The 57384-nt window shown below is 70.5% G+C and carries 44 protein-coding genes and 3 pseudogenes (1 of these 47 running past the window's edge); 21 read left to right on the top strand and 26 right to left on the bottom strand.

The features are described from left to right. Positions 1-241: 241 nt before the first annotated feature. Both ACFWXQ_RS10725 and ACFWXQ_RS10720 read right to left on the bottom strand, forming a co-directional pair. Complete coding sequence (locus tag ACFWXQ_RS10725; RefSeq protein ID WP_383944282.1) at positions 242-895, bottom strand: TetR/AcrR family transcriptional regulator; 654 nt, start codon at positions 893-895, stop codon at positions 242-244. 125 nt (positions 896-1020) lie between these two features. Next, the gene (locus ACFWXQ_RS10720) at positions 1021-1656 is read right to left on the bottom strand and encodes a TetR/AcrR family transcriptional regulator (protein ID WP_383944285.1); all 636 of its coding nucleotides are present in this window, start codon (positions 1654-1656) and stop codon (positions 1021-1023) included. 136 nt (positions 1657-1792) lie between these two features. On the opposite strand from ACFWXQ_RS10720, the gene ACFWXQ_RS10715 reads away from it, so the two are divergent. The 4 genes from ACFWXQ_RS10715 to ACFWXQ_RS10700 are packed head-to-tail and all read left to right on the top strand — an operon-like array spanning position 1793 to position 7612. Continuing rightward, the gene (locus ACFWXQ_RS10715; RefSeq protein ID WP_383944288.1) at positions 1793-2932 is read left to right on the top strand and encodes a VOC family protein; all 1140 of its coding nucleotides are present in this window, start codon (positions 1793-1795) and stop codon (positions 2930-2932) included. Positions 2933-2979: 47 nt separating this feature from the next. Continuing rightward, complete coding sequence (locus ACFWXQ_RS10710) at positions 2980-3927, top strand: fumarylacetoacetate hydrolase family protein (RefSeq protein WP_383944290.1); 948 nt, start codon at positions 2980-2982, stop codon at positions 3925-3927. A gap of 17 nt (positions 3928-3944) precedes the next feature. Beyond that, a complete protein-coding gene (locus tag ACFWXQ_RS10705; protein WP_383944293.1) occupies positions 3945-5600 on the top strand; it encodes a bifunctional 3-(3-hydroxy-phenyl)propionate/3-hydroxycinnamic acid hydroxylase in 1656 nt (551 codons plus the stop codon). After that, on the top strand, positions 5597-7612 hold the full coding sequence (locus ACFWXQ_RS10700) for an acetoacetate--CoA ligase (RefSeq protein WP_383944296.1): 2016 nt from the start codon (positions 5597-5599) through the stop codon (positions 7610-7612). Before ACFWXQ_RS10705 ends, ACFWXQ_RS10700 begins: the two co-directional genes overlap by 4 nt. A gap of 182 nt (positions 7613-7794) precedes the next feature. Here ACFWXQ_RS10700 and ACFWXQ_RS10695 read toward each other — a convergent pair whose 3' ends face one another. Further along, positions 7795-9399 (bottom strand): MFS transporter, encoded by a 1605-nt coding sequence (locus ACFWXQ_RS10695; protein WP_383944298.1) that lies wholly within the window; start codon positions 9397-9399, stop codon positions 7795-7797. 209 nt (positions 9400-9608) lie between these two features. On the opposite strand from ACFWXQ_RS10695, the gene ACFWXQ_RS10690 reads away from it, so the two are divergent. Next, a complete protein-coding gene (locus ACFWXQ_RS10690; protein WP_383944300.1) occupies positions 9609-10253 on the top strand; it encodes a TetR/AcrR family transcriptional regulator in 645 nt (214 codons plus the stop codon). Positions 10254-10310: 57 nt separating this feature from the next. Next, entirely contained in the window at positions 10311-11141 is an 831-nt protein-coding gene (locus tag ACFWXQ_RS10685) for a DUF2993 domain-containing protein (RefSeq protein ID WP_383944303.1), read from the top strand. Positions 11142-11157: 16 nt separating this feature from the next. Here the strand turns inward: ACFWXQ_RS10685 and ACFWXQ_RS10680 are convergent, their stop codons facing one another. From ACFWXQ_RS10680 to ACFWXQ_RS10640, 9 genes and pseudogenes are all read right to left on the bottom strand, one after another. Continuing rightward, positions 11158-11748, bottom strand: a complete 591-nt coding sequence (locus ACFWXQ_RS10680; RefSeq protein ID WP_383944306.1) for a rhodanese-like domain-containing protein — start codon at positions 11746-11748, stop codon at positions 11158-11160. A 151-nt stretch (positions 11749-11899) separates the two neighbouring features. Next, on the bottom strand, positions 11900-12646 hold the full coding sequence (locus ACFWXQ_RS10675) for a sulfite exporter TauE/SafE family protein (RefSeq protein WP_383944309.1): 747 nt from the start codon (positions 12644-12646) through the stop codon (positions 11900-11902). Positions 12647-12822: 176 nt separating this feature from the next. Next, the gene (locus tag ACFWXQ_RS10670) at positions 12823-14226 is read right to left on the bottom strand and encodes a rhodanese-like domain-containing protein (RefSeq protein ID WP_383944312.1); all 1404 of its coding nucleotides are present in this window, start codon (positions 14224-14226) and stop codon (positions 12823-12825) included. 109 nt (positions 14227-14335) lie between these two features. Further along, a pseudogene (locus ACFWXQ_RS10665) lies at positions 14336-14446 on the bottom strand (sigma factor-like helix-turn-helix DNA-binding protein); the annotation flags it as partial. 165 nt (positions 14447-14611) lie between these two features. Next, the gene (locus tag ACFWXQ_RS10660; RefSeq protein ID WP_383944315.1) at positions 14612-14782 is read right to left on the bottom strand and encodes a hypothetical protein; all 171 of its coding nucleotides are present in this window, start codon (positions 14780-14782) and stop codon (positions 14612-14614) included. Positions 14783-14795: 13 nt separating this feature from the next. Then, positions 14796-15395, bottom strand: coding sequence for a hypothetical protein (locus ACFWXQ_RS10655; RefSeq protein WP_383944318.1), 600 nt, complete (start codon positions 15393-15395; stop codon positions 14796-14798). Then, a complete protein-coding gene (locus ACFWXQ_RS10650) occupies positions 15392-16255 on the bottom strand; it encodes a carbohydrate ABC transporter permease (RefSeq protein WP_383944321.1) in 864 nt (287 codons plus the stop codon). Before ACFWXQ_RS10650 ends, ACFWXQ_RS10655 begins: the two co-directional genes overlap by 4 nt. Further along, a complete protein-coding gene (locus ACFWXQ_RS10645; protein WP_361895003.1) occupies positions 16252-17193 on the bottom strand; it encodes a sugar ABC transporter permease in 942 nt (313 codons plus the stop codon). Before ACFWXQ_RS10645 ends, ACFWXQ_RS10650 begins: the two co-directional genes overlap by 4 nt. Next, positions 17190-18536 carry an ABC transporter substrate-binding protein gene (locus ACFWXQ_RS10640; protein WP_383944323.1) on the bottom strand — a complete coding sequence of 449 codons (1347 nt, stop codon included), beginning with the start codon at positions 18534-18536 and terminating at the stop codon, positions 17190-17192. The genes ACFWXQ_RS10645 and ACFWXQ_RS10640 overlap by 4 nt, the downstream gene beginning before the upstream one ends. A 65-nt stretch (positions 18537-18601) precedes the next feature. Between ACFWXQ_RS10640 and ACFWXQ_RS10635 the strand changes: the two genes are divergently transcribed. Next, complete coding sequence (locus ACFWXQ_RS10635) at positions 18602-20011, top strand: Gfo/Idh/MocA family protein (RefSeq protein ID WP_383944326.1); 1410 nt, start codon at positions 18602-18604, stop codon at positions 20009-20011. Positions 20012-20740: 729 nt separating this feature from the next. Here the strand turns inward: ACFWXQ_RS10635 and ACFWXQ_RS10630 are convergent. Further along, positions 20741-22204, bottom strand: a complete 1464-nt coding sequence (locus ACFWXQ_RS10630; RefSeq protein WP_383949241.1) for a hypothetical protein — start codon at positions 22202-22204, stop codon at positions 20741-20743. Positions 22205-22326: 122 nt separating this feature from the next. Between ACFWXQ_RS10630 and ACFWXQ_RS10625 the strand changes: the two genes are divergently transcribed. Continuing rightward, positions 22327-24084 carry a hypothetical protein gene (locus ACFWXQ_RS10625; RefSeq protein ID WP_383949238.1) on the top strand — a complete coding sequence of 586 codons (1758 nt, stop codon included), beginning with the start codon at positions 22327-22329 and terminating at the stop codon, positions 24082-24084. 42 nt (positions 24085-24126) lie between these two features. On the opposite strand, the gene ACFWXQ_RS10620 is transcribed toward ACFWXQ_RS10625, so the two are convergent. Further along, positions 24127-24663, bottom strand: coding sequence for an NUDIX hydrolase (locus tag ACFWXQ_RS10620; protein ID WP_383949235.1), 537 nt, complete (start codon positions 24661-24663; stop codon positions 24127-24129). Between the two features lie 61 nt (positions 24664-24724). Here ACFWXQ_RS10620 and ACFWXQ_RS10615 point away from each other — a divergent pair, with 61 nt between their 5' ends. After that, positions 24725-25384: a TOPRIM nucleotidyl transferase/hydrolase domain-containing protein gene (locus ACFWXQ_RS10615; protein ID WP_383949232.1), complete on the top strand. Its 660-nt coding sequence runs from the start codon at positions 24725-24727 to the stop codon at positions 25382-25384. Positions 25385-25464: 80 nt separating this feature from the next. On the opposite strand, the gene ACFWXQ_RS10610 is transcribed toward ACFWXQ_RS10615, so the two are convergent. The 5 genes from ACFWXQ_RS10610 to ACFWXQ_RS10590 form a co-directional block, all read right to left on the bottom strand. Then, a complete protein-coding gene (locus ACFWXQ_RS10610) occupies positions 25465-26622 on the bottom strand; it encodes an XdhC family protein (protein WP_383949229.1) in 1158 nt (385 codons plus the stop codon). A 60-nt stretch (positions 26623-26682) separates the two neighbouring features. Continuing rightward, the gene (locus ACFWXQ_RS10605) at positions 26683-28140 is read right to left on the bottom strand and encodes an NCS2 family permease (RefSeq protein ID WP_383949226.1); all 1458 of its coding nucleotides are present in this window, start codon (positions 28138-28140) and stop codon (positions 26683-26685) included. Between the two features lie 237 nt (positions 28141-28377). Beyond that, on the bottom strand, positions 28378-30777 hold the full coding sequence (locus tag ACFWXQ_RS10600) for a xanthine dehydrogenase family protein molybdopterin-binding subunit (RefSeq protein ID WP_383949223.1): 2400 nt from the start codon (positions 30775-30777) through the stop codon (positions 28378-28380). A gap of 2 nt (positions 30778-30779) precedes the next feature. Beyond that, a complete protein-coding gene (locus ACFWXQ_RS10595; protein ID WP_383949220.1) occupies positions 30780-31373 on the bottom strand; it encodes a (2Fe-2S)-binding protein in 594 nt (197 codons plus the stop codon). Beyond that, positions 31373-32263 (bottom strand): FAD binding domain-containing protein, encoded by an 891-nt coding sequence (locus ACFWXQ_RS10590; RefSeq protein WP_383949218.1) that lies wholly within the window; start codon positions 32261-32263, stop codon positions 31373-31375. The genes ACFWXQ_RS10595 and ACFWXQ_RS10590 overlap by 1 nt, the downstream gene beginning before the upstream one ends. Positions 32264-32692: 429 nt before the next feature. Here ACFWXQ_RS10590 and ACFWXQ_RS10585 point away from each other — a divergent pair, with 429 nt between their 5' ends. From ACFWXQ_RS10585 to ACFWXQ_RS10565, 5 genes and pseudogenes are all read left to right on the top strand, one after another. After that, entirely contained in the window at positions 32693-34393 is a 1701-nt protein-coding gene (locus tag ACFWXQ_RS10585) for a PucR family transcriptional regulator (protein WP_383949216.1), read from the top strand. A gap of 138 nt (positions 34394-34531) precedes the next feature. Then, complete coding sequence (locus ACFWXQ_RS10580) at positions 34532-35575, top strand: trypsin-like peptidase domain-containing protein (RefSeq protein WP_383949213.1); 1044 nt, start codon at positions 34532-34534, stop codon at positions 35573-35575. A 21-nt stretch (positions 35576-35596) separates the two neighbouring features. Further along, positions 35597-35878 (top strand): annotated as a pseudogene (locus ACFWXQ_RS10575) (hypothetical protein); the annotation flags it as partial. 2754 nt (positions 35879-38632) lie between these two features. Further along, the gene (locus ACFWXQ_RS10570) at positions 38633-38938 is read left to right on the top strand and encodes an acyl carrier protein (RefSeq protein ID WP_383949244.1); all 306 of its coding nucleotides are present in this window, start codon (positions 38633-38635) and stop codon (positions 38936-38938) included. A gap of 150 nt (positions 38939-39088) precedes the next feature. Then, positions 39089-39862 (top strand): hypothetical protein, encoded by a 774-nt coding sequence (locus ACFWXQ_RS10565; RefSeq protein ID WP_383949210.1) that lies wholly within the window; start codon positions 39089-39091, stop codon positions 39860-39862. A 128-nt stretch (positions 39863-39990) separates the two neighbouring features. Here ACFWXQ_RS10565 and ACFWXQ_RS10560 read toward each other — a convergent pair. Then, positions 39991-40620, bottom strand: a pseudogene (locus ACFWXQ_RS10560) (GntR family transcriptional regulator); the annotation flags it as partial. 778 nt (positions 40621-41398) lie between these two features. Between ACFWXQ_RS10560 and ACFWXQ_RS10555 the strand changes: the two are divergent. Continuing rightward, positions 41399-42280 carry a (2Fe-2S)-binding protein gene (locus ACFWXQ_RS10555; protein WP_383949207.1) on the top strand — a complete coding sequence of 294 codons (882 nt, stop codon included), beginning with the start codon at positions 41399-41401 and terminating at the stop codon, positions 42278-42280. Between the two features lie 326 nt (positions 42281-42606). Next, positions 42607-43644: a DUF2637 domain-containing protein gene (locus ACFWXQ_RS10550; protein WP_384095288.1), complete on the top strand. Its 1038-nt coding sequence runs from the start codon at positions 42607-42609 to the stop codon at positions 43642-43644. 120 nt (positions 43645-43764) lie between these two features. On the opposite strand, the gene ACFWXQ_RS10545 is transcribed toward ACFWXQ_RS10550, so the two are convergent. Next, entirely contained in the window at positions 43765-44268 is a 504-nt protein-coding gene (locus tag ACFWXQ_RS10545; protein ID WP_383950878.1) for an ATP-binding protein, read from the bottom strand. Between the two features lie 547 nt (positions 44269-44815). Here ACFWXQ_RS10545 and ACFWXQ_RS10540 point away from each other — a divergent pair. Next, positions 44816-45184 carry a hypothetical protein gene (locus ACFWXQ_RS10540; RefSeq protein WP_383950875.1) on the top strand — a complete coding sequence of 123 codons (369 nt, stop codon included), beginning with the start codon at positions 44816-44818 and terminating at the stop codon, positions 45182-45184. A gap of 92 nt (positions 45185-45276) precedes the next feature. After that, entirely contained in the window at positions 45277-46479 is a 1203-nt protein-coding gene (locus ACFWXQ_RS10535; protein WP_383950872.1) for a hypothetical protein, read from the top strand. 75 nt (positions 46480-46554) lie between these two features. On the opposite strand, the gene ACFWXQ_RS10530 is transcribed toward ACFWXQ_RS10535, so the two are convergent. From ACFWXQ_RS10530 to ACFWXQ_RS10520, 3 genes are all read right to left on the bottom strand, one after another. Then, positions 46555-48093, bottom strand: coding sequence for a serine/threonine-protein kinase (locus tag ACFWXQ_RS10530; protein ID WP_383950869.1), 1539 nt, complete (start codon positions 48091-48093; stop codon positions 46555-46557). 59 nt (positions 48094-48152) lie between these two features. Continuing rightward, complete coding sequence (locus ACFWXQ_RS10525; protein ID WP_383950866.1) at positions 48153-48965, bottom strand: serine/threonine protein kinase; 813 nt, start codon at positions 48963-48965, stop codon at positions 48153-48155. A 242-nt stretch (positions 48966-49207) separates the two neighbouring features. After that, positions 49208-49921, bottom strand: a complete 714-nt coding sequence (locus ACFWXQ_RS10520) for a hypothetical protein (RefSeq protein WP_383950863.1) — start codon at positions 49919-49921, stop codon at positions 49208-49210. A gap of 320 nt (positions 49922-50241) precedes the next feature. Here ACFWXQ_RS10520 and ACFWXQ_RS10515 point away from each other — a divergent pair, with 320 nt between their 5' ends. Then, on the top strand, positions 50242-51843 hold the full coding sequence (locus tag ACFWXQ_RS10515; RefSeq protein WP_383950861.1) for a helix-turn-helix domain-containing protein: 1602 nt from the start codon (positions 50242-50244) through the stop codon (positions 51841-51843). Between the two features lie 24 nt (positions 51844-51867). On the opposite strand, the gene ACFWXQ_RS10510 is transcribed toward ACFWXQ_RS10515, so the two are convergent. Both ACFWXQ_RS10510 and ACFWXQ_RS10505 read right to left on the bottom strand, forming a co-directional pair. Continuing rightward, positions 51868-53610 carry a pyruvate dehydrogenase gene (locus ACFWXQ_RS10510; RefSeq protein WP_383950858.1) on the bottom strand — a complete coding sequence of 581 codons (1743 nt, stop codon included), beginning with the start codon at positions 53608-53610 and terminating at the stop codon, positions 51868-51870. A gap of 100 nt (positions 53611-53710) precedes the next feature. Then, the gene (locus ACFWXQ_RS10505; RefSeq protein ID WP_383950855.1) at positions 53711-55513 is read right to left on the bottom strand and encodes a protein phosphatase 2C domain-containing protein; all 1803 of its coding nucleotides are present in this window, start codon (positions 55511-55513) and stop codon (positions 53711-53713) included. Between the two features lie 477 nt (positions 55514-55990). Here ACFWXQ_RS10505 and ACFWXQ_RS10500 point away from each other — a divergent pair, with 477 nt between their 5' ends. Both ACFWXQ_RS10500 and ACFWXQ_RS10495 read left to right on the top strand, forming a co-directional pair. Beyond that, entirely contained in the window at positions 55991-56998 is a 1008-nt protein-coding gene (locus tag ACFWXQ_RS10500) for a helix-turn-helix domain-containing protein (RefSeq protein ID WP_383950853.1), read from the top strand. A gap of 36 nt (positions 56999-57034) precedes the next feature. Further along, positions 57035-57384: the 5' portion of a DUF456 domain-containing protein gene (locus ACFWXQ_RS10495; RefSeq protein ID WP_383950851.1), read on the top strand. 136 nt of this gene lie beyond the right edge of the window; the window shows 350 of its 486 coding nt (coding positions 1-350); the start codon lies at positions 57035-57037; its stop codon lies off the right edge, out of view.

The following is a 57384-nucleotide window of genomic DNA, read 5'->3' as shown; positions in this document are numbered from 1 at the left end:
GCGGCGGCTCGGGCGTGAGCTGAAGCGGGCGGCACGAGAGCCGGGACCGAAACTGGAGCTGGTGCTGGTGCTGGAACTGGAATTCGTGCTGGGACCGGAGCGGGATCCTGTGGTGTCCAAGGCCGTACTTCCTGTTCGTGCGGGCGTGACGTTCCTTTCGATGATCAAGACGCCACGACACGACGAACCGGTTGCCCAGCGCCCCATACGCCACATAGGACCCATACACCCCATACGCCCTCTACGCGTCGGCGGCGTCGGCAGCCTCGGCGCGTTCCTCCGACGCCACGCCCTCGACGACCGCGGACGCCTCCTTCTCCGGTACGCCCGCCGCGATCAGCGTGGCGACGGCGGTCCGCGTCCCGTCGTCCTCCCAGGTCCCCGCGTTGACGCTTTCGAGCAGGGAGATGGCCAGGGCCTCCAGGGCGGAGCTGAGGACCACGGCCGGCAGATGGTCGTGGAACACACCCGCGTGCTGGCCTCGCTCAAGGACTGCCGTCGCCTCGTCGCGGGCCGGGGCCAGCACCTCGGACACCCGCTCCACGCCCAGATCCTGGCGGGCGAGCGCCAGGAGCAGCCGGTAGCGGTCTCCCACCGACCAGATCGACAGGACGAACCGCGCGAACGCCCGCTCGGGCGCCTCCACGGCGTCCGGCTTGCGGGCCACAACGCCGCGCAGGGCCTCGGACGCCTCCTCGGCGAGAGCGTCCAGCAGGGCAGCCCGTCCCGGAAAGTGCCCGAAGAGCGTACGGCGGACCACGCCGGCCGCCCGCGCGATCTCCTCCAGGGTGACATCGGGGTTCCGCCCGAGCTCCTGTCGGGCGGTGGCGAGGATGCGGGCCCGGTTGGAACGCGAATTGCTTCGCAACGGCTCACGGACCACGGGCTTGGGCACGGCACGTCCTCGTGGATGCAGGGGGCGGGAAGGGCTTCTTCGATTCTCCCACGGTGGCGGGCCCCGCCCCTGGGACCGCCCGTACGGTGGCGGCCCCCGCTCCTGGGACCGCCCGGACCCGTTCGTCAGCCGAGGTCGGGGAGGGGCCGCCGGGCGACGTCGTGGGCGTCGTCGGCCGGGACGCCCAGCATGCGCAGGACCATCTCGGCCAGGTTCACGGCGGCCTCGTCGCCGTCCATGTCCGGGCGGGTGAACCTCAGCTCCACCAGGGACAGCAGGGTCCCGCCCAGCGCAGACAGCGCGACGGTCGGATCGACGGGGGAGAAACGGCCGGAGGCGACGCCGATCTCCAGGTCGCGCAGGGCGCGGGGCGCGAGGCCGCGGTCGGAGTGGAGGTGCTCCATGCCCCGGCGGCGCAGGACCTGCATCAGCTCCGGATGCGAGTCGGCCATTCTGGCGCTGAGCCTGAAGCCCGCCGCCACGAGCTCCGCCGGGTCGTCGATCCCGCTCAGGCGCTCGTCGAAGGTCTGGCCGAACTCCTCAAGCGCGTCCACGACGGCCGCGTCGAACAGCTCCGCCTTCGACGCGAAGTGGTTGTAGAAGGAGCCGAACCCCACGTCGGCGCGCTCCGCGATGGCCTGGATGCTCACGCCGGTGTCCCCGTTCTCGGCGAGGATCCGCCGGGCCGCGCGCACGAGCGCCTGACGCGTCTCGGCGCGACGCCGTTCGAACCGGTTGCCGGGCGGGGCTTTCGTAGGCATGCGCAGATTCTAGTCACGGCCCGGACGCCGATCACAGTTCTGATGAATCCATCAATTAACACTCCGGACCCCTTGACGGGGGACATTGTCAAACTTGATGATTTCATCATTACGGCGATGTTGCTTGGAGAAGACGATGACCAGGACAGCCCACCAGACGGCCCACCAGGACCTCCACAGTGAGCAGGGCGCCCTGCGGGGCGAGCACCCCGGACGCTCCCGAAACCCCGTGATCAAGGTGGCCGACCTGGCCTGGCTGGAGTTCGAGAAGCCCGATCTGGACCGCGCGGAGATCTTCGCCCGCGACTTCGGTTTCGGTGTCGCCGTCCGCACCGGGCACGAGCTGTGGCTGCGCGGCACCCTGGCCGGCTCGCCGTGCATGGTGATCCGCGAGGGGCGTACGTCCCGCTTCGTCGGACCGGCGTTCCGCGCGGCCGAGCGGGCCGATCTCGACCGGCTGGCACGCGCCACCGGCTCCGACGTACGGGACCTCGACGGAACGGGCGCCCCCGGCGGCGGCAGTGCCGTGCACATCCTCGACCCCTCGGGCTTCCCGGTGCGCGTGGTGCACTGCGGCGAGGACCTGCCGGCGCTGCCCGAACAGCGGCCGCTGCTGCTGAACTTCGGCACCGATCACCGTCGTACGAACGCCACGCAGCGCCCGCCCCGCGAGCCGTCCCGTATCCAGCGGCTGGGCCATGTGGTCCTGGAGACAAGGGTGTTCGGCCGCGCACTGGACTGGTACCTCGACACGCTCGGCATGATCGTCAGCGACTTCCTCTTCCTGGACGGGCAGCGCGAGCGTGGCCCCACGATGGCGTTCATCCGCTGCGACCGGGGCACTCTGGCCGTCGACCACCACACCCTGGCCATGCATCTGGGCCCCGGCAACGGCTATGTGCACTCCGCCTACCAGGTGACCGACCTGGACTCGATCGCCGCGGGCGGGGAGTACCTCAACGAGCGTGGATACAAGCGGAGTTGGGGCATCGGTCGGCACATCCAGGGCAGCCAGCTCTTCGACTACTGGCGCGACCCCGACCGCTTCATGCTGGAGCACTTCGCCGACGGCGACCTGTTCTCCTGCGACCTCGAACCCGGCTGGGCGCCCATGTCGACGAGCGGCCTCGCCCAGTGGGGCCCGCCGGCCACCCGCGACTTCCTCGGCGCGAGCCCCTCCCCCGCCCGGGTCCGAGACGTCGTCCAGGCCCTGCGCGGCGACAACGAGGTGGACCCGGCGCGCCTGCTGGGCCTGCTGAAAGCCGCGAACTCCTGAATCCCCAACTCCCCTGCCCCCTCTGAACCTCTGACGAAGGCAACGACATGAGCACCAACGTCCTGCGTACCGCCGACGGCTGGTGGGTGGTGCGCGACACGCGCGCCGTCCGCATCGAGACCAAGGCCGTCACCACCGCCGAACTGCTGGCCGACCTCGCCGCCGTACGGGAGACCGTCCGGGAAGCCGCCGCCTCCGGCGACACCGGCACGGCCGTCGCCGACCTGGTGGCCCTCTCCCCCGTCACCACGCCCTGCCGGGTGGTCGCCCAGATGGTCAACTACCGCAGCCACGCCCGCGATTCGGGCTTCACCGGCGACATCCCGCCCACCTTCTTCCGCAAGGCGTCCGGCTCGGTGAGTGGCCCCGGTGAGGCGATCGTCCGCCCCTCGCACGTGAAGTTCCTCGACTACGAGATCGAACTCGGCCTGGTGATGGGCGCACCCCTGCCGGTGGGCACCGTCGTCACCGAGCAGGACCTGCCCTCGTACGTCGCCGGGCTCGTCCTCACCAACGACGTCAGCGCCCGTGACGTACAGCTGACCAAGACGCAGTTCTACGAGAGCAAGTCGTACCCGACCTTCACGCCGACCGGCCCCTATCTCTCACTGTTGGAGCCGGAGGAGTTCGCCCATCTCCTGGATCTGCGGCTGAGGTTGTCGGTCAACGGCGGACTGCGCCAGGACCGCACCCTGGCCGACATGATCGTCCGCCCGGCGCAGGCGCTGACCCTGCTCGCGCGTTTCCAGACCCTGGCGCCCGGCGATCTGCTGCTCACCGGCACCCCGGGCGGCACCGCCCTCAAGGCACCGCCCAAGGCCGTCGAGAAGGTCGGGGCGCTGCTGCCGCCGGCCGTGAAGTGGAAGGCGTTCTTCAGGAGCCAGGCCCGCAATCCGCACTACCTGCGCGACGGCGACCTGATCACCGCGACGATCGCCACGCCGGACGGGCGGATCGACCTCGGCGAACAGCGCACCCCCGTGACCGACGCGTGAGCGAAGCGAGCCGCACCATGGCCTCCGAAGAGGAAGCAGCCGCACACGTACCCGTAGTGATCGTCGGAGCTGGGCCGGTGGGTGTGACCGCCGCCCTGCTGCTCGCCCGGCGTGGCGTACGGACCGTCGTCCTCGAACGCCACCACGAGGTCTACCCGCTGCCGCGTGCCGTCGCCGCCGACGACGAGGTGCGCCGGATCCTCCAAGCCGCTGGAGTCGGCGAGGAGTTCGCCGCGATCGCCCGCCCCGCGCGGGGGCTCCGGCTGCTGGACGCCCGGCACCGTGTGATGGCCGAGTTCCCGCGCGCCGCGCAGGGGGCGCACGGCTTCCCGCAGACCAGCATGTTCGACCAGCCGGAGCTGGAGCGACTGCTGCGCGCCGCCGTGGCCCGCCGCCCGGAGTGCGAACTGCGGACCGGGGTGGAGGTCGTCGGCATAGGCACAGGCGTCGGCGTGGGCGTTGGCCAGGACGGTAACGGTCCCGTCCGGGTGACCTGCCGCCGGGACGGCGTCGAGGAACACCTGTGGGCGGACGCCGTCCTCGGCTGCGACGGCGCGGGCAGCCTCACCCGCGACGCCGTCGGCGCCGGATGGCAGGACCTGCGCTTCGAGGAACGCTGGACGGTCGTCGACGTGCGCACGAGCGTCCCGGTCCGCTGCTGGGAAGGCGTCGACCAGGTCTGTGATCCGGACCGGCCGGCGACCTTCATGCGCATCGGCGAGGACCGCTACCGCTGGGAGTTCCGCCTGCCGGACGAGCGGGAACCGGATCACGAGCGGCTGCGCGAGCTGATCGCTCCCTGGGCGGATCTCCCGTACGGCGCCGACTTCGAGGTGGTGCGGCGGGCTGAGTACACCTTCCGGGCCCGTATCGCCGACCGCTGGCGCCGCGGGCGGGTCTTCCTGCTCGGCGACGCCGCGCACCTCACGCCGCCGTTCATCGGGCAGGGCCTTGGCGCGGGGATGCGTGACGCCCACAACCTGACGTGGAAGCTGGCCCGAGTACTCCAACAGGGCGCGGACGAGCGGCTGTTGGAGACCTACGAGAGCGAACGCAGGCCGCACGCCCGTCATACGATCCGGCTCGCGGTCGCGATGGGCTGGGCCATGACCGGCGGCCAGGACGGCGCCGCCGCCCTCCGCCGCGGCGTCCTGGGCGCGGCCGTCCGCGTCCCCGGCCTGACCGCAGCGGCCGCCCGTGACCTCAGTCCGGCCCTTGCCGCGGGGCCACTCGTGCGCCGACGCGCCCGCCGCCCGGCCCGCTGGGGCGGCCGCGGCCTCGTGGGCGGAATCTGCCCGCAGCCATGGGTGACCGTCGACGGGCGGCGCGTCCCCCTCGACGAACTGCTCGGCGGCTCCTTCGCCGTACTCACCGCCGCACCGCCCTCACCCTCACCCTCGCCCTCGGTGCGGGCGGTCGCCGACGGACTCGGCGCCCGGACCTTCCCCGTGGGCGGCCTGGGCGACGACGGCCGCCTCGCCGCCTGGCTGCGCGAGGGCCGGGCGGACGCCGTGCTGCTGCGCCCCGACCGCGTCGTCATGGATGTCGTCCCGTCCGGCGCCGACGACTTCACCGACACCGCGGGCTGGGCGTCCCTGCTGCACAGCACACGAAAGCCGCTACCAGCCCAACTCCCCATCGACACCAGCCTGTTGAGGAGCACCACACGATGACCAGGCCGCACCCGGACCCCTTCATGACCCCCGATCCGCAGGCCGCGGCGTCCAGCCGCATCGTGGACTTCGCGCGCCGGTCCGCCCGGCACCGGGGCGTCGGCGCGGGCGACGACCACACCGACTACGCCGCGCTGCACCGCTGGTCCGTCACGGACCTGGAGGGCTTCTGGGGTGCGGTGTGGGAGTACTTCGACATCGACGCGGACCGTCCGTACGAGCGGGTGCTGGCCGAGGAGACCATGCCGGGTGCCCGCTGGTTCCCCGGGGCGACCCTCAACTACACCGACCACGCCCTGCGCGGCCTGGGCGCCGACCGGCCCGCGATCATCGCGATGGACGAGACAGGTTCGGCGCGCCCGGTCGGTGCCGGCCAACTGCGGGCCGAGGTCGCCTCCGTCGCCGCGACCCTGCGCGACCTCGGCGTGGGCATGGGCGACCGGGTCGTCGGCTACCTCCCCAACACCCCGCACGCCATCGTGGCGTTCCTCGCCGCCGCAAGCCTCGGCGCGGTCTGGTCGGTGTGCGGCCAGGACTACGCTCCGAAGGCCGCCGTCGACCGCTTCGCCCAGCTGGAACCCACCGTCCTGATCTCCGCCGACGGCTACCTCTTCAACGGCACCGCCCACGACCGCCGCGAGGCCACCCTCGAACTGGCCCACGCGCTACCGACGTTGAAGGCCACCCTGCTCGTGAACCACGTGGGCCTGCCACGACTGTCTGGCAACTACCCGTCCCTGGCCGTCCCGTGGGAGGACGCGGCCACCCGCACAGAGCAACTCACCTGTACGCCGGTGCCGTTCGACCACCCGCTGTGGGTCGTCTTCTCCTCCGGGACCACCGGCCTGCCCAAGGGCATCGTGCACGGCCACGGCGGCGTCCTGCTCGAACACCTCAAGACCCTGGGCCTGCACTCCGACCTCGGCCCCGGCGACCGCCTCCTCTGGTACACCACCACCCACTGGATGATGTGGAACCTGGTCGCCTCCACGCTGCTGACGGGCGCCACGGCCTGTACGTACGACGGCAGTCCGGCACCGCTCGCCCGGCCCGACGTCCTGTGGGAGCTGGCGGCCCGTCACCGCGTCACCGTCTTCGGTACGAGTCCCCAATACCTGCTGGGGATGGCCAAGTTCGGCATCGACCCGTCCGTGCACGACCTGTCGTCCGTCCGCGTGGTCGGCTGCACCGGATCCGCGCTCCCGGCCTCCGCCTACCCCTGGGTCCGCGACCACGTCGGCGAAAGCGTCCTGCTCGCCTCCATCAGCGGCGGTACGGACATCGTCTCCGGCTTCGCGGGCAGCGCGCCCACGACGCCTGTACGGGCCGGGGAACTGTCGGCTCCCCACCTCGGTGTGGCGCTGGCCGCGTACGACTCCGAGGGGCACCCGGTCGTCGACCAGGTCGGTGAGCTGGTCGTCACCCGCCCCATGCCGTCGATGCCGCTGTACTTCTGGAACGACCCCGACGGCACCCGCTGCCACGACGCGTACTTCTCCACGTATCCCGGTGTGTGGCGGCACGGCGACTGGATCACGTTCACCTCCCACGGTTCGGTGATCGTTCACGGCCGCTCCGACTCCACCCTCAACCGCAACGGCGTACGGCTGGGGAGCGCGGACATCCACGACGTCGTCGAACGGCTTCCGGAGGTCACCGAGGCCCTGGTCATCGGGGCGGAGGAGCCGGACGGCGGCTACTGGATGCCGCTGTTCGTGGTCCCGGCGGCCGGGGCGACCCTCGACGACGCGCTCCGCGACCGCATTCGTGAGGCGATCCGGTCCGGTGTCTCGCCGCGTCACGTCCCCGACGAGATCCTCGAAGTCCCGGCCGTCCCGCACACCCGCACGGGCAAGAAGCTCGAAGTCCCCGTCAAGCGGCTGCTCCAGGGCGCGCCCGCCGAGCAGGTCGTCAACCCCGCCAGCGTGGACGCGCCCGAACTCATCGATTACTACGCCCGGCTGGGAGCCGAACGCCGCGCACGGACAGGCACCGAGCCCGCCCGTACATGAGAAGGGCCGTACATAGGAAGGCCCGCAGATGAGAAGGGCGGTGCCGGGCGTCCCTCCCGGCACCGCCCGGGCCGTGCGCCGCTCGGGCACGACCCGTCATGGGTGAAGGAAGGCCGGACCTGAGGTCCGGCCTCCTTCTGTGGTCGGCTCCGTTCTTCAGGAACCGACCCGCGTGTGGATCCTCAGGAGACGTCCACGTGCTCCTTCTGGCTCTCCTCCGGCTCCTCCTGGTCGTGCTTCGCGGCCTTGCGGCCGGGCAGGACCGCGAGGACGATCATGGTTCCGGCGGCCATGATGATCCCGCCGATCAGGCTGGTGTGCGCGACACCGTGGGCGAAGGCCTCGTGCACCGCGTCGATCAGGGCCTGCGCCTGCTCGGGCCCTGCGGAGGGGGTCTTCGCGATCTGCTCGGCGACCGCCAGACCGCCGCCGACCGAGTCCTTGGCCGTCTCCATCGCCGAGGCCGGCAGCTGCCCGCCGACCAGCTCGACAAGCCGGTCCTTGTACGCGGTGGCCAGCAGCGAGCCCAGTACGGCGATACCGAGGGAGCCGCCGAGTTCCAGCGCGGTGTCGTTGGCGCCACCGCCCACGCCCAGCTCGCTCTCCGGGAACGAACCCATGATGGTGTCGGTGGCCGGGGACACACTCAGCCCGATCGCGAACCCGAGCATCATCATCGGCGCCAGGAAATCGGCGTACGTAGAGCCCGTGTCGATCCGGGTGAGCAGGAGGACGCCCACAGTGCCGATCGCCATACCGGCCACCACCATGGTCTTCATGCCCAGCTTCGGCGTCAGGCGCCCGGTGGCCGCGGCGCCGACGAACACCGCGCCGGCCAGCGGCAGCAGACGGACGCCGGTCTCCAGCGCGCCGTAGCCGAGGACGAACTGCAGGAACTGGGTGGAGTAGTAGATCGCCCCGAAGGTGCCGAAGAAGAAGAACAGCACCGCCAGCATCGAGCCGCTGAAGGGCCGCTGGGCGAACCTGCGCACGTCCAGCATCGGGTGCGGGTGGCGCAGCTCCCAGAGTACGAAGGCCAGCAGGCCCACGCCCGCGACCACCGCGGCGGCGACCGGCCCGGTGCCCCAGCCGAAGTGCGGGCCCTCGATGATCGCGTAGACGAGCGAACCGACCGAGACGATCGACAGCAGTCCGCCCACGTAGTCGATCCGGCCGGCGTTCGCCGCCTTCGACGGCGGCACCAGGACCAGCGCGCCGATCACGGCGACGACGGCGATCGGGACGTTGATCAGGAAGGTCGAGCCCCAGGCGTGGTCCTCCAGGAGCCAGCCGGCCACCAGCGGGCCCACCGCGATGGCGAGGCCGGAGGTGGCGGTCCAGGCCGTGATGGCCTTGGCCCGCTCCCGCTTCGGGAAGATCGCGACCAGCAGGGACAGCGTGGCAGGCATGACCACCGCCGCGCCGACGCCCATGATCGCGCGGGCCGCGATGACCAGGCCCGTCCCGTCGACCAGGCTGCCCATCACCGAACCGCCCGCGAAGATCACCAGGCCCGCGACGAGCGCCCCGCGACGGCTGTACTTGTCGCCGATCGAGCCGAGGACGAGCATCAGCGCGGCGTACGGAACGGTGTAGCCGTCGACGACCCACTGCAGGTCACTGCTGCTCAGGCCCAGGTCCGTGGTCATGTCCGGCGCCGCCACGATCAGTGACGTGTTCGCCATGACCACGATCAGCAGACTCAGACACAGCACCAGCAGAGCGAGCCAGCGCCGTGAGTACGGCCCTGTCATCTTCTCGACGGGTGTGTTGGCGAAGAGCGGCATTGGAGGCTCCCGGGGGGTGAGTGGGACGAAAGAGGGACGAGAGGGACAAGCGAGGCGACTTAATTGCCCATCGATGTGCAGACTAGTTTATTGCCCGTCGATGTGCAAATATCTCGGTAGCCCTCCCTGGGCCCGCCCGCCCGCCGGCCTGCCTGACCCACTCGCCCGTCCGCCCGTCCGCTCGCCTGACCGCCCGCCGAGGTACCGATGTGACCAGCCCGCCAGCGACGCACGAACCCCTCAGCCGTACGGCCCGCGCCACCCGCACGCGCATCCTCGAAGCGGCCCGGCGGGAACTGGGGCGCAACGCCGACAGCAGCCTCGGTGACATCGCCGAGGCGGCCGGTGTGGCGCGTCGTACCGTGTACGCGCATTTCGCGGGACGGGCCGCACTCGTCGGGGGGCTCGCGGCGGACGCCGGGGAGGCGATTCGCGTCGCGATCGCCGTCATCGACGCGCCGGGGCCGGTTGCACGTCAGGTTCCGGATGCCGCGAGTGCCCTGGCGCGTGTGGTTCTCACCCTCTGGCCGGTCGGTGACCGCTATCGCACGCTCATCGGGCTGGCCCGCCAGGGACTGGGAGCCAACGAGTTCAGCGGACTACTGACTCCCGTCCGCGACAAGGTCACCGGGATCCTGGCCCGCGGCCAACGGCAGGGCGTCTTCCACACCGGCGTCCCGCCCGGACCGCTCAGCAGAGCCCTCGAAGCGCACATTCTGGCCGTCCTCGACAGCGTCAACTCCGGGAACTGGGCCGACGACGGCACGGGAGCCGCCACCTCCACTCTGATCGCCGCAGGCACCGACCGCGATGTCGCGGCCTCGACGGTCCGCCGCCTCCGCGACGCCAACTAGCCCGCGCTCCAAGCCACTTGGGCACGCAGTAACCCCGTACACGCGACAGGAGAACTCATGTACCGTCCCCATCCCGAATACCGCGACGACTCCGCCCACCAGGACGACTTCACGTACCAGAACGACTTCGCGTACCAGGACGACTTCGCATACCAGTCGGATGCCGCGCGGAGGCACCGGCTGCCGCTCGTCATCTCCCTCGCCGCCCTGTGCGCGCTGATCCTCGTCCCCGTGGTGGTCGACCGTGTCGCGGCGGCGCGGGTGGAGTCGGGTACGGCCGAGGCGTTCCAGGAGGGCATGGGTACTCCCACGCGGCCCGAGGTCCATGTGCGCGGCTTCCCCGTGCTGACCCAGGTGGCGTCCGGCACCCTGCGGCACGTGGACATCAGCGCCCGCGACATACCCGCCGACGAGGCCACCCGCCCGCTGCCGGTGACCGAACTCGACCTCGGGCTCGACGACTTGCGGAAGTCGGACGACGGCGGCGAGGCACGGGCGCGCAGCGCCGAGGCGACCGCCCGTCTGTCGTACACCGATGTGTCCGACGCGCTCGGTCTCGAGGTGTCCCAGGGTGACCGGCCCGGCCGGATCAGTGCGAGGATCGCGATGCCGTTCGGCGACGGGATCACCGTGACGGTGAAGGTGTCGGCGGTCTCCGGCAACCGCATCGCCTTCGAGGACTTCCGGGTGACGAGCGGTGTACTGCCCGACGCCGGTCAGGCGCTGCTCGACAAGGTCTTCGAGCAGCCGGTCCAGCTGCGGAACATCCCCGACGGCCTGCGTCTTCGCTCGGTCACCACCACGGCCGACGGCCTCACGGCCCGCTTCTCGGGTACGTCGGTCACGTTCCGCCCCGCCGACGCGGCGCAGGGCGCGGCACAGGGCTGACCGCCCTCGCCCCTGCTCAGCGGCCGCGCAGAGCGGTCAGCGTGGCCTCCAGGTCGGCCACGCGGGGGCGGTTGTGCGGCAGCTTGCCGAGCAGCACCGCCATGGTGCAGGTGTCGGTGAGCGCGGAGAGGACCAGGCCGCCCGCCACCCCGGCCGAGAGGAGCTGGAAGGCCGGGTGGACGAACAGGCCCAGGGACAGTCCGACGAGTACGAGCGTGCCGACGGTGAAGCGCACCTGGCGTTCCATGGCCCAGCCGCCCCGGGCAGCGGAGGCCTCGGGCCGGTCCAGGTCGTTGCCCTCGGCGGCCCACGCGGTCGTACCACCGGCAAGGGTCGCCGCGGCGATGCCCTCTCCGGCGAGGAGCTCGCAGGCGACCCGGGAGCGGTTGCCGGAGGCGCACACCATCAGGATGTCACCCCGCTCGGCGGCGTGGCGCAGGTCCGGCAACGCCCGCCGCACCTGGTCCAGCGGGATGTTCAGGGCGCCGGGCAGATGACCCGAGGCGTACTCACCTGCCGTCCGTACGTCGATGACGGTGAGGTCGTGCAGCCGACTGCGGGCCTGGCCGACGCCGAGGACGACGACGGGCGTGGGGGAACTGGTCATGGCTGAGGTGCTCCTGTGTTTTTGGAGGTATTGGCAGGCTGGAGGGCTACAGGTACGGGAGGGCCGCAGGTACCGGAGGGCTACAGGTACGGGAGGGCCGCAGGTATCGGAGGGCTGGGGGCGCGCTGCAGTAATCGAGCGGCTGGGCCCGTCACACCGCCGTGTCGACGAGCATCAGGGCGGCCACCGCGAGCAGCACCAGGGCGAAGACCCTCTGGAGCATCGGGCCGGACACCTTCGCGGCGAGGCGTTTGCCGTCCCACGCTCCGAGGATCGCGGCCCCGGCGAAGGGGGCGATGACGGCCCAGTCCAGGCCGTCGGCCGTACCGGCGCGCATCACGAGCGCGGCGAGCGAGTTGATGGTGATGACGAGCAGGCTGGTGCCCACCGCCTCCCGCATCCGCAGGCCGAGTACGCCCACGAGCGCCGGTACGGCGAGGAAGCCGCCGCCGACGCCGAGTACGCCGGTGACGGCGCCGAGCCCGCCACCGGCCGCCGCGGCCCGCGCGGACCTGACCGGCCGGGCGTCGTCCGAACTCTTCCGCGGGCGCAGCATGCGTACCGCCGCCACCGCCGCGACCACGGCGAAGGCCCCGGTCAGCGCGGCGTCCGGCAGTCTCCCCGCGACCGCGCCGCCCAGCAGCGCCGGACCGATGCCCGCCGCCGCGAAGAGCGCCCCCGTACGCCAGCGGACCTGGCCGTCGCGTGCGTGGCCGGACAGCGCCGTGGCCGAGGTGGCGGTCACGATGACGAGGCTCGCGGTGCTGGCCGCGACCGGAGTGAAACCGAGCAGATAGATCAGGGCGGGGACGGCCAGGACGCTGCCGCCGCCCCCGAGCGCACCGAGCGCCAGCCCGATGACGGCACCGGCCGTCAGGGCGAGTATGAGAGGGCTCACGCCACAGTGCCGTTCTGAAGGCTTCCGGCGCGGCCGGGAGCGCGGGGCAGGAGGAGGGGGTGCGACGGCACGGTCTCGCTTCTTTCTGGTGACGGAGGGCGGAGGCCGCGCAACGGCTCGGCCTCCCCGGGAGACCAGTCCCAGGTGAGGGCAGATCTCCCGTACCGATGCCTGGTTCAGGCGGTCCGGACGGTGAGGCCGGCCTTCTCCGCCGCGGTGAACGCGTCGTCCACGGCGACGACTTGACGGCCCGCCGCGTCCAGCAGAGAGGCGGCGATGGCGGCGCGCATGCCGCCCGCGCAGTGCACCCACACCTCGCCCGCGGGAATCTCGCCGAGCCGCCCGCGCAGGGCGTGGACCGGGATGTGGACCGAGCCCTCGATGAAGCCGCCGGCACGTTCGGACGACCGCCTGACGTCCAGTACGACGGGGCCGTCACCGGGGTGCCGACCGGAGGGACCAGCGAGGCCAACGCGGTCGGCAAGGTCTGCGAGGTCTGCGAACGTGGCCCGGCGGAAGGTGGCCAGGGGCTCGCCCTCGCGCACCCACGCCGACGGTTCACCGGTGGCCCCGGCGGCGGGGCGGTCGACGCCGACCCTGACCAACTCGCGCTGGGCGGCGGCCAGTTGACCGGCGGACTCGGCGAGCAGTGACACCGGCTTGCCCCAGGGGATCAACCAGGCCAGATAGGTGGCCAGTTGACCCTCGGCCTCGAAGTTGAACGAGCCAGCGACATGCCCTTCGGCGAACGCGACGCGGTTGCGCAGATCGACCACCCACTCCCCCGCGGCCAGCCTGGCGGCGATCTCGTCGGCGTCGGCCACGGCCGGTGGGGTGAGGTCGACGGGCGCGGGGCCCGCGGCGTTGGCCGGGCCCATGTGCGCGTAGTAGGCAGGGACTTCGTCCAGCCCCGCCAGCAGATCGGCGACGAAGGTGTCCACGTCCCGGGTGAGCGCCTCGTTGGCCGACTTCTCCTTGCCGATGGTGGTGGCATCGCCCTCGGCCCGGCCGACGGAACAGAAGCTGCCGAAGCCGTGGGTGGGCAACACCGCCGTCTCGTCTGGGAGTTCGGCCGCGAGCCGGTGGGCGGAGGCGTGCTGGGCGCGGGCGAGGTCCTCGGTCAGGCGCGGTTCGACCAGGTCGGGGCGCCCGACTGTGCCGATCAGCAGCGAACCACCGGTGAAGACCGCGACCGCCGCCCCGCCCTCCTCCAGAACGTACGAGGTGTGGTGCGGGGTGTGGCCGGGGGTCGCGAGCGCACGCAGGGCAAGACCTGCGTCGGCGTCGACGACCGTGCTGTCCCCGTCGCGCACGGGTGTCCGCTCGACGGAGACGCGGGCTCCGGCCGGAACGAGGTAGGCCGCGCCCGTGAGCCGGGCCAGCTCCGGACCGCCGGTGACGTAGTCGTTGTGCACGTGTGTCTCGACCACCTGCGCTATGCGCACGCCACGCCGGGCCGCCACCGCGATCACCCGGTCGACGTCACGCGGCGGATCGATCACGACGGCCTCCCGCTCGCCGCCCGCCAGGTAGCTGCGGTTGCCGAGCCCCGCCACCTCGATGGTGTCAACGAAGAACATGTCGGGCACTCCTTCCGAAGTGAAATTACCCCCGGGGGTATATGAGGGACACTAGCATGTACCCCCGGGGGTATTTGAAAGCTGTTCGAAAGACCGAGGAACGGGCAGGTCAGGCGGCCCGGTCGAGCAGGTCGACGAGGGTGGCGCGGGCGCGGGACACGCGGGAGCGGACGGTTCTGACGGGGCAGTCGCTGAGCTCGGCCGCCTCGGCGTGCGGCACATGACGGGCCTCGTCCTCACATCCGCCGGCCGGGCGTCACGGTGATGCACGCACATCGCCCGGGCTGACGACGACCGCCTCCACCGCGACCGGCCCGCTGCGCCGGAAGCGCAGCGTGCACGGGACCGGATCGCCGAGTTCCCACCGGGGACCCCGCCCGCAGGATCACGTAGAGCCCGTGCGGGGACATGATGAGGCTGTGCGGTGGGCGGGTACGGCGGCCGAGTCCACCGCGTCGCGGTCCGCGGCGGTGTCCCTGGAGTCGCCGTACGGGAGGAAGACGCGTCCGGCGGTGATCTCGATCCGCGCCGGATCGCCCGCCCGGGCGTACGTCACTCGGGTGGTGCTGTCACCCCTCCGGCCGGTGCGGCATCCGTACGTCGACCGCCGTGAGCGCCAGCGCCAGTGGGCCCGGTGCCAGGAACGCCAGGGGCAGCAGCATCCAGGCGCACAACGCGGCCGCCGCTACGGCGAGCAGGACGAGCCCGCTGCCGCCCACGTCCCGTACGGAGTCCCGGGCGGCCCCGGTCACGGCCGCCCGCCAGTCGGTGAGCGACTCGGGGCGCCCGCAGGCGCGAAGACCCACGACGGCCGCGTACGCGCCGATGGCGGCGGCGACGATCGCGAACAGCGGGGCACCGGGCAATCCGGCGCGGGCCAGGGCGAGGTCCGCCCAGAGCAGCAGGACGCCGGCCAGGGACAGCGCCCCGGCCGCGAGGTCCCCGGCGCGCAGGCGTCGCCGCAGGGTGGTCAAGTACCGTCCGGCGGTGGCCGGTTGGTCCTCGCGGGCGCCGCGCAGGACCGCGCACGCGGTGGACAGCGCCGCCGGCAGGGTGACGACCGGCAGCGACACCAGGGCCGTACAGACGCCGACGCTCAGCACGTCCGCGAACAGCGTCATACGCGGACCGAAGATCTCGCCCGTCTCGCGGGCCTGTCCGGCGCTCATCCCTTGATCCCGGAGTTCGCCATGCCCTCGACCAGGAACCGCTGGAAGGCGAGGAAGAACAGCACGATCGGGAGGAGGGCGATCACCGACATCGCGAACATCGGGCCGAACGCGGACTGGCTGGACGCGTCCACGAACGACCTGAGCGCCAGCGTGAGTGTGAACTTCTCCGGCGAGAAGAGATAAATCAGCTGGGTGAAGAAGTCGTTCCAGGTCCAGATGAAGGTGAAGATCGCCGTGGTGATGAGTGCCGGTCGCGTCAGCGGGAGGATCACCAGGAAGAAGCTCCTGAACGGGCCGCAGCCGTCGATCCGTGCCGCCTCCTCCAGTTCGCGCGGCAGCCCTCGCATGAACTGCACGATGAGGAAGACGAAAAACGCCTCCGTGGCAAGGAACTTGGGCAGGATCAGCGGCCAGTAGGTGTTCACCATGCCGAGCTGGTTGAAGATGATGTACTGCGGGATCAGCACGGCGTGGTGCGGCAGCATGATGGTCGCGATCATGAACGCGAAGAGCGGGCCCCTGAAGCGGAACCGCAGCCTGGCGAAGGCGTACGCGGCCAGTGAACAGCTGATCACGTTGCCGACGACCGCGCCGCCCGCGATGAACAGCGAGTTGCCGAGCAGCTGCCACACCGAGACGTCGTTCACGCCGTCGAGGGCTGTCGTGTAGTTGGACCACTCCAGGCTGCCGGGCAGCAGGTCGAGGCTGGCGATGACCTCGTCGGCCGGCTTGAGCGAGGTCGCCAGCAGCCATGCCAGCGGGTACAGCATCACGAGCAGCGCGGCCAGACACCCGAGGTGCAGGGCGACGCGGCGCCAGGCAACCGGCTTGCGTACGGCGACGGTTGAGGTGGTCATCGGTCCCCCTCGGACGCGTAGAAGACCCAGGAGCGCGAGGTCCGGAACAGTACGGCGGTGACCGCGCCGATGACGAGGAGCAGCGTCCATGCCATCGCGGAGGCGTAGCCCATGTGGGAGGCGACGAAGCCGCGGTCGTAGAGGTAGAGCGTGTAGAAGAGCGTCGAGTCGGCGGGGCCGCCCTTGCCCGCGCTCACCGCGAACGCGGGGGTGAAGACCTGGAAGGCCTGGATGGTCTGGAGCACCAGGTTGAAGAAGATCACCGGGGAGAGCATGGGCACGGTGATGGACAGGAACTGGCGCCATCGGCTCGCGCCGTCCACGGCTGCGGCTTCGTACAGCTCCGTGGGGATCTGCTGGAGTCCGGCGAGGAAGATGACCATCGGGGCGCCGAACTGCCACACCGTCAGCAGGGCGACCGTGAAGAGTGCCCAGCCGGGTTTGTTGACCCAGCCGCCGGTGCCGAGGAGGTTGTCGACCGTACCGCCGTCGTTGAAGATGGCCCGCCACACGAGGGCGATGGACATCGACGTGCCGAGCAGGGAGGGCGCGTAGAAGGCGGAGCGGTAGAAACCCTTGCCGCGCCTCATGCTCTTCAGGGCGAGCGCGACGACCAGGGCGAGGCCGAGTTGGAGGGGTACGGCGATGACGACGTACGTCAGGGTCGCGACCACCGAGCGCCAGTAGCGCGGGTCCTCCGTGAACATCTGCGTGTAGTTGCGCAGGCCCACCCACTGGGGCGGGTTGAACAAGTCGTAGTCCGTGAAGGAGAGATAGAGCGAGACGGCCATCGGGAGCAGGGTCAGTACGGCGGCGCCGAGGACCCATGGGGAGAGGAACACCCAGGCGGCGCCCTCGCGTTGGCGCTTTCCGGGTCGCTTCGGTGGCGTGGAGGGCTTCCCTGTGCGGGCGGCCGCCGGTATCTCGGTGGTGGTCATGACCGCAGCTCCGCCTTCGCCTCGGTGATGTAGTTCTCGGCCGCCTCGCGGGGCGACAGCCGCTCGTACGACACCTGGTCGTAGTCGCGCTGGAAGGTGGTCTGCAGGGCGCTGTCTCCCGAAGGGGGCGCCTGGGGCGGGGCGTTGAGCTTGCCTTCGAAGGGCGCCTGGTATTCGTAGATGGTCTTGTCGAAGTCCTTGAGGTCCGAGGAGATCTCGTCGCGGATCGACTCATTGACCGGGATGCCGCGGCTCGCGCCGACGATCTTCGCCGCTTCCCTGTCGTTGAGCATGAAGTCGACGAGCTGGGCGGATTCCTTGGGGTGGCCCGTGTCTGCGGCGACACCCATGAACATGGAGGGCTTGAAGTACTGGCCGGGCGTGCCGTCCTCGTTCGACGGCATGGGGGCGAGGGAGATCCCGTCCGGGACGAGGGCGAGGTAGCCGCTCGCCGGGGCGTCCCAGTTCATCTCGGAGAAGGCCGTGCCGCGGCCGAGCGGAGTGTTCTCGACCGATCCGTCGAGCTGTGTCGTCTGCTCGGCGGACGAGACCGCGCCTTCGCGCCGCAGCTTGTCGGTGAAGGTCCACCAGCGTGTGAGGTCGTCGGCGGTGAAGCCGAGGCGCTTGTCCTCCGTGTAGAGGGACTTGCCCTGGCCGCGCAGCCAGATCTCGAAGGCGTCCTCGCTCTGTCCGGGGTCGGTGCCGCCGGGCTTGCCGGTCCTGTCCGCCAGCTCGCGCATGGCGTCTGCCCAGTCGGTCCAGGTCCAGCCCGGCTTGGGGAGCTCGACTCCGGCGGCCTTCCACTGTGTGGTGTCGTACACCATGGTCTCGGTGCCGCGGCCCTGCGGGATGGCGTACAGCTTTCCGTCCACCTTGCCGGTGGCCAGCAGGCCCGGCTCGAACTCGCCTGTTTTCAGGACGGTCCGCTGCTTGTCGAGGTCGAGGAGGACGCCTCCTGACGCGTACTGGTCGATCATCCGGTAGTCGAGCTGCATCACGTCGGGGGCGTCGCCGCCGGCTGCCTGGGTGGCCAGCTTCTGCTTGTACGGTTCGTAGCCGGCGAAGGAAGTTTGTACGTCTATGCCCGGGTACTTCTTCTCGAAGAGGTCGACCGCTTCCTGGGTTCGGGCCGCTCTGTCCGGGTTGCCCCACCAGGTGTAGCGCAGCACCACGTTCCCGCCGGCGCCGGTCGACTCGCCCGTGTCCGAGCAGGCGGTGAGTGTCGCTGCCGTCGCACAGAGTGCGAGGAGCGCCGCCGTCGTCGTGCGGAACGGCCGGGGCCGCCGGGGCGGCTTGGCGGTCCTGCGGGACGGCCAGGACTTCCTTGTCCTGTTTCCGGGCATGAGTGGGTCACCTCTTTCGCTAGAAAGCGCTTCCACCCCCCGGTACGACCCTAGGGAAGGTCCTGATGTCAGAACAAGACCCTTGCATTGCCTCTGTCTCGTCCGTCTCGTCTGGCGCGCCCGCCCCGTCCGCCGCTGGGAAGCGTCGGCGTTGCGCTGTCGTGGGGCTGGGTGCGCGTGCGCGGATGTTCACCTCGGCGCTGACCGGGCCGTACGCGGACCGGATCGAGTTGGTGGGCTTCTGTGACGTCAACGCCCGTCGTATGGCCGTTCACAACGAGTGGATCGCGGCCGATCATCCTGGGCGGGGGGCCGTGGCTGCTTACGCCGCCGAGGACTTCGAGGTGATGTTGCGGCGGGAGCGGGTCGATCTTGTTGTGGTGTGCAGTGTCGACCGCACCCATGACGACTACATCGTGCGGGCGTTGGAGGCGGGGTGCGATGTGGTTACGGAGAAGCCGATGACCACGGACGCCGACAAGGCCCGTCGCATCCTTGAGGTTCGGCGGCGGACCGGGGGTGATGTGCGGGTTGCCTTCAACTACCGCTACAACCCGGTGCATTCGGCTGTGCGGGAACTCATCGCTGGCGGGGAGATCGGTGAGGTCGGGTCTGTGCACTTCGAGTGGCTGCTCGATCTGCGGCACGGCGCGGACTACTTCCGGCGGTGGCATCGGGACAAGGCCAACTCCGGTGGGCTGATGGTGCACAAGGCCACGCATCACTTCGACCTGGTCAACTGGTGGTTGGGGACCGAGCCGGAGACCGTGTTCGCGCAGGGCGGGCTGTTCTTCTACGGCGAGGAAGCCGGGCGGCGGCGGGGGCTTGCCCGGCCCTATGCCCGGGCTCATGGGGCTGCTGCGGCGGAGGGTGATCCGTTTGCGGTGCGGCTTGCGGATTCCGAGGTGCTGCGTGCGCTGTATCTGTCGGCGGAGGGGGAGGACGGGTATCACCGGGACCAGAACGTGTTCGGGGCCGGGGTGAGCATCGAGGACGACATGGCTGTGCTTGTGCGGTATGCGTCCGGGGCGTCTTTGACGTATCACCTGACCGCCTATTCGCCCTGGGAGGGGTATCGCGTTTCCTTCAACGGGAGCGAGGGGCGGTTGGAGCTGTTGGTGGAGGAGTCGATGTGGACTCGGTCCTCGGTGGGGGCCGGTGGTGCGAGTGCTGTGATGCACGGGGCGGCTGTGGGGGATGAGGTCGGGCGTACGGAGTTGTTGGTGCGGCGGTTCTGGGAGCCTGCGCGTGAGGTGAAGGTCGGGGGCGGGGAGGGGGCCGCCGCTGAGGGTGGGCACGGGGGTGGGGATGTGCGGATGCTGGCCGATCTGTTCGGGGATCGGTCCGGCGGGGATGCCCTGGGGCGGGCCGCGGATGCGGTGGACGGGGCGAGGTCGTTGGTCACTGGGCTCGCCGCCAATGAGTCGTTCGTTAGCGGGTTGCCCGTTCGGGTGCGGGATTTGTTGGATGTGTGAGGGCGGCTGCGGGGGGCGGTTGGGCGCTTCCGGGCCGGTGGGTGGGGCGGGGCCGTGCCGGTATGTCACGTTCGCGACTGCCGTGCATACTGCCCTGGGTTTCATCGGTGAACGTTTCCAGCGGGAGCCGTATGTCGCGAACGTTGACATACCGGCACGGCCCCGCCCCGCGCGCGTTGGCGGCTGCGGGTGACTTGGGTGGCTTTTGCCTACGATCTTGGCGTGGCTCTCTTTGTTGTGCAGCGGGACAGCGTGGTGGGTGTCGGCGAGGCTTGGCGGCGGCTCACTGTGTGGGAGCGGCATGCGGATGTCGTGCCGTTGACTCGGATCACTGTCGTCACAGGGGCGGCGGAGGGCGGGGTGGGCACCGTGTTCGTGGCTCGGTCCGGGGTTGGGGGCCTTGCGTTTGATGACCCCATGGAGGTTGTCGTGTGGCGGCCTCCTCAAGATGGAGGCTCGGGAATGTGTCGGCTCGTCAAGCGGGGTACGTTCATCACGGGGTGGGCCGAGATCGAGGTGCATCCGGCTGCGGATACGGGCTCGCGGGTGGTGTGGCGGGAGGAGTTGGGGGTGCGGTTGGCCCCGCGGGCTCTCGATCCCGTTCTGAAGCGGATGGCTCGGTGGACGTTCGGGCGGGCCGTGGACCGATTGTTGATGCGTCCCTGAAGGCGCTCCGCCTCGGCGGACTGGTGCTCCCCCCTTCATGACTGGGCCTCCGGAGATCAGCCGTCAGCCGCGCCCGAGCACCCGCCGCGCGCCGGCGAGGACCGCGGTCGCCAGGGTCCAGCCGGATACGACGAGGAAAACGGCCATCACCTTGTCAACGCCCTGCGGGTCCCAGGCTCCGCGGTATCCGAGGCTCGCGACCGGAATCAGGAGGTCGAGGCTGTAGAGAACGGGATCCCAGGCGCGGCGGTTGTCCCCGCCGGTCGCACGGGGCGGGAAGTTGGCAAACCACAGGGATCCGGCGGTCGCCAGCGAGACCAGCCAGAGGAGAGCTCGACGAGGTGCGTAGCCGTAGCCGAACAGCACGTCCTGCACCGCGCCCCACACCCGGCCCGACAGACGGTCGTGGCGATGCAGATGGCGTTCGCGGGCGTGCCGTACGGTGCGGGCCGAGCGATCGTCGCCTGCGGCCTCGTACGACTTCGCCAGTTGCTCGAAAGAACCCGTGCCCGCGTGGACGTCACGGGTCAGCCAGCCCATGCGGGAGCGGACTTCGACTGCGTCGGCGGTTTCGAGACGCTTGTACGTGAATCCCTCGAGGTGCAGCTTCCCGGCGGCGGGCCAGGTCGCCTCGGAGTCCACCAGGACGTCCACCGCCGCGTCCTGCAGCACGACGTGCCCGGCAGGGGCTTCGCGCAGGTCGAGACGGAGCCGCGGCACCCTCAGTCTGCTGAGTAGCAGCGCCCCGCCTGGCTCCGCGAGCACGCTGTCGTGGAAGGTCACGACGCCCCCGATCTCGGCGGCCCGGAGCAGTACCTGTCCCGCGCTGCGGAAGCCCCAGTCTGCGTAGAAGCCGCCGCTGCAGGCGAGCCCGGTGGCGTCGATGCCGCCCACGTCGGCGGCGTGGAAGTTGACGGCATACGTGACGCGCGCGTCCCTGAGGTAGAGGGCCCCGGAGGCCTTCAGGCCGCGGGCGTGCACCGAACCGCCGACCGTCAGGCGCGGGGCGAGCATGGACCAGGCCCCGGTGCCCGTCACGGTGAGCCCCTCGGCCACGAGGTTGCCGCCGATCCGCGCGTCCGCCAGTCGGAGGACACCCCCGGCGGCCCCTTCCTGTATGCGCCGCGGCACACGGACCCCGTCGGGGTCCGTGGCCGGGTCCAGCAGCGGGATCCGTTCCTCGCCGCCGTCCCCCAATCGAGTGCCGGTCAGGCGGACTTCACTGTCGACGACCACACGGTCGGCGTGCAGAGCCGGCAGGACGGACCCGGACAAGTCCAGTGCGGGAAGCGCGAGTTGTGTGAGATCGACGGACTCTTCGAACACACAGTCAACGAGCGCGAGGGCGGTGTCGAGCCGGCAGTGGCTGAGGTCGAGGGTCCCTGTGACGTGCAGACCCTCGTAGCGGGGTGCGGGGCCGCCGCCCGGCGGGTGTGCGGTGATCGCGGCGCGCAGCATGGCGGCCTCGACCGTGCCGGAGAGTCCTGTGGGACGGCGGGTGCGCCAACTCCCCCTGCGGCGTGCCATGGTGATCCCCCTTCTCCTCGCACGGCATATCACGTCCCGACCATTCCTCGCATGGGCGACCGGGCACGGGTGCTTCCGTCCATACTGAGGTCATGGAGCGTTCCCCTTCCGAGGTCCCTGCCGTGTTCGACGACGAAGCCGTCGATCTGGCGCTCGCCAAGTGGCTGCACGCCAATCACGCGAAGCTCTCCGAGCCCGAGCCGCTGGAAACGGGTGGGAGCGGCGGGAAACTCGTCTCGGCCTTTGTGAGCTGGCTGGATCCCGGGCAGCCTGAGGGCCGGATGATCATCAAATTGGTCGCACCGTCCCGCGAGGCCGCCTCGGAGCCGCGCAACCACGGCTTGGCACTGTTGAGTCGCGATATGGGCAATGGAAAATTCATCGCCGAACATCTGGTGGAACTGGTCGACAGGCCCTGGCCGGTGGGTGATGCCTGGCTGATGTTCCAGCGGCCCGCCGGTGACGGGAAGGAGGAGACCGGGACGCTCGCCGGTCTCGGCCGGCCCCAGCGGCTGCCCGAGATCACCAAGGCGATCGTCGAGGGGGTACTTGGCGAGTGGAATCCTCGCGTGGCGAAGATCGACAGCATGTCGGCGGCCCAGTTCGTCACGGACCTGCTGGGCAGGCGTCTCGACACCGACGAGCCGTTGCGCACATGGGTCCGCAGCCGGCTCGGCCCGGCGGCGGAGTCGCTGCCGTGGTTCACGCTGCCCGGTGGTGATCGCTCCGTACCCAACCCGCTTTTCCTGGCGGATGATTGCCCCATCGGCCAACACAAGGTCCGCTATACCGCGAAGGGCCGTGCCCACGGCGACCTGCACCCGGGGAACATCATGGTGCCAGTCCGGGAGGATGCCTCGACCGAGGACTTCACTCTCATCGATCTGTCGGGTTTCGATGACAAGGCTCTGCTGGCCCGCGACCCCGTCCATCTGCTCCTGTGCCTGGTGGCCGACGCCTTCCTTCTCCATATGTCAGAAGACGCCCGAGGTGAACTGATTTCCGGGCTGATCGGCCCCCGTTGTGACGGACCGCTGATCCCTCAGGGTCTGGCCGACACGGTGGACGGCGCGCGCGAGGCGATGTTCGACTGGGGCGCGAGTCTCCACATCGAGCCCAGTTGGCTCCGGCAGCAGTGGTGCCTGTCACTCCAGGCCTGCGCGCTCATGGTCACCGCGCGCGAGCGCTACCAGGACAGTGTTCGTTGGTGGTTCTTCCGCCTGGCCGCGGAGGCGTGCGGGGCTTTCCTGGACGGCATGCGGGTGAATCGACCCAGGGATTTGCCGGTCCTGAATCTGCTGCCGGACCTGGACGCAGTGAATCCGTCTCCGGTTGCCGCCCGCACGGCACGGGCCGCTGCCGTGGCAGCACCTGCCGAAGCGGAGGTGGCAGCACCTGCCGAAGCGGAGGTGGCAGCACCTGCCGAAGCGGAGGTGCCCGCTCCACCGGCAGTTGGCGGCATCATGAAGACTTCCACGACAGCCGATACCGGGCCTCTCCAAAAGTTTTTGAGGGAGATCCAGCAGACCTTCCAGTATCCGCTGGAGAACCTCACTCTGGCCCACATCGGGACTGTGCCGCCGGGGCAGGCGGACTTCGTCAGGGGTGAGGCCCTAAGACTCCGCCTGGTACTGAGAAAGGACCTGTTCCCGGCGCTTCAGAGCAAGGAATTCTCCCAAGCCCTGGCCCGAATCGGAAACCTGCTGCAAAACGTTGCGGACAGAGCGGGCAATCTGCACGGCATCATAGGCAAGGGTCGGATCATCCGGAGGACGGCGTCGTCGCCGGACGAGGCGCGCGGCGCTCTCGTGAATGCCTTGGAGGAACTGCTCGACACGACTCGCGAGTTCTCGTTCTCCCTGTCACCGGCGACTTCGTAAGCCCTCGGGTCACCGACCCAACCGGCCCGACAGGCGGTCCCGTTACGGAAGTTCCGCTGGGAGGGTGCCGGAGAGCGCGTCGTACTTCAGGAACGCCTCCCGGCTGTCAGAGACAAAGGGCCACTGCCACAGTCTCTGTCGCAGCGCGGCCTCGGGCAGCCAGTCGTGCCACGCGATCTCCGATGGGTCCGGAGTGACGTCCCCGCCGGTGACGGCCTCATTGATGACGGCCTCGTGCACTGCCATCCAGTACCGGCTGATCTCTCCCCGGCAGAGGTACTTGAAGGCGAAGCGGACCGTGACCCTGATTCCGAGCTCCTCCTTCAGCTCCCGGGTCGCTGCCTCCTCGTAGGACTCCCCCACCTCGACAGCTCCGCCCAGCAGCCAGTTGTAGCGGCCTGGGAAGCGGGTGGCGTGCTCCGGCCTGCGGTGCACGAGTATGCGTCCCTCGGTGTCACGGCATACGACCGTGGCCACTCGGTGCAGCCAGCCGCGGCGGATGGCTTCACCCCTGTCGACTATGCCGAGTACCTGGTCGTGCTCGTCCACGCGTTCCACTGGCTCGCCCGTGAGAGTCATGGAGCCCACCCTGCCAAAAGTCTGTGGAGTGCGGTCGAGTGGAGTTGCGAGACTGGGGCCCATGAGCGACATGGAGAGGTTCCGGCGGGCCGTTGTCGAGTGGGCGGCCGGTGGGGTGGGGGCTTCGGCGGCCGGTGAGAGTGCGCGGGAGCTGGCGGGCGGGGTCGGGCTGCGTACGGTCGTGCTCGTCGAGGGGGGCAGCGATCAGGTCGCGGTCGAGGTGCTGGCCTCGCGGCGTGGTCGGGATCTGGACAGTGAAGGTGTGTCGGTTGTGCCGCTCGGGGGTGCGACCAGTGTTGGCAGGTTCGTGGATCTGTGTGGGCCCCAGGGGCTTGGCGTGCGACTGGCCGGCTTGTGCGATGTCGGGGAGGAGCGCTTCTTCCGGCGGGCGTTGGAGCGGGCCGGGCTCGGTTCCGACATCCCGCCCGAGGGGCTGGAACCGCTTGGTTTCTATGTGTGCGACGTGGATCTGGAGGACGAGTTGATCCGGTCCCTCGGCGTCGACGTCGTGCAGCAGGTCGTGGTGGATCAGGGGGAGTCACGGCCGTTCCGTACTTTTCGGAACCAGCCCGCCCAGCGGGAGCGGACCGTGGAGCAGCAGTTGAGGAGGTTCCTGGGGACGCACAGCGGTCGCAAGGCCCAGTACGCGCGCGGGATGGTCGAGAGTCTGGATCTGGAGCGGACGCCTCGGCCGTTGGAGCGGCTTCTCGCCCACGTCTGATCGGACGGCATCGGACGACGTCGGACGACATCGGACACGTTTTGCGCCTCGGCCGCGGCACGTGTGTGCGTGTGTGCGTGTCAGGCCACCGAACCTATTCGTGCGGTGGGCTTCGGTGTTGATGATCTGTCGTGGTGGATGGGGGTGTGGGCGCCCGTCAGTGAGACTCCCGTGCCGCCTCGTCTGTTCGCGACTATCTCCGACGCTATGGAGAGGGCCGTCTCCTCGGGCGTACGGGCTCCAAGGTCGAGGCCAATGGGAGACCTGAGCCGCGCCAACTCCAGTTCCGTGACTCCGACTTCGCGGAGGCGTTCGTTGCGGTCCAGGTGGGTGCGGCGGGAGCCCATCGCGCCGACGTACGCCACGGGGAGGCGGAGCGCGAGTTGGAGGAGGGGTACGTCGAACTTGGCGTCGTGGGTCAGGACGCACAGGACCGTGCGGGCGTCCACCTGGGTGCGCTCCAGGTAGCGGTGCGGCCAGTCGACCACGATCTCGTCCGCCTCCGGGAAGCGGGCCGCTGTCGCGAAGACCGGGCGGGCGTCGCACACCGTGACGCGGTAGTTCAGGAACTTGCCGATGCGGACCAGGGCGGAGGCGAAGTCGATCGCTCCGAAGACGATCATCCTGGGGGGCGGAACCGACGATTCGATGAGAAGTGTGAGCGGTGCTCCGCAGCGAGAGCCCTGCTCTCCGATTTCCAGGGTGCCCGTGCGGCCCGCGTCCAGGAAGGCGCCTGCCTCCTCGATGACTGTGCGGTCCAGCTCCGGGTGTGCGCCGAATCCGCCCTCGTACGAGCCGTCCGGGCGGACCAGCAGGGCGCGGCCCAGGAGTTCCGGAGGTCCGGATGCGATACGTGCCACTGCCGCAGCCTCCCCGCGCGCGGCGGTGGCGAGGGCCGACGCGAAGATCTCCCGGGAGGGGTCCGGGGCGCGTACCGGGGTGACCAGGATGTCGATGATGCCGCCGCAGGTCAGGCCCACGGCGAATGCGTCGTCGTCGCTGTAGCCGAAGCGTTCCAGGACCGGTTTCCCGTCCGCCAACGCCTGTTGGCACAGCTCGTACACCGCGCCCTCCACACAGCCGCCGGAGACCGAGCCGATCGCCGTGCCGTCGGAGTCGACGGCCAGCGCGGCGCCCGGTTGGCGGGGCGCGCTGCCGCCGACGGTCACCACGGTGGCCACGGCGAAGTCACGCCCGTGCTCGACCCACCGGTGCAACTCTTCGGCGATGTCCAGCATGGCTCGGTCTCCTAACAGCGGTTGCGGGGAAGGCGTCCGGGTGTGTGGGCGCCTGGGCTCCTAATGGACGCCCATCCAGCTCTCGATCGGGTTCAGCGCGAAGTAGACGACGAAGATCGCCGTCAGGCCCCACATGAAGGCCCCGATCTCTCGGGCCCTGCCCTGGGCGACCTTGATGGCTGCGTAACTGATGACTCCGGCCGCGACGCCCGCGGTGATGGAGTACGTGAACGGCATGATCACGACCGTCAGGAAGACAGGGATCGCGGTGGCGCGGTCGGCCCAGTCGACGTGCCGGGCGTTCATCATCATCATGGCGCCGATGACGACCAGGGCCGCCGCCGCGACCTCGCCCGGGACGATCGCCGTCAGCGGGGTGAAGAACAGACAGGCCGCGAAGAACAGGCCCGTGATGACGGAGGACAGGCCCGTGCGGGCGCCTTCGCCGACGCCTGTGGCGGACTCGACGAACACCGTCTGGCCCGAGGCGCCCGAGACGCCGCCGATCGCGCCTCCGGCGCCGTCGATGAACAGCGCCTTGGACAGGCCCGGCATCCGGCCCTTGTCGTCGGCCAGCTTGGCCTCGGTGCCGACGCCGATGATGGTGGCCATCGCGTCGAAGAACCCGGCGAGGACCAGGGTGAAGACGATCATGCCGACCGTCATCGCGCCGACCTCGCCCCAGCCGCCGAACTCCACGTCTCCGAAGATCGAGAAGTCCGGCATGGACACCGCGCTGCCGTGCAGTTCGGGCGCGCCACTGGCCCACTGCCTGGCGTCGATGACGTCGAGGGCGTTGAGGACGACGGCGAGTACGGTGCCGCCGACGATGCCGATCAGGATCGCGCCGGGGATGCCGCGCGCCTGGAGCATGAAGATGGCGAGCAGGGTAACGGCGAAGAGCAGGACCGGCCAGCCGGCGAGTTCGCCGGTCGCGCCGAGGGAGAGCGGGGTCGCCTTGCCCTGGTGGACGAAGCCCGCCTTCACCAGGCCGATCAGGGCGATGAACAGGCCGATGCCCATGGTGATCGCGTGCTTCAGCGCGAGGGGGATGGCGTTCATGATCATCTCGCGCAGCCCGGTGACCACCAGCAGCATGATCACGACGCCGTACATCACACACATGCCCATGGCCTGCGGCCAGGTCATCTGGGGTGCGACCTGCGAGGAAAGGACGCCGGAGACGGAGAGTCCGGCGGCCAGGGCGAGCGGCACCTTGCCGAAGAAGCCCATCAGAAGCGTGGTGAAGGCCGCCGCGAACGCGGTCGCGGTGATCAGTGCCTTCTGGCCGAGCGTGTCCCCCGCCGCGTCCTTGCCGGACAGGATCAGGGGGTTGAGCAGCAGGATGTACGCCATCGCCATGAAGGTGGTGACGCCGCCGCGCACCTCACGCGCGACCGAGCTTCCTCGCTTGGATATGTGAAAGTACCGGTCGAGCCAGGACCTGCCGGCCGGGATACGGGTTCCTTCACCCGCATCGTCGGCGGTGGTCCTCGGCTCCAGTGACTGCTGGGTCATGTGGGCCTACTCCCAAGGTTCACAGGGGCACCCGCTGTTGCCTTCGGCGTGTACGGGATTTGGGAAGGTGCTTCGGCCGCACGACCCGGGGGACGGCCCGAGACGAACGAATCGTGGTGCGCACTTGGACCGGTACCGGGGTGCCGTTGGACGTACGGTCGCCCGGTGCCGGGGTGCTGTAGCTGTGCCCACCCGTTCCGCCCTGCGGAACGCCTGCCCACAGCTACAGCGGGTCGCCTATGCCGTGCCGGTGAGGTGTTCCGGTCGGACCGGCGTCCTGTTGAGCTCCAAGCCCGTCGCGTTCCGGATTGCCGCTAGCACGGCCGGAGTTGACGACAGAGTCGGTGCCTCGCCGATGCCACGGAGCCCGTACGGCGCGTGGTCGTCGGCGAGTTCGAGCACGTCGACGGGGATGGTCGGCGTGTCGAGGATCGTGGGGATGAGGTAGTCGGTGAAGGACGGGTTCCTGACCTTCGCCGTCTTGGGGTCGACGATGATCTCCTCCATGACCGCGATGCCCAGGCCCTGGGTCGTACCGCCCTGGATCTGGCCGATGACGGACAGCGGGTTGAGCGCCTTGCCGACGTCCTGGGCGCAGGCCAGTTCGATGACCTTCACCAGGCCCAGTTCGGTGTCCACCTCGACGACCGCGCGATGGGCGGCGAAGGAGTACTGGACATGGCCGAAGCCCTGGCCCGTACGGAGGTCGAAGGGCTCGGTCGGCCGGTGCCGCCACTCCTCCTCGACCTCTACGAATTCGTCTTCGAGGACGTCCACCAGGTCGGCCAGTACCTCGCCGCCGTCGGTGACGACCTTGCCGCCCTCAAGGAGCAGTTCGGCGGTGGCCCAAGCGGGGTGGTACGTACCGAACTTGCGGCGGCCGATCTCCAGGACCCTCTCGCGGACCAGCTCGCAGGAGTTCTTGACGGCGCCGCCGGTGACGTACGTCTGACGGGACGCGGAGGTCGAACCCGCCGAGCCCACCTGGGTGTCGGCCGGGTGGATCGTCACCTGGGCGACGCCCAGCTCGGTGCGGGCGATCTGTGCGTGGACGGTGACGCCGCCCTGGCCGACCTCCGCCATCGCGGTGTGGACGGTGGCCACCGGCTCTCCGCCGACAACTTCCATGCGGACCTTGGCCGTTGAGTAGTCGTCGAAGCCCTCGGAGAAGCCGACGTTCTTGATGCCGACCGCGTAGCCGACGCCTCGTACGACGCCTTCGCCGTGGGTGGTGTTGGAGAGGCCGCCCGGCAGCTGGCGGACGTCGGCCGCCTCGCCCGCGGCGAGCCACTGCTGCTCCGGCGGCATGGGCATCGCCTTGACGCGGCGCAGGAGTTCGGCGACCGGGGCCGGGGAGTCCACGGGCTGGCCGGTCGGCATGATCGTGCCTTGTGTCATCGCGTTCAGCTGGCGGAACTCGACCCGGTCCATGCCGACCTTGTCGGCGAGCTTGTCCATCTGTGCCTCGTAGGCGAAGCACGCCTGGACCGCGCCGAAGCCGCGCATGGCGCCGCAGGGCGGGTTGTTGGAGTAGAGGGCGATCGCCTCGATGTCGACGTCTTCGAGTACGTACGGGCCGACGGACAGGGATGCCGCGTTGCCGACCACCGCCGGGGACGCCGACGCGTAGGCGCCGCCGTCCAGGACGATGCGGCACTTCATGTGCGTGAGCCTGCCGTCCTTCGTGGCCCCGTGCTCGTAGTGGAGCTTCGCGGGGTGGCGGTGGACGTGGCCGAAAAACGACTCGAAGCGGTTGTAGACGATCTTGACGGGCTTGCCGGTGCGCAGTGCGAGGAGGCAGGCGTGGATCTGCATCGACAGGTCCTCGCGACCGCCGAACGCGCCGCCGACGCCGGAGAGCGTCATACGGACCTTGTCCTCGGGCAGGCCGAGGACCGGTGCGATCTGCTTGAGGTCCGAGTGCAGCCACTGGGTGGCGATGTAGAGGTCGACGCCACCGTCCTCGGAGGGTACGGCGAGGCCGGACTCGGGGCCGAGGAAGGCCTGGTCCTGCATGCCGAAGGTGTACTCGCCCTCGACGATGAAGTCCGCTCGTTCCCGAGCGGATGCCACGTCTCCGCGAATGATCGGCTGGCGGTGCACGATGTTCGGGTGCGGGACGTGGCCGATGTGGTGGTCGTCGCGGCCCTCGTGGACGAGGATCGCGTCCGGCGCGGTCGCGGACGCCTCGTCCGTGATGACCGGCAGTTCGCGGTACTCCACCTTGATCTTGGCGGCGGCGCGGCGGGCGGTCTCCGGGTGGTCGGCGGCGACGATCGCGACCGGCTCGCCGTGGTGGCGGACCTTGCCGTGTGCGAGCACCGGGGTGTCCTGGATCTCCAGGCCGTAGTTCTTCACCGCGGTCGGCAGGTCGTCGTACGTCATGACGGCGTAGACGCCGGGTGTCGCGAGGGCCTCGCCGGTGTCGATGGAGACGATCTCGGCGTGCGCGACCGTGGAGCGCAGAATCTGGCCCCAGAGCATGTCCTCGTGCCACATGTCGGAGGAGTACGCGAACTCGCCGGTGACCTTGAGGATGCCGTCCGGGCGGAGGGTGGACTCGCCGATGCCGCCCTTGGTCCGGGAACCCTGGGTGACCTTGGTGGGAGTGCCGAGGGGAGCGCTTTTGCCGGCCATCGTCAGACCACCTCTCCCTGTCGGGCGGCCGCCAGGCGGACCGCGTCCATGATCTTCTCGTAGCCGGTGCAGCGGCAGAGGTTGCCCGACAGCGCCTCGCGGATGTCCCCGTCGCTCGGGGTCGGGTTGCGCTCCAGCATCTCGTCGGCGGCGACCAGCAGGCCGGGCGTGCAGAAGCCGCACTGGACGGCGCCGGCGTCGATGAACGCCTGCTGGATCGGGGAGAGTTCGGTGCCCTCGCCGGTCTGCGAGTCGGACGGCTTGGCCTCCCACTGCTTGGCCGCGTCCAGGGGCGTACCGCAGGCTCCGGAGCCTGCGGAGGCACAACCCCCGTGCTCCGCGCGCTGTTTGGCGAAGTCGGCGAGGCCCTCGACCGTGACGACCTCGCGGCCCTCGACCTGGCCGGCCGCGACCAGACACGAACACACCGGTACGCCGTCCAGGCGGACCGTGCAGGAGCCGCACTCGCCCTGCTCGCAGGCGTTCTTGGAGCCGGGCAGGCCCATGCGCTCGCGCAGGACGTAGAGCAGGCTCTCGCCCTCCCAGACGTCGTCGGCTTCCTGCGGACGGCCGTTGACCGTGAAATTGACGCGCATTACGCGACTCCCTCCGAACGGGCGGCGGTGCCGCGGTACGACTCCCAGGTCCAGGTCAGCGTGCGGCGGGCCATGATGCCGACCGCGTGGCGGCGGTAGCTGGCCGTGCCCCGGACGTCGTCGATCGGGTTGCAGGCGCCCGAGCACAGCTCCGCGAACTGCTTGGCGACCGACGGGGTGATGATCCTGCCGTTGTCCCAGAAGCCGCCCTCGTCGAGCGCCGCGTTCAGGAACTCCTCGGCGGCCCTGGCCCGTACGGGCGTGGGCGCGGCCGAGCCGATGCCGGTGCGGACCGTGCGGGTGTCGGGGTGCAGGGCCAGACCGAAGGCGCAGACCGCGATCACCATGGCGTTGCGGGTGCCGACCTTCGAGTACTGCTGCGGGCCGTCGGCCTTCTTGATGTGGACGGCCCGGATGAGCTCGTCGGCGGCGAGCGCGTTGCGCTTCACGCCGGTGTAGAACTCGTCGATCGGGATCAGCCGCGTGCCCCGTACCGACTGGGCCTCGACCTCGGCACCCGCCGCGAGGAGGGCGGGGTGGGCGTCACCGGCCGGGGAGGCGGTGCCGAGGTTGCCGCCGACGCCGCCGCGGTTGCGGATCTGCGGGGAGGCCACCGTGTGGGAGGCGAGGGCCAGGCCGGGCAGCTCGCCGCGCAGCTGCTCCATGATCGCCGTGTACGGGACCGAGGCGCCGAGGCGGACGGACTCCTCGCCGACCTCCCACTCACCCAGTTCGCCGATGCGGTTCAGATCCAGCAGGTACTCGGGCCGGCGGTGGTCGAAGTTGATCTCGACCATCACGTCGGTGCCACCCGCAATCGGCACAGCGGTGGGGTGCTCGGCCTTCGCGGCGAGCGCCTCCTCCCAGCTGGCGGGGCGAAGGAAGTCCATGACCGGCTCTCTTCTTCGTCTCGTGGATGGTTCTGATCAAGCCAGTTCGTGTGCGGCGGGCCCGGCTCGTTCATACGTTGTTCACGTGGATTGAAATCAGTACACAGCGCCGTCCCGCACCTGGGTCAGTCACCGAAACCATGAAGGAGTTCGCTGGCCAGGGCGCGCATCTTGTAGATTCGTATGAACGGAGGTCATCAGTAACCTCCCCGCTTTTCTCTGGAAACACCACACGCAGCGCCGGGAATCAGCGACCACCTGTCGCGAAAGCCCAGGACACGGGCCATGAGGGCCGGAACCATCGTCCACCGGACCCCTCGGGCCCACTCTGCGGAACCCGGGAACCCGTGCACGGGGCATCCATTCTCGGGTCCCTCCGGAACCATCCAGATCCATCGTAGTTTTCGAGACAGAACGGCGGCGACGAGAATGCGGCTGCGCGCACTGCTGGACACCGACGCGCTGGGCCTGCGGCTGCTCGGCGGCGAGGACGAGCTGGACCGCACGGTCCGTGGCGTGATGACCACGGATCTGCGGGACCCCAGCCGCTATCTCTCGGGCGGCGAGCTGGTGCTCACGGGGCTCGCCTGGCGCCGCGACGCCACCGATTCGGAGCCGTTCGTACGGATCCTCGCAAGCGCCGGGGTCACCGCGCTGGCCGCGGGCGAGGCCGAGCTGGGTCCCATTCCGGAGGACCTGGTGGCGGCCTGTGCGCGGCACCGGCTGCCGTTGTTCGCCGTCAACGAGTCGGTGGCCTTCGCGACGATCACCGAGCACGTCGTACGGCAGGTGTCGGGCGAGCGCGCCGGGGATCTGGCGGCCGTGGTGGACCGGCACCGCCGGATGATGACCTCGGGTCCCGCGGGCGGCGGCCCCGACGTGGTCCTGGACCTGCTCGGCTCCGACCTGGACCTGCGGGCCTGGGTGCTCTCCCCCGCCGGGCGCCTCATCGCGGGCTCCCCCGGCGCCGAGCCGGGGCTGCCCTCCGCGGTGTGCGCGGCGCTGGCGGGCGAGCACCTGGCGGCGGTCCGCACCGGGCGGCGCGGGCCCTACCGGGTGGCGGTGCGCGGCACTACGTACTCGCTCTTCCCGATCCGCAGCAGCACGCGGGGCACGGGCGCGGCGGGTGCGACGGCGGGTGCACCGGGCTCACGGGACGTCCGCGAGACGGTCCTGTCGGACTGGCTCCTCGCGGTCGAGGCCGACGCCGGGGACTGGCCCGCGGAGCGGCTCGACCTGCTGGAGGGCGTGACCCAGCTGATCTCCGTGGAGCGGGACCGGCGGGACGCGGCACGCACGGTGCGGCGGCGGCTCGCGCAGGAGGTCCTCGAACTGGTGCAGACCGGTGCCGCGCCCGGCGAGATCGCGGCGCGGCTGCGGGTCGCGGCGCCCGTGCTGCTGCCCGGGCTCGGCGCGGCCCCGCACTGGCAGGTCGTGGTCGCCCGCGTGGAGTGGGACGGCGGGGAGATCGAGGGCGGTGCGGTGGCGCAGACGCTCCTGGAGGAGATCCTCGTCGACCCGCTGTCGTCCGGTCCCGAGCCGTCCGACCGGATCGCGGTCGCCCATACGGGTGAGGAGGCCATCGCGCTCGTACCGCTTCCGGCGGTTTCCTCGGAGCACGACGGATCGGAGGCCGGGCTGCACGCGGACACCCTCCTGGCGGCCGTACGGGACCCGCTGTCGGCGGGGCTCGACGACGACGGGCGGCTCACGCTCGGCGTCAGCGCCTCCGTGCATTCGGCGGAGGGGCTGCGCGGCGCCCTGGAGGAGGCCCGGCACGCGCGCCGGGTCGCCGCGGCGCGGGCCGGCCGGGTGTGCGCGGCCGGGCACCAGGAGCTGGCGTCACACGTCCTGCTCCTGCCCTTCGTGCCTGACGACGTGCGCCGCGCCTTCACCGCGCGGCTCCTCGACCCCCTCCGCGACTACGACCGGCGCCACCGCGCCGAGCTGATCCCCACGCTTGAGGCGTTCCTCGACTGCGACGGCTCCTGGACCCGGTGCGCGGCCCGTCTGCACCTGCACGTCAACACGCTGCGCTACCGGGTGGGACGCATCGAGCAGTTGACGAGTCGCGATCTTTCCCGCCTGGAGGACAAGCTCGACTTCTTCCTCGCGTTGCGCATGAGCTGATCGCCCGCCGCGCTTCGCCTCGCCCCGTCCAGTTGACCAGCACGAGTGCGCGCATAACAGGTGCTTGACGTCCAGTCTGCTGGCACCATGGGGCACTCCGGTGCGAACGGGGGGCACGGGGGCACGGGGGAGGGTCCGATGGTCGAACTCACGGTGGAAGAACGTCAACGACTCGTCACGCTTCTGGCCTCCATGCCCATGCTCTCCACCGAGTCAGGCCGTGCAGAGGTGCTCACCCTCGCCGGGCTCAGGGGTCTGGTGCCTCAAATCGACCTCAGCGGCCCCCCGCTCGTGGCGGCCAGCCGCACCGTCAGCCATCTGTCAGCGTATGGCCGGTTCTCCCGCGACCACGAGGCTCTCGGCCTCTTCCTCAACCTCGTCGCCACGCTCACTGGCAAGGAACAACAGGACTTCATCGCAGGCCTGTTGATCAAACACCTCATGATGGTGCCAGTCTCCCCGACTCGCACGATCACCTCCTGGATGGGGGCTGACACCCCCGGGGCCGTCGACGAGAAGATCATCACCAGCAACACGCTCCGCCCGGTCCACTTCCTGGAGCGAGCCCTGGACTCCGCCCGCTCCGTGTGTCACATCGAGGTCCGTCAGCAAGCGACCGGCTGGACCGGCACGGGCTTTCTGGTCTCGGACGACCTCCTACTGACCAATGAGCATGTACTGCCGCAGGAGGACCTCCTCGAGGGAACCCGGTTCCTCTTCAACTACGAAGACGATCCTGCAGGCCGCCCCCGCCCCGTCGAAGCCGTACGGGCCAGCGGGCGGCTCTTCCTCTGCGATCGGAGTCTCGACTTCACCCTCGTCGAGTTGGACGGCCGTCCCGGCGAACGCTGGGGCCAGCTGCCCCTCGCCGCCTCACCGCCCCTGCCTGGTGAGCGGGTGAACATCATCCAGCACCCCGGCGGGCAACCCAAGCAGATCGCCATGCAAAGCAACTTCGTCGAATACGTCGACGCCAACGTGATCCAGTACGTCACGGCCACACTCCCCGGCTCATCCGGCTCGCCTGTGCTGACCGACGACTGGCGGGTTTGCGCCGTCCACCACGCCGGAGGCAATCTCAAAGAACCTGCCACCGGCAGCCGTTACTTCCGCAACGAGGGATTCCGCACCAGCCGGATTCTGGACCGGCTCCCACCGGAACTCCGCTCACGTCTCAGCTGATCACCACCGGAGGGCACACCCATGCACAACGCGCACACAGGGAGCCTGCGCGGCAGACTTATCCAGACCCTCGCTTCCCTGCCGGGCATCACCCAGCCGGGACAGCGGGAGTACCTCCTGGCGAACGCGGGATACGAAGGACTCACCAGGCATCTGGACGTCCACGGTGGCAGCACAGTCACCTTCTTCAGCTCTCTCATCAACACGCTGGCGCCGAGCGGCCCCAAAGCCCTGGCCGACCTCATTACACGCCTGGCAGAGGTCACCGTCGTAGGGGTGGACCGCAAAGATCAGCTGATCGCGCTCGCCGACGAGATCCGGCGGCTCACGCGCACCGAAATCGCTGAACTCATGACGGCCGGAACACCAATCGCCACCCTGCGCGCTCGCGCTCGCGAGAACACACTGAAGGAGATCTCCGAGGTCGGCTCGAAGTATCTCCGGGATCTCTACTTCCGCCATGAAGAGCTGGAAGACCGCGTCGCGGAATTCCTAGCCGACGACAGCTCCTGTCTGCTGATCGTCTCTAAGCCGGGCCGCGGCAAGACCAGCCTGCTGTGCGCACTGGCCGAAAGGACCGTCGACGACTCGGTCGTCCTGATGATGTCGGCCCGCGTTCCGGTTTCGGAGCCACACGGCCTGCTGAGCCTGATCGCAGGCCGGCTCGGCTACGGCATCGACTGGCCAGGTTGCTTCGCTGACCTGGCCCAAGTGAGCGCCCTGGGGCCACACCCGTTGCTACTACTCGACGCCATCAACGAATCACCTGCCAAGCCGGACGACATGAAGGCGGCCCTGCACGAGCTACTACGGCAGGCGGAGAGTGCAGGCGTCAAGGTCGTGATCACCTGCCGTACCGATTTCTGGCAGTTCTATCGGACCTCCTTCTGGTCCAGCTATGTAGGTCAGCGGACCCTTGCACCCGCCGGAATCAGGGCGTCGTCCACTCGCGTGGACGACGTACCGCTGTTCCCCACCGACGCCTTCGCTCAAGTCGCCGCCGACTACTTCACCGCGTTCGGCATCCGGGGAGAGCTCCGGGGCGAAGCAGCCGAGCGCTGCAGGCACGCCTTGGTGCTGCGTATCTTCTGCGAGGCCTACCGCGGCCAGGACGTCGGCGTCGTCGATGATTTCCGCCTCTTCAGACTGTTCAAACTGTTCTGGGAACGCAAGGTCGAACAGGTCGCCGACACGACCTCGCTCAAGAGCAGGGGCGCAGTGGCCGAACTGCTTCTGGATGTCGCACGCCTCATGCGGGAAGCCCGTAGCACGACGGTGCCCCGAAACGCCGTGGCGGCCCGGCTGCGCTGCGTCTCCGCCGAATTGGACAGCAGTGACTCGCTCTACAGCCGGGTCATAGACGAAGAAATCATCCTCGAGGAGAGCGTCGACGAGGAGCTGGGCGTACGCAACGTCGTCTTCATCTACGATCGGTTCGCCGAGTATGTGCTCGCCCTCAGCCTGTACGTCGACCACGGCTGGTCGGCGAAGACCCTCGAGGTCATTGTCTCCGACACAATTGCGCTGATAGAAGCGGAAGACGGATTCCCCTCCCTGCGAGGAGCGCTGGAGTTCCTCGTCCTGCGGCTGGAGGATCTCAGGCCCTCGGAGCTGATCCACATCGCAATGGTCCGCCAGATGGTCAACCGGAACTGGAAGTGGCGAGGCATCGCGACACTGCTGGCTTTTCAGCTCGACCGCCGCCACGGCCCGCCCTTCTGGGACTTCCTGCGTGAACTAGCCGGGCACAACGTCGACTTCGTCAGGCGCATCGTCGCGGAACAGTCACCCAAGATCACAGCAGACGGAGCCCCCCAAGGACTGCGGCTCCTCAATGGCCTGCTGTGGGACGACAACCGGGGTGTGCTGGCCGCGGCCCGGCACGCCCTGCTTCGCTTGCCCTCCGCCGCGGTGCCCCAGGAGGTGCAGTTGCTCTTGGCCATGCCGGGACGGGAAGCGGTGACGCTCGCGGTGCAGTTGCTGATCGTGGCGCCAGGGAATGACCGTCAGGAACTGCACAGGCGCGTGGAGTGGCTGACGACCCATTGCACTGACGACCGGCTGTCCGAAGCTGTGCCGACGGTCCTCAAGACCAACCGCGGCCTCGCCTACACGGAGCTTCCGTGGCTGGCGATGTGTCGGGAGGCATTCGACTCGGCGAGCGGTCCGCTCGCCGAACGCTATCGCGAAGCGGCCGTGGCACAGTACGAGCAGCGACTGGCCGAGCTTGAGGAGGACCGGCTTTTCCTCGTCCAGTTGTACGAGGCGCTCAATGACGAGCTGCGCGGTGCGGCCGCAACGAATGAGCAATTCGACTCCCAGGCATACCTCGCCACCTGGCGCTACGAGTTCCCGAATGACGAGCCCACACAACCTGGCACGACGTTGGACACAGATAGCATTCTTCACAGGCGCCTGCCGCCTCCGACGCTAGCCGTATGGGATCGACTGTCGGAGGCACCCGGGCCCCAGCCCCGGCTGATTGGGCGCGAGGTGGATAACTCCCGCTGGCCGGACGCACAGAAGATCGCCGACCTGTGGCAAGCGGTACGTCGGGTTACCACAGCGCTCGAGGCGTCGCCCCACTCGCAGGCCAGCAGGGAGACGTGGGCCTCCTTCTGTCGCAACGTGTCCAGCGAGGCGGGCCTGGACATGACTCATACGGTGGCAAGCGGCATGGCACACCCGGAACAGCTCGCGCTGTGGCTCTGGCACAGCGAACTGGAGCGACGTAAACGCAGCGGCGGAATCGGCGCCTTGGTCTCACGACTCGAAAAGCTTCCGGTGTCCCTGCTCATGGAGGAGCTCGAGGCGTATCAACATTCTGTACGCCTGCCCCAGCACACATTGGCCGACTTCCTGGAGGCTCTGTGTCGAGTGTTGCGCGAGGAACCGACTCGGCTCGCACAGGTTCTTGCACCCCTGGTGATCTGGCACGAGTCCCAGGACAGCAGAATGGTCGACGATGCGCTCGACGAACTCCACTGGTTGGACCCGGATTCCTTCTGGTACATCGTGCAGTCCCTGCTCAACCACCCCGACCAGCGGCTCATCAACGTGGCGACACGGGCCGGCGAACGGGCCGAACACGTCGACGAGAGCGGGTCCCGCAACAAGCGGGAGATCCTCGACGGCCTGGCCGACATCATCAACGAGATCGCGGGCATCCCCGCGGAGGAAGTCCATATGGGGGCGTCCTTCACGGATGATCTGGATGTCGACTCTCTGTCTCTGGTGGAGGTGCTCGTCGCAGCCGAGGAGCGCTTCAACGTACGCATTTCGGACGAGGACGCAAGGCATGTGCACACGGTGCGCGCCGCCGTGGACTACATCGCGCGCCAGGACATCACCGACCGGAACTAAGTGCGAGCCCGGTCGCGCTCGGCAGCCCCCGGCGCTGCCGATCCCACGACTTTGTGAAATCCTTCACCCACCCCCTTGGCCGGGCGCGTGCATTCGTGCTGAGATGCCGCCACCACTCAACAGCTCAATGGCGTGCTCGGGGAGGGCAACGTGGCGCATACCGCCATGTCTGGTTACGGGACGACTGCAGGGGACGATCCACTCCAGACCGCGGTGTGGCGGCTGCGCTCGCGCGCCTGCTGGGCCGACGCGGCGGCGCTCCTCGAACCCCACACGGCCTCGGCCGCGCTCCAGCGGGCCTCGCTCCTCGTCGAGCGGTGCCTCTACACCGAGCAGGGCTGGGCGGAGGCGGAGGACGCGCTGCGTACGGCGGAGGCGCTGGCCCAGTCCGACGACGAGCGGGGCGCCGCGGCGTGCGAGCGCGGGCAGCTCGCGTACGCGTCCACGCTGCTCGCCGTCCGCGACCGGGCCGACGAGGCGCGGGCCGCGCTCGGCCGGGCCGCCGCACTGATCGCACCGGGCGCACCGGGCCGGGCCCTGCTCGACTTCCGGCGCGGGCTGCTCGCCGAGAACCTCGCCCACTCCCCGCAGTCCGCGCGCGCCGCCTACCGCCGCGCCCACGCCGGCGCCACCGCCCAGGACGACCCCCTCTTGCTCTCCTTCACCTGGCGCCACCTCGCCGGACTCGCCCTGCGCGAGGGCGAGTTGGTGGAGGCACGGCACGGCTTCGGTGAATCCCTGCGCATCCGGGAGGAGTTGGGCTATCTGGTGGGCACGGCCCCGGCCCTGGCCTCCCTGGCCGACGCGGAGACCGAGCCGGAGGCCTCGCGGCTGCGTGCGGAGGCGGGGCGGCTGTTCCGCCTCCTTGGTGGCGTACCGACCTGGCTGGCGGGCCAGTTGACTCCGCCGGCGGCTACGGCCTGAACCGCCGCGCTTGGCTGCCGCCGGTTTGCGTGTCGTGTGCGGGTGGGTGGGGGCTGGGCGCGCCCCGCGGCGGAGCCGCAAAATGTCACAGCCCCGCGCCCCTTACGGGGCCCGCGGCCAGCTGAGTCTCACATGTTGACGAAGTGCTCCCGCAGCAGCGCCTCTACCGCCGACAGGTCCTGTGCGGACAGGGCGTCCAGGAGGGCGAGGTGCTGGGCCGCGTCCGCCATCAGTTCGAGGCGGGCGCGAGCGGTCGGGCTTCCGCCGAGGGGCCACTGCGCCCGCCGGTGAAGCTCGTCCGCGATGCGTACGAGCTGCTCGTTGCCCGCGAGGGCGAGGATCGCCCGGTGGAAGGCACGGTCGGCCTCGGCGTACGTCGCCCGGCAGCCGACGGCCGCCGCCCTGGCCGTCTCCTCCGCGAGAGGGCGCAGGTCCTCCCAGTCGTCGGCCGACAGGGTGCAGGCCAGGCGCAGCATCACGGGCGCCTCGATCAGCCCGCGGATCTCGGCGAGTTCGGCCAGCTCGCGGGCGCCGCGCTCGACGACACGGAAGCCCCGGTTCGGTACGACCTCCACGGCGCCCTCGACGGCGAGTTGCTGCATGGCCTCGCGTACGGGCGTCGCCGAGACACCGAAGCGTTCGCCGAGCGCGGGGGCCGAGTAGACCTCACCGGGGGCGAGTTCGCCGGCAACTAGGGCGGCCCGCAGTGCGTCGAGGATCTGGCCGCGGACGGAGGCCCGCTGAATCGCGGGGCGGGGGGACTCGGACAGGGCCGGTCGCGCGGACGAGGCCGGGGACGCGGACGAGGCCGGGGGCGGGGGCGCGGAAGACGTACGGGCGGCGGGGACTGCACGCGAGCCGGATCCATCGCGTACGCCCGGGCCGCCCGGCCCAGCCGGTGCGCTCGGCGCTCCGGGTCCTCCGGGCGTACCGCGGCTTGCGGGCCCCCCGAAGCCACCGGGAGCCGCGGGACCGGCGGGAGCTCCGGCGGCTCCGTGGTGCCACGGGTCTCCGAAGGCCTCCGGCGTGCCCGGACGCCCGGAAGCGGCCGTCGAAGTCCGCCGTGCACCGGTTCCCGGGGCGTCCGCCGAGGCCGGGAGCCCCTCCCGCGTCACCCTCGGCTGCGGAATGGGCGTCTCGCTGTGCGTGTGCTCCCCGCGGGCGGTGTGCTCGGCGGGAGCGGGAGCAGGGGTGGGAGCGGGAGCTGAAGCCGGGGTGCCGGGTGCGGTGGCGTCCCGGGGGGTGTCCTCGCGGAACGCCCGGCCGGCCGCGCGTTCCCGGGCCTCGCTCGTGGCCCGGCTCTGCTGCTGGGGTACCCGGGGCGTCTCCGCCCCGGTGGCGGTCTCCGAAGGGTCTCCTGCGGAGCCGTACGCCTCGCGCGAACCGGCCTTCTCCACGGGAGCCTCCTCCAGGACGGGCAGTGGTGATGAGTATTTCGGTCGGGGTCCGGAGCGACCCCGACAGAACAGGGTAAACCTCGATCGTATCGGGTAAGGTAAGCCTTACCTGCAACTGATCACGGAACGGGGCCCCTGCATGTCCGCTCCCGCCCCGGCCGAGACCTCGCCCGGCGCAGACGTACGCCCGGTCGGCTCGGCTCTCACAGCGGCGTACACGCGGATGACCGAGGTGCTCCCGTCGCTGGGCGTCACGGAACTCGCACCGCACGAACCGGCCCCGACGGGCGACGGGTGGATCTCCGTCGCCGGGCTCGCGGAGGGCGGGGCCGCCCTGGACGCGTTCCTCGCGTGGGACGACGACCAGGTGCTCAGGGACCACGGACGGCGGGGCCGTCCGGACGTGATCGCCAGCTTCGGTCTGCACCGTTACGCCTGGCCGGCCTGTCTGCTGATCACGGTGCCGTGGTTCCTGCTGCGCCGGGTGCCCCGCCTTCCCGTGCGGCACGTCACCTTCCAGCGCATGCCCGGCAGCATCGCCGTACGCGTCGGTGAGTTCGCCTGTCTGCCGGACGATCCGGCGGCCGCGCTGCCCGGCGCCCGGGTCGTCCCCGACGAGGAGGCCCTGCGCGCGGCGGTACGGGCCGCCGTGGCCGAGCACCTGGAACCGGTCCTCGACTCATTCGGCCCCCGGACGCGCCGCCGGGGCCGCGCCCTGTGGGGCATGGCGACGGACGAGGTCGTCGAGAGCCTCTGGTACGTGGCCGGGCTCCTGGGCGAGCAGCGGCGCGCGAAGGACGAGCTGGAGCGGCTGTTCCCCGGCACGACCCGGCCGTACGTCGGCGCGGCCGGCTTCCGTGAGGTGACCGGTTCGAACGGCGAGTGCCTGTCCACCCGTGACCGGGCGAGCTGCTGCTTCTACTACACGCTCGACGCCGAGGACACCTGCGCCAACTGCCCGCGCAACTCCGAGGCGGTCCGCATCGCGAAGCTGACGGCGGAGGCGGCCGCGGCGGGCTGATCCCGTGGCAACCGGCTGACTCCACGTCACGTAAGATCAACTCGGCACGGAACCGGGCACCTTCACGGCGGCCCGGCCGAGCCCTTTGGTTACAGTCGATTCACAAAGTCCTCACTTGCCGCAAGAACTTTCCGTGGAACCACCCGTAAGGGTAATCTAACTCGAACTCAACTCCCGCTCCTCAAGCGGCAGTTCGAGGAGAATGCCGTCCTCGCGCATACCCTTGCACTCCCTTGGCGGCCTCTTGCCCCGAAACCCTCTGAGGACGCACGGGATTGGGCCACTATGGCGGGCGTTACGCCCTATCCCAATGCAAGGGACCCCAGATGAGACTGACCGACATATCGCTGAACTGGCTGCTTCCCGGCGCCGTGCTGCTCCTGGGCCTGCTGGCGGCGGTTGCGGTGCTCGCGCGTGGCAAGCGCGCCGGGGCGAAGACCCACGCCGACGATTCGTGGGAGCGCACGGAAGAGCGCCGCAGGCGCAAGGAGGCCGTCTACGGCACCGCCTCCTATGTACTGCTCTTCTGCTGTGCCGCGGTCGCCGCCGCACTCTCCTTCCATGGCCTGGTCGGCTTCGGCGAGCAGAATCTGAACCTGTCCGGCGGCTGGCAGTACCTGGTGCCGTTCGGCCTGGACGGCGCGGCCATGTTCTGCTCCGTACTCGCGGTGCGCGAGGCCAGCCACGGTGACGCGGCGCTCGGCTCCCGGATACTCGTGTGGACGTTCGCTGCTGCCGCCGCCTGGTTCAACTGGGTGCACGCCCCCAGGGGCCTCGGCCACGCGGGCGCCCCGCACTTCTTCGCCGGCATGTCCCTGTCGGCCGCCGTCCTGTTCGACCGCGCGCTGAAGCAGACCCGCCGTGCCGCCCTGCGCGAGCAGGGTCTGGTGCCCCGGCCGCTGCCGCAGATCCGGATCGTACGGTGGCTGCGTGCCCCGCGTGAGACCTACGGCGCCTGGTCCCTGATGCTCCTCGAGAACGTGCGCAGCCTGGACGAGGCCGTCGAGGAAGTGCGTGAGGACAAGCGGGAGAAGGAGCAGAACCGGCTGCGTCGGCGCGACCAGGAGAAGCTGGACCGTGCCCGCATCAAGGCGATCACCCGCGGCCACCGCGGAATGATCGGACGCGGCGGCGGCCGTCAGGCGGAACTCCAGCCGGCCCCGGCGGCCACCCAGGTCGCCGCGGAGCCTGCCATAGCAACGCCGGAACTACCCGCACGCGCCGCCCGACCCTCGTTGCAGCCCGTCCGCCGAGGGACTGAGTCCTCGACGGTCGATCTCACCGCGGAGGACGACACAATGGCGCTCCCTCGACTCGACTCCCTTGAGCGCAAGCTGAAGGACCTGGAGCAGCAGTTCGGCTGATCCGGGCCGAGGCCTCCTGAGGCTTCAACTCTGGACGGGGGCGCGGCAGTTGATGCCGCGCCCCCGTCCAGTTCTCAGGTCCCTGCTCTGTCCGGTGTCAGGTCGCCGCTCCGGCCGGGTTCACGCCGCCGCTCCCCCGTCCAGTTCGAACCACACGACCTTCCCCACCCCGTGGACCCGGACTCCCCACGCGTCCGCGAGGGACTGCACCAGGATCAGGCCCCTGCCGTGCGTACCGTCGTCGGCGTTCGGTACCCGCAGTCTCGGCCTGCGTCCCACGAAGTCCCTTACCTCCACCCGGAGTCCGCGCGGGCCGACGGTGGCTGTCAGCAGCGCGTCGTGGTTGGTGTGAACGAGAGCGTTGGTGACGAGTTCGCTGGTCAGCAGCTCCGCTATCTCGGATCGGCCGGGCCTCCCCCAGTGGGCGAGCAGGTCCCGCAGCGCCCTGCGGACCTGGGGCACCGCCCGCAGGTCACACCGCCCGAGCCTGAGCCTGAGTTGCGGAACGCCGTGCTGGTCGGTCGTTCCGTCCGCTGTGTCCCCCGCCGTCGTGGTCGTCTGTACCGTCTTCGCCGAGAAGGCCCCGGATACGACGGGACCGCCTCCTCGTGCCTGCCTCTTCATGACCCCCGCCCACACGCCGCTGTCGATTCCCCTCCTGCTCGAACACGTTCACGGAATGCATGCCCCGGCCCGGAACACGACACTCATGTCGAATCGTCAACCACCCCTGATACGTCCACAGATGGCCCCTCGCCGCCCGGAAAAGTCGTACGACAACCCACCCGCCCGAGCCGCCGCCACCCGACGGACGATCACGGGTGGAGGGCCGGACGCCCCGGGAGTGGAGGGCCGCAAGGTGAAGGGGCTGTCGTACGCCGTTCCGGGTGCCCCTGCAAGGGCTGACCGGCGCGATCACGCCTGATCCCCGCGTCCTCACTCGCGATGAGACAGGCCGGTACATCTGCCCGTGGGGCCGACGGCCGACCGGGCCGTGCCGCATCCTGGTGCGCCTACGGCCCCGGGGGCCGCGCGACCACCCACGCTCGGCCCAACTACCGATACCGCGCTGCCGATCCGGTCGCAGTCAACCTGACATCCGTCAGGACCGGTCGCCCGCTTCTCTTCCTAGGGTTCGAGTTCACCGACTCCACGGAGGAGTAAGAAGACCATGCGCAGACTTCTTCGCGGCGCCGCCGCACTCGCGCTCGCGACAGCGGCCCTGACGGCGGTCGGCACATCGGAGGCCCAGGCGGCCGACGAGTGGGCCGGCTGCCCGTACGGCGCCGTGTGCGTCTACCCGCAGAACCAGAACCCCGCCGTCAGCCCGAGCCACATCTACTGGACGTACGGCACGCACAATCTCCAGAACCAGTACGGCAATCACTGGGTCCTCAACAACCAGTACGACGGTGCGCTCGCCATGCTGTGCTACAGCAGCGGCACGGACTGCACGGCCGACATGCTCGCCGAGGGAACCGGTGTGTACGCCGACCTCACACCGATCAACTCGATCGTCCTCAGGCCGCACCTGGACTGACCCCGCCTGCACCGTCCGCCGCTCGAAACCCGGCCGGCGCCGTCCCGGTAGTCGTCGGGGCCGTGCCGTTCCTCCAGGGGGAGACAACCACCATGCACCGCACCGCGCGCCTTCGCGGAACGGCCGGACACGTGTGGAGAACACTTCTCGCGTCCGCCGCCGCACTTCTGGTCCTGACCTCCGGCGCGGCCACACCGGCCACCGCCGCCACCCAGGCACCCGCCGCCGCCCAGATCCCCGAGGGCGTCACCGCCGGGGTCGCCGTCTTCGACCGGCAGACCGGAACCTTCACCGAACAGGTCAACGCCTCCGCGCAGTTCAGGTCCGCCTCCGTCGTCAAGCTGCTGCTGACCCTGGACTTCCTCTGGAACCGCGGACCGTCCTACTCCATCCCGGCTGCCGACCGGGCCCGTCTGGAGCCCATGCTGCGCAGCAGCGACGACGACGCGGCCAACTACTACTGGTCCACGTACGGCGGTCCGGCGATCATCGAACGGATGGCCCGCGAACTCAGCCTGACCGACACCGCCCGACCGCCCGCCGGCTACGAGGGCTACTGGGGCTACACCGCCCTCTCGGCCCGCGACACCGTGAAGATCTACCGCTACCTCCTGGACACGGCACCGGCCCCGGTGCGCGACTTCGTCATGGGCAACCTGCGCCAGTCCACGCGCTGTGCCTCGGACGACTTCGACCAGCACTTCGGCATCGCCGGGGCGTTCGACCGCCCCTGGGCCGTGAAACAGGGCTGGGCGGGCTCCTCGTTCCCGGAGGGCACCTGCGGCCCGCCGGACTCGGCCGCCGCCACGCGTGCGACCACCGGCGCGCGGACCGCCGCCGCTCCGGAGGACCGCGCCGCGGATGCCGTGAACCTCACCCGCCCGGCGCTGCACACCACCGGCACCGTGGGCGCGGGCGACCGTACGATCGTGGCGGTCCTGACGCTCCATCCGGACGGCACCTCGTACGGCAAGGCCTACACCGACATCGGCCGGCTGACCCGCTCCCTGAACGTGCCCGGCGGGGTACGGCCGGCGGGCAAGTGGTACGGAACCTGGAGCGAGCACGTGAACGTCCGCCGGGACCCGTCCACCGCCAACCCGCCGATGACCCAACTGCCCGCCGGGGTCGAGGTGTTGGTGGGCTGCCAGAAGAAGGGCCAGACCGTCAGCGTGCCGCCGTACAACAACGAGTGGTGGGCGTATCTGCCCCAGTACGGCGGCTACATCTCCAACATCTACATCAGCTCGCCCGACAACCGGCTGCCGGACGTGCCGGACTGCGCCGGGTCGTAGCCGAGGCGTGAGCCGTTGAGCCGGGTCCCCTTCGCCTGCCGGGGGCCCGACTCACCGTTCGTGGTCGGCGAGAAGTCACCGCTCATAGTCGGCGAGGTAGCGCATCACCTTGTCCACGTGCGGCCGCACGCGCTCCGGGACGCCGCGCTCCTCGATGATCGTGCGGTCACTCGTGCGGTAGCCGGCCACGACGAGCCTGACGAGGTCCTTCTCCGGCAGCCCGGCCTCCTTGAAACGCTGGTCGAGCCAGCACACGTACAGGCTCATCGTGGAGATCGCGTCGGGCGGCGACATGTGGTCCTTGTCGCCGTCACCGTCCCCGTCCACGGCCCAGGCCCGGAACACCGAGGGCGTCCACATCGCGATGCCGAACTCCTCGGAGGCCGGGCGGGCCGCCTTGGCGTCGAACCCGCTCTCCGCCTTGAGCATGGCGGCGAGCACGATGGGGGTGATCTCCTTGTCGGTACAGCGGTGTGCGGCCTTCACGATGACCGGGCGCAGTGCCTTGGGCACGTCGGAGTCCGGCGGTATCTCGCCCGCGGCCAGGGGGCTGGGGGTGGCCGTGGGCGTGGCCCTGGGGGATGTGCCACGGCCAACCTCTTCGTCGGCAACGCCAATACCCCGTAGCAGGAACGCGCCGGTCACGGCGACGGCCACCGCCGTGACGCCCGCGACGACCGGTACCAACCGCCGGCGACGGCGGGGAGCGCCGGACAGCTCTTCGACGCGGGCCTTGAGGACGTCGGCGGTGTACTCCAGACGCGTGGCGTGGTTCGGTGACAGACAATCGGCGATCAGCCGGCGCCGGCTCTCCTCGATGTCGGCGTCCAGGCGCAGCGGGGCGGTGCCCCGCGCGTAGGACTGGGCGGCGAGGGAGCGGGCCCTGGCGGTGGCCCCCGGGAACGGGTGCAGCCCGCCCGTGAGCACCTGGTGGGCGAGGACGCCGAAGGCCCAGATGTCGGCGGTCGTCCGGACGACCGTGCCCCGCGCGTCGGTGCGCTGGGACCACCACTCGGGCGGCAGATGGTCGAGGGTGCCGAGCGGCGGCATATGGGCGTGGGTGCCCTCCAGTTCCGCGGCGACCCCGAAGTCGGCGAGCCACACGTCGCCGTCCGCGCTCAACAGGATGTTGGCCGGTTTCAGATCGCCGTGCACCCATCCGGCGCCGTGCATGTGCGCGAGACCGGCCGCCACCGAACGCAGTACGCGGTCCGCGTCGGGGACCGGCCGACCGGCCTCGGTGGCGTCGAGCACGTCCTGGAGGCTGCGCTCGGCACGGTCCATGACCAGGGCGATCGAACCGTCCAGACCGGGATGGTCCGGCGCCTCGACGGTGCACACCGCATGGGTCCGTACGAGGTTGGGGTGGTCCGCCTCCCGGCTGAACCGCACCTCGCGCTGGACGAGTTCACCGAGGGCGGCCCGCTGCCCCGGAGCCAGGGCGTCGGTGCGCAGCACCTTCACCGCGACCGGGGTGTCGTCGGCGACGGAACGGGCCTCGTGGACGGTGCCCCAGGCGCCGGATCCGATGGGTGCGCCGAGCTCCCAGCCGTCGATGCGGAAGCCGGCGGGGAGGTGCGGCGAGGGGTCTGTGCGTGGGGTGCGGGGGGTCAATGCGGGGCCTTCTTCGAGGGGCGGAGGCGGGTGGGAGCCTTCCGCACTGGACGACGGTGTCACGCGGGAGCCGCCTGTACGGGACGGCGGCTCGCCGTACGGCGCGGGAGCAGGGCGAGGTGCTCCTCGCGTACGAGGCCGAAGCGGAGCGCCGACGCCACCAGCCGGGCGCGCTTGGCACCGGTACGGCCGCCCTGCTCCCCCTCCATGTCCCCCTGGTCCAGGCGCAGTTTCGCGAAGGACAGGTAGTCGATGTGGTAGTTGACCGCCGAGCGGGACAGATCGCGGCAGGAGTCCAGTGGACGCAGCCGTTCCGCGATCTCCCCCGCGCCGGGGAGCGTCGTGTCCGAGGGCTCGCGCAGCCGCGGCTCGCACAGCGCCACCAGGACGAGGAAGTACTTCGACGTCTGGTCGAGGGCGAAGGGGTTGACGGTCTGGTCACCCGCGCCGGGCACGGACCGTTCGTCGAGGTAGGCGTGCTGCGGAGCGAACACCTTGAAGTCGACGGTTCCGTTCAGGGCGGGCAGCACGACACGGGAGAACTCGAAGGGGACCGGCGCGCCGAGACGGCCGGGGGCCACCGTGATGTACTCGCCGGCGCCCTCCAGGTTCTCCACCACATAACCGGCGGTCCGGCTGAAGTTGGACAGCCGCCAGTAGTCCTCGGCGGCGTCCAGCCGTCCGGCGCGCCGCGAGACGCCCGGGTCGGCCAGGACGACCGCCAGGTCCGCGGCCCCCGACCCGCCGCGCCCGAAGTCGGCCATGTCGCCGGGCCCCAGGTGCAGCAGTCCGGGTCCGGGGCCGCCTTCGCGTCGGTCGTGCTCGCCGTCCGCCCACGACGGACCCGGTAATTGGACAATGATCGTTTCCACGACGTCTCTCCCCCGATGAGGTCGCGAGGATTGTAGTGCGCAGATCAACCCCGGGCACCGGCGGCGGCCGGTTCTCGCCTCGCCGCCGCGGCGCGGAGCTGCTCGCTCCCGAAGCCCTCGGCGCCGATGCGGAAGCAGTACGCCCGCTGTCCGAAGGCTTGCCCGTGTTGCTCGTGCGGAGGAGCCGCCCTCTCACACCCCCGTGGCGGGAGGGCGGCTCCGGCACTTTCCCCCGGCGGTGGTCAGTAGAGCTTGTTGACCGCTGTCGTCGTCGTCTTCTTGAACGCCTTCACCGGCGCGTCGGAGAAGTCGCCCATCTGCCCCCAGCGCACGAGGGTGACGGCCCGCCCGTCCCTGCCGACCGAGTAGAGGTTGATGTCGGTGGCGCCCCAGGACGTCTCGGTGTGCAGGCCGTAGGCGTGGGCGCCCTCCTCGACCGGCAGCTTGCCGTAGTCCTTCAGCGCGGCCTCGGTCTCCGGGTCGGACTGCTCGATCCGTGTGGCGCACGCCCGGATGTCCTTGTTCAGCCGCGTGGCCAGGGCCTTGGCCTTGGCGCTGCTGCCGACGACGAAGGTGAGCTGCTGGGCGTTGGTCTCAAGGTCGGTCCGGAAGTCGCGGTAGCGGGAGTCGTAGCCCGGCAGAGTGTCCTGGACGCAGAACCGGAGCTCGTCCGGCACGCCGTCCGTGACCTTGCCCGCCCTCCAGGAGGACGAGGCGTGCGGGGGCAGCTGCGAGGCCGACAGGAACTTCGGCCACGCGCCCGCCTTCACCTTCGCCGAGGCGTTCGTGGAGGCGTTCGTGGAGGCGTGCTTCGAGACGCTCGCGCTCTTCCCTGCGGAGTCCTTCCCTGCGGAGTCCTTGCCGGTTGCGTCGGCCGGGCCGGCGAGCACCGCACCGAGAGCGACGCTCGCGGCGACGAAGGTGGTGAGCGAGGCCGCTCGGGTGCGCTTGGACATGGGTCCCCCTGTGTATGAGTGCATGACTGATCCGCGCTGGTCGGTGAAGTGAGGTGCACACGGGAAGGATCCGTGTGCACGGGTGTCGACGCCGGTCCCGGTCGTGGGCTGCCACCGGGTGGTCGGTCCGGCGGCGGTCGGTGCGACACCAAGAGCATCAGCCGTCACTCGGGGCCTGCGCAACAGACAGCGCCGTATCCGCGACGGTGGAACCATCCCAGGCCATCTGACGTGCAGGTACATGGAGTGCCTGGGATGCCCTCCCGGGACGGGAACCGCCCCTTCGACCAAGGGGCCACGACGAGAAGCACGGGGGCACGGTGTCGACTCGGGACGACGACGTCGAGGAGTTCGCGGCACTGCTGAGGCGTCTGAAGGCGCGCACGGACCGCAGTTACGGCGCCCTCGCGCGCCGGGTGAACATGAACACCTCGACGCTGCACCGCTACTGCGCCGGTGACGCGGTGCCGCTCGACTTCGCACCCGTGGAGCGGTTCGCCGCCCTGTGCGGGGCGACACCGGCCGAACGGCTCGAACTCCACCGCCTCTGGATCCTGGCGGTGGCGGCACGACAGCGGCCGCGGGCGACGGGGGCGCAGGAGAGCCCGGATCCGGCTTCGGCACCGGCTTCGGACTCGACTCCGGCTTCGGCGCCGGTTCCGGCTTCGGCGCCGGTCGCCGGTGCAGCGGACACCGGGCCCGGGGGACATCGTGCCGAGTCCGAGGGCGGCACCGCCCCTCAGGAGACCGGCACCCGCGAGGAGATCGACGGCCCCGAGGGAAGCGACGGGGCGGAGGGACGCGGCGGTCCCGACGGACGCCACGGCCCCGAAGAGACCGACGAGTCGGAGTCTTCGGACGCGGAGGCGGAGGCGGGCTCGGGCTCGGAAGCCGAACCCGAACCCGAACCCGAACCCGAATCGAGCGTGCCGACCGTTTCCAGTTCCTCCGGTGGCTCGGGTCCGCGCCCCCGCCGAGCCTGGTACCGGCGGCGGGTCGCGGTCACCGCCGCCGTGGTGACGGTGCTGCTGGTCACCCTGGGCAGTCTGTCCGCCCTGTCCGACGACCGCCGGTCCGGCGACGCCTCCCAGGCCGTCGGCCCGAGCGAGGGCCCGACCTCGACGGCGCCCACCGGCGACCCCCGTGACCGCCGGTCACCGAGCCCGTCACCCAAGGCCTCCGGACCCTCGTCGGGCTCGCCGTCTCCCGACGCCGAGGGAAAGTCGTCCACACCCCCGGGCAAGGGCGGCGAGCCGTCGGGGAAAGCCGGCCGGCCGAACGGTTCCGGCTCCACCGGCCTCCCGCTGACCTGGACCGCCAACTCGCACGGCTGGACGTTCGACTGCGGCCACGAGTACGTCGTCGACAGGAAGCCGGAACAGGTCCCACCGCCTCCGGTCACGCAGGACGCCGCACGGTGGGCGGCCAGCCAGAACGCGGTGCACGGGCGCGAGACGATCGTGACGATCTCGGTCCAGGGAAAGTCGTCCACCGCCGTCGTCCTTGAGGCCCTCCGGGTACGGGTCGTCGGGCGCTCGACCCAACTGCGGGGCGCCGGCTACTCCATGGACGAGGGCTGCGGAGGAGCGATCACCCCACGCTCCTTCGCCGTCGACCTGGACAAGGACCGGCCCATCGCACGTGCGGTCGCGGGCGGTGACGTCGACGGGCCGATCCCCGCGATGCGTATGCCGTACCGGGTGTCAGCCGAGGACCCGGAGGTGCTGATCGTCAACGCACGGACGAATTCCTGCGACTGCCGCTGGTATCTGGAGCTCGACTGGTCGTCCCAGGGACGCACCGGCACGATCCGTGTCGACGACCACGGCAAGCCGTTCCGTACCAGCGGCGTCGAGGGACTCCCGCGCTACTGGTACGGCTCGGTCGGTTCGGACCGCCGGTGGGTCCCCCGCAGCGACTGAGCCACGGCCTCCCGATGCGGCTGCCTACGGCCTCGGCACGTTGCGCAGGTTGGAGCGGGCCATCTGCACCATCCGGCCGACTCCCCCGTCCAGCACCATCTTCGACGCCGACAGCGCGAACCCGGTGACCATCTCCGCGCTGATCTTCGGCGGGATCGACAGGGCGTTGGGGTCGGTGACGATGTCGACGAGCGCCGGGCCCTTGTGCCTGAAGGCGTCCTTCAGCGCTCCCGCGAGCTGCTTGGGCTTCTCGACGCGTACGCCGTAGGCACCGCAGGCGCGGGCGACCGCGGCGAAGTCGGGGTTCTTGTTGGCGGTGCCGTACGAGGGAAGTCCGGCGACCAGCATCTCCAACTCGACCATGCCCAGGGAGGAGTTGTTGAAGAGGACGACCTTCACCGGCAGGTCGTACTGGACGAGGGTGAGGAAGTCGCCCATCAGCATGGAGAATCCGCCGTCGCCGGACATCGAGACGACCTGCCGCTCCCGGTCGGTGAACTGCGCGCCGATGGCCTGCGGCAGCGCGTTCGCCATCGAGCCGTGCGAGAAGGAACCGATGATGCGGCGGCGGCCGTTGGGAGTGATGTAGCGGGCCGCCCATACGTTGCACATGCCGGTGTCGACCGTGAACACGGCGTCCTCGTCGGCGAGTTCGTCGAGGACGGAGGCGACGTACTCGGGGTGGACCGGGACGTGCTTCTCGACCTTGCGCGTGTACGCCTTCACGACGCCTTCGAGCGCGTCGGCGTGCTTTTTCAGCATCTTGTCGAGGAAGCGGCGGTTGCTCTTGGGGCTCACCTTCGGGGTGAGACAGCGCAGGGTCTCCTTCACGTCGCCCCACACCGCGAGGTCCAACTTCGAGCGCCTGCCCAGGCGTTCGGGCCGTACGTCGACCTGGGCGATCTTGACGTCGTCGGGCAGGAAGGCGTTGTACGGGAAGTCCGTCCCGAGCAGGATCAGCAGGTCGCACTCGTGGGTGGCCTCGTAGGCGGCGCCGTACCCGAGGAGTCCGCTCATGCCGACGTCGTACGGGTTGTCGTACTGGATCCATTCCTTCCCGCGCAGGGCGTGCCCCACCGGGGACTTGATCTTCTCGGCGAACTGCATGACCTCGGCGTGCGCGCCGGCGGTGCCGCTGCCGCAGAAGAGGGTGACCTTGTCGGCCTCGTCGATCATCGCGGCGAGCTTGTCGATCTCGGTGTCGCCGGGGCGGACGCTGGGGCGGGAGGTGACGAGGGCGGTCTCGACGGGCTTGTCGGGGGCGGGCTGGTCTGCGATGTCTCCCGGCAGCGTCACGACGCTCACCCCGCTCTGTCCGACCGCGTGCTGGATGGCGGTCTGGAGCAGCCGGGGCATCTGCTTCGGGTTGGAGATCATCTCGCTGTAGTGGCTGCACTCGCGGAACAGCTGGTCGGGATGGGTCTCCTGGAAGAACCCGAGGCCGATCTCGCTGGAGGGGATGTGCGAGGCGAGGGCGAGGACCGGGGCCATGGACCGGTGGGCGTCGTAGAGGCCGTTGATGAGGTGCAGGTTGCCCGGGCCGCAGGAGCCGGCGCAGGCGGCGAGCCGGCCCGTGATCTGGGCCTCCGCTCCCGCCGCGAAGGCGGCCGTCTCCTCGTGGCGGACGTGGATCCAGTCGATGGCCGAGTTGCGCCGGATGGCGTCGACCACCGGGTTGAGGCTGTCGCCCACGACTCCGTAGAGGCGTTTGACGCCCGCGCGGACGAGGATGTCGATGAACTGCTCGGCGACGTTCTGCTTGGCCATGAGTCACGCGCCCCTTAGCTGTCTTCAGCTAGCTGTTCTTCAGCTGTCTTTCGCTGTCACAGGTGCCCTTTCATGTCCCATGAATTCACAGCGGGCGCGGTTACGCCTCCCAAACAGCCGCGGCCGTCCGGTCGTCGGCGTATCCCTTGACCCGTACCAGGGTGTCCGCGAGGAACGCCGCGAGGCCGGGCGGATCACCGTCCGACCAGCGGGAGGTGAGGTGTTCGGCCAGGCCGGGTTCACCGCGCAGGGGTTCGGCGAGACCGCTGGTGCACAGCAGGAGGGTGTCGCCCGGGCGGGCGACGGAGGCGCGGAAGCGGAACGGGTCGCGGGGCGGCGGCTCGGGGGCCGGTTCGTACGGGCTCGGGGGTGTGGTGATTCCCAGGTCCATGGTGAGCCGGTCGCCGTCGGGGGTCTCGTGCGGCAGCGATCCGAAGCCGACGACGGCCTCGCCGGTGGTGTCGGCGACGTGCGGCTCGATGTCCTGCCACTCGCCGTCGCGCAGCCGGAAGAGGCCGCCCGCTCCGACGCCGAAGAAGACACGCGTGCGGCACTCGGGGTCGGCAGGGAGGAGGAGGCAGCGCAGGCTCGCGGTGTACTCCTCCGGTTCGATGCCCTGCTCGGCGGCGCTGGCCCGCAGCTTGCCGAGGCTGCGGTCGGTGAGCCGGTGCAGTCCCGACTTGAGGTCGCCGCGCCGGGCGGCCCTGATGTCCTCGGCCAGGCGTGCGTGGCTGCGGCCGACGGCCCGCCCGATCCACTGGCACGCCTCGGCGGCGGCCCGGTGCGCGCCGGGGGTGGCACGGGCCCCGGTCGCCATCGCGACCAGCACGAGCGCGCCGTCTCCGACCCCGAAGCGGGCGGTGAGCAGGGAGTCCCTGCGCGGCTCGCCCCGGTAGCGCGCCGAGTCCCCGCGCACGGACACGGCCCGCAGCGTGGACGTCCCGTACGCCGCCCCGTCCAGCACGGTGTCCGCCACGAGATCGTCGAGGTCGTCCGCGTCGGCGGGCGGCAGCGCGGTCGGCTCGGCATCGTAGGTGGGCGGCCCCGAGCCCACGTAGTCGACGGGAGTGGGGAGGTTGGGGGCTTGTACGGGGGCCTGGTCCGAGGGGGTGCCCGACGGGGCGTCGACGAGGGTGGCGGGCGGGGCGTACGGGAAGGCACCGCCGGGCGGCGGCGATGCGTCGGATCCGGAGGGGGCCCGTGACGCGGGCGTCCCGTCCCCGGGCGCCTCCGTGGACGTACCAGTGCGGGGCGCTGCCGCATCGGACTCCGGTGCCCGAGCAGACACCGGCCGGAACACGGGAGGCGGGGAACTCTCAGGCTCGGGCTCCGGTGCCCGAGGGGACATCGGCTGGAACACGGGAGGCGGGGCCTCCCAGGGCGCCCGCTGCCGCTGGAGCCCGCTGCGTCGGAGCGGGTCGTTCTCCGGTTCCCCGGGCCGGAGTGCCCCTCCGCCGGCCGCGGAGCTGCCAGGCGCAGGCCCGCCAGGAGGTGGTGGACCGCCGGTTGCCCCAGGCGGTTGGCGTTCGCTCGGGCCCCAGCCGGCCACCGGCCAGGCGGTGCCGAAGCCGGTGACCGCGGGGCCGTCGGCCGCGAGGTCGCCGGTCGTGGGCCCGCGGTCGGCAGGGGCGTCGCTCACCGGCTCGGGCGGTTCCGAGCCGGTGCCCGGGTGGCGGCGGTGTTCGGTCGGTGTTTGGGTGCGGGGCGGTGGGATTCCTGGGCCCCGGGCGGGTGTGGGCGGGGGCGCGGCGTCCGGGGCGCCCACGGTGTCCGACGCCGAGGCGAAGCGGTCGTCGAGGGAGTCGGCCGCGGCCGCGGGCCCCGTGTCCCCCGTGGAGTCGTCGTACAGCTGCCCCCACCAGTCGTCCTCTTGACCGGTGGGCTTCTCCCCCTGCTGGCTCATGCCCCTAATTGTCCACCGCGGAGGCCGGATGAAAACGGTGCATCCGGAAAAACCGGCCACGGGGTTGGGCGTCGAACGGCGATACGAAACCGCCGGGCGATCCCACCCCCCACGGGAGAACCGCCCGGCGGCGCCGGTGTGACCGCGGGCCCCGGCGCACGCCGTACGCCCGGGTCACGGTCTGAACGGCCGAGTTCCCCAGTTCTCCTGGGAGTCACCCGGTTCGGCCCTGAGTGTGACGCGCTTCCCTGGGGGACAGCTGTGCCCGGCGGTCGCGGCCCGTCCACCGCCCCGCACCCACCCACCGCGTGCTCGGCCCGGCCGGCCGATGGCGGGTCCTCGCCACGAGCCGTACGTCATGCTGCTGTGGCGCCACCTTGGCAGAGAGACGGACGGTACGGGGATGATGTGCCGAGGCGGTTTTACGCCGTGGCCGTTTTCCGCCACGGCCGGGTCTTCGGGGAGGGGCGTCGCCGCATGCCGGGAGCGACAGGTCTGACAGCGATAGGGCTGGACGAGACACACGAGTCGGCCTACCGGGCACTGGTGTCCGTGGGCGCCGCCGACGTGCCCGATCTCGCGAGGCGGCTCACGCTCGGCGAGCACGACACCGAGCGCGCCCTGCGCCGGCTGGAGCGGCACGGTCTGGCCGCCCAGTCGTCGGCCCGGCCGGGCCGCTGGGTCGCGGCGCCGCCCGGTGTCGCGATCGGCGCGCTGCTCACCCAGCGGCGCCACGAGCTGGACCAGGCGGAGCTGGCGGCGGCCCTGCTCGCGGAGGAGTACCGCGCCCGGGCCGTCGAGCCCGCCGCGCACGACCTGGTCGAGGTGGTGACCGGCGCGGCCGCGGTCGCCCAGCGGTTCCTGCAGCTCCAGCTCGGCGCGAGCGAGGAGGTGTGCGCCCTGGTCACCGGGAACCCGGTCGTCGTCTCCGGCACCGACAACGACGCGGAGGAGCAGGCCGCCGACCGCGGCGTCCGCTACCGCGTGGTCGTCGAACGGTCGGTGCTGCACCTGCCGAACGGCATCACCGAGCTGTCCGCCGCACTCGGCCGCGACGAGCAGGTACGGGTCGTGGACACGGTCCCGACCAAGCTGGTGATCGCCGACCGCGCCCTCGCCATGGTGCCGCTGACCTCGCGGACCCTGGAGCCCGCGGCCCTCGTCGTCCACGCGAGCGGGCTGCTGGAATCGCTGTCGGGCCTGTTCGAGGCGGTGTGGCGGGACGCGCTGCCGCTGCGGCTCGGCGCGCCCGACGCGGTCACGGAGGAGGAGCGGGACGGGCCTGACGGCACCGACCTGGAGATCCTCTCCCTGCTCCTCGCCGGACTGACCGACGCGAGCGTCGCCAAGCAGCTCGACCTGGGCCTGCGGACCGTGCAGCGCCGGGTCAAGCGGCTGATGGAGCTGACGGGCGTGACGACCCGGCTCCAGCTGGGCTGGCACACGTACGAGAAGGGCTGGGTGGCCCGGGAGCGACAGGACTGACCTGCGATTTCGCCCGCTCTCCCGCACTCTGGACAGATGGGAGCGTGGGAACTCCTGCTGGTCGGTGTGGTGCTGCTGCTCGGCCTGAGCGGAGTGCTGGTACCCGGCGCGCCGGGGTCGTGGCTGGTGTGGGCCGCGGTCCTGTGGTGGGCGTTCGAGAATCCGCAGCGGCTCTCCTGGGCCGTGCTTGTGGGCGCCACGGCCGTCCTGTTCCTCGCCCAGGTGATCCGCTGGCGGCTGCCGCCACGCCGGCTGCGCGCGAGCGGCGCCACCCCGCGCATGGCGGCGTACGCGGGCGTGGGGGCCCTGCTCGGCTTCTTCCTCCTGCCCGTGCTGGGCGCGATACCCGGCTATCTCGGCGGCGGTTATCTCGCCGAGCGGCTGCG

Origin of the sequence: Streptomyces sp. NPDC058697, from assembly GCF_042715345.1 — a bacterium.
Lineage (GTDB): Bacteria > Actinomycetota > Actinomycetes > Streptomycetales > Streptomycetaceae > Streptomyces > Streptomyces liliifuscus.
The sequence above is the reverse complement of the archived record's forward strand: the minus strand, read 5'-3'. Positions and strand labels throughout refer to the sequence as shown.

Excerpts from the sequence above, each read along its gene's own strand:
- ACFWXQ_RS10720 (WP_383944285.1), bottom strand. The coding sequence starts at position 1,656 with ATGCCTACGAAAGCCCCGCCCGGCAACCGGTTCGAACGGCGTCGCGCC.
- ACFWXQ_RS10715 (WP_383944288.1), top strand. The coding sequence starts at position 1,793 with ATGACCAGGACAGCCCACCAGACGGCCCACCAGGACCTCCACAGTGAG.
- ACFWXQ_RS10710 (WP_383944290.1), top strand. The coding sequence starts at position 2,980 with ATGAGCACCAACGTCCTGCGTACCGCCGACGGCTGGTGGGTGGTGCGC.
- ACFWXQ_RS10705 (WP_383944293.1), top strand. The coding sequence starts at position 3,945 with ATGGCCTCCGAAGAGGAAGCAGCCGCACACGTACCCGTAGTGATCGTC.
- ACFWXQ_RS10700 (WP_383944296.1), top strand. The coding sequence starts at position 5,597 with ATGACCAGGCCGCACCCGGACCCCTTCATGACCCCCGATCCGCAGGCC.
- ACFWXQ_RS10695 (WP_383944298.1), bottom strand. The coding sequence starts at position 9,399 with ATGCCGCTCTTCGCCAACACACCCGTCGAGAAGATGACAGGGCCGTAC.
- ACFWXQ_RS10685 (WP_383944303.1), top strand. The coding sequence starts at position 10,311 with ATGTACCGTCCCCATCCCGAATACCGCGACGACTCCGCCCACCAGGAC.
- ACFWXQ_RS10680 (WP_383944306.1), bottom strand. The coding sequence starts at position 11,748 with ATGACCAGTTCCCCCACGCCCGTCGTCGTCCTCGGCGTCGGCCAGGCC.
- ACFWXQ_RS10670 (WP_383944312.1), bottom strand. The coding sequence starts at position 14,226 with ATGTTCTTCGTTGACACCATCGAGGTGGCGGGGCTCGGCAACCGCAGC.
- ACFWXQ_RS10655 (WP_383944318.1), bottom strand. The coding sequence starts at position 15,395 with ATGAGCGCCGGACAGGCCCGCGAGACGGGCGAGATCTTCGGTCCGCGT.
- ACFWXQ_RS10650 (WP_383944321.1), bottom strand. The coding sequence starts at position 16,255 with ATGACCACCTCAACCGTCGCCGTACGCAAGCCGGTTGCCTGGCGCCGC.
- ACFWXQ_RS10645 (WP_361895003.1), bottom strand. The coding sequence starts at position 17,193 with ATGACCACCACCGAGATACCGGCGGCCGCCCGCACAGGGAAGCCCTCC.
- ACFWXQ_RS10640 (WP_383944323.1), bottom strand. The coding sequence starts at position 18,536 with ATGCCCGGAAACAGGACAAGGAAGTCCTGGCCGTCCCGCAGGACCGCC.
- ACFWXQ_RS10635 (WP_383944326.1), top strand. The coding sequence starts at position 18,602 with ATGTCAGAACAAGACCCTTGCATTGCCTCTGTCTCGTCCGTCTCGTCT.
- ACFWXQ_RS10630 (WP_383949241.1), bottom strand. The coding sequence starts at position 22,204 with ATGGCACGCCGCAGGGGGAGTTGGCGCACCCGCCGTCCCACAGGACTC.
- ACFWXQ_RS10620 (WP_383949235.1), bottom strand. The coding sequence starts at position 24,663 with ATGACTCTCACGGGCGAGCCAGTGGAACGCGTGGACGAGCACGACCAG.
- ACFWXQ_RS10615 (WP_383949232.1), top strand. The coding sequence starts at position 24,725 with ATGAGCGACATGGAGAGGTTCCGGCGGGCCGTTGTCGAGTGGGCGGCC.
- ACFWXQ_RS10610 (WP_383949229.1), bottom strand. The coding sequence starts at position 26,622 with ATGCTGGACATCGCCGAAGAGTTGCACCGGTGGGTCGAGCACGGGCGT.
- ACFWXQ_RS10605 (WP_383949226.1), bottom strand. The coding sequence starts at position 28,140 with ATGACCCAGCAGTCACTGGAGCCGAGGACCACCGCCGACGATGCGGGT.
- ACFWXQ_RS10600 (WP_383949223.1), bottom strand. The coding sequence starts at position 30,777 with ATGGCCGGCAAAAGCGCTCCCCTCGGCACTCCCACCAAGGTCACCCAG.
- ACFWXQ_RS10595 (WP_383949220.1), bottom strand. The coding sequence starts at position 31,373 with ATGCGCGTCAATTTCACGGTCAACGGCCGTCCGCAGGAAGCCGACGAC.
- ACFWXQ_RS10590 (WP_383949218.1), bottom strand. The coding sequence starts at position 32,263 with ATGGACTTCCTTCGCCCCGCCAGCTGGGAGGAGGCGCTCGCCGCGAAG.
- ACFWXQ_RS10585 (WP_383949216.1), top strand. The coding sequence starts at position 32,693 with ATGCGGCTGCGCGCACTGCTGGACACCGACGCGCTGGGCCTGCGGCTG.
- ACFWXQ_RS10580 (WP_383949213.1), top strand. The coding sequence starts at position 34,532 with ATGGTCGAACTCACGGTGGAAGAACGTCAACGACTCGTCACGCTTCTG.
- ACFWXQ_RS10555 (WP_383949207.1), top strand. The coding sequence starts at position 41,399 with ATGTCCGCTCCCGCCCCGGCCGAGACCTCGCCCGGCGCAGACGTACGC.
- ACFWXQ_RS10550 (WP_384095288.1), top strand. The coding sequence starts at position 42,607 with ATGAGACTGACCGACATATCGCTGAACTGGCTGCTTCCCGGCGCCGTG.
- ACFWXQ_RS10545 (WP_383950878.1), bottom strand. The coding sequence starts at position 44,268 with ATGAAGAGGCAGGCACGAGGAGGCGGTCCCGTCGTATCCGGGGCCTTC.
- ACFWXQ_RS10540 (WP_383950875.1), top strand. The coding sequence starts at position 44,816 with ATGCGCAGACTTCTTCGCGGCGCCGCCGCACTCGCGCTCGCGACAGCG.
- ACFWXQ_RS10535 (WP_383950872.1), top strand. The coding sequence starts at position 45,277 with ATGCACCGCACCGCGCGCCTTCGCGGAACGGCCGGACACGTGTGGAGA.
- ACFWXQ_RS10520 (WP_383950863.1), bottom strand. The coding sequence starts at position 49,921 with ATGTCCAAGCGCACCCGAGCGGCCTCGCTCACCACCTTCGTCGCCGCG.
- ACFWXQ_RS10510 (WP_383950858.1), bottom strand. The coding sequence starts at position 53,610 with ATGGCCAAGCAGAACGTCGCCGAGCAGTTCATCGACATCCTCGTCCGC.
- ACFWXQ_RS10505 (WP_383950855.1), bottom strand. The coding sequence starts at position 55,513 with ATGAGCCAGCAGGGGGAGAAGCCCACCGGTCAAGAGGACGACTGGTGG.
- ACFWXQ_RS10500 (WP_383950853.1), top strand. The coding sequence starts at position 55,991 with ATGCCGGGAGCGACAGGTCTGACAGCGATAGGGCTGGACGAGACACAC.